The 55197-nt window shown below is 70.2% G+C and carries 53 protein-coding genes and 1 tRNA gene (2 of these 54 only partly in view); 30 read left to right on the top strand and 24 right to left on the bottom strand.

Annotated features, from left to right (window positions below; translation table 11 throughout):
• On the top strand, positions 1-202 hold the final stretch of the coding sequence (locus ACMV5O_RS02765) for a hypothetical protein (protein WP_416162046.1). 449 nt of this gene lie to the left of the window's left edge; the window shows 202 of its 651 coding nt (coding positions 450-651); the start codon falls outside the window, past its left edge; the stop codon is at positions 200-202.
• 19 nt (positions 203-221) lie between these two features.
• Complete coding sequence (locus ACMV5O_RS02770) at positions 222-1328, top strand: metal-dependent hydrolase (RefSeq protein WP_416162047.1); 1107 nt, start codon at positions 222-224, stop codon at positions 1326-1328.
• A 38-nt stretch (positions 1329-1366) separates the two neighbouring features.
• On the opposite strand, the gene ACMV5O_RS02775 is transcribed toward ACMV5O_RS02770, so the two are convergent.
• Together ACMV5O_RS02775 and ACMV5O_RS02780 are read right to left on the bottom strand one after the other, a co-directional pair.
• Positions 1367-2014: a pentapeptide repeat-containing protein gene (locus tag ACMV5O_RS02775; protein ID WP_416162048.1), complete on the bottom strand. Its 648-nt coding sequence runs from the start codon at positions 2012-2014 to the stop codon at positions 1367-1369.
• A gap of 43 nt (positions 2015-2057) precedes the next feature.
• Positions 2058-2561: a TlpA family protein disulfide reductase gene (locus ACMV5O_RS02780; RefSeq protein ID WP_416162049.1), complete on the bottom strand. Its 504-nt coding sequence runs from the start codon at positions 2559-2561 to the stop codon at positions 2058-2060.
• Positions 2562-2770: 209 nt separating this feature from the next.
• Between ACMV5O_RS02780 and ACMV5O_RS02785 the strand changes: the two genes are divergently transcribed.
• Positions 2771-4765, top strand: coding sequence for a UvrD-helicase domain-containing protein (locus ACMV5O_RS02785; protein ID WP_416162050.1), 1995 nt, complete (start codon positions 2771-2773; stop codon positions 4763-4765).
• 156 nt (positions 4766-4921) lie between these two features.
• Here the strand turns inward: ACMV5O_RS02785 and ACMV5O_RS02790 are convergent, their stop codons facing one another.
• Positions 4922-5371: a c-type cytochrome gene (locus ACMV5O_RS02790; protein WP_416162051.1), complete on the bottom strand. Its 450-nt coding sequence runs from the start codon at positions 5369-5371 to the stop codon at positions 4922-4924.
• 149 nt (positions 5372-5520) lie between these two features.
• Between ACMV5O_RS02790 and ACMV5O_RS02795 the strand changes: the two genes are divergently transcribed.
• The 3 genes from ACMV5O_RS02795 (at position 5521) to ACMV5O_RS02805 (ending at position 7969) form a co-directional block, all read left to right on the top strand.
• Positions 5521-5597: transfer RNA gene (locus ACMV5O_RS02795), tRNA-Arg, on the top strand.
• Positions 5598-5814: 217 nt separating this feature from the next.
• Positions 5815-6519 (top strand): mobilization protein, encoded by a 705-nt coding sequence (locus ACMV5O_RS02800; protein ID WP_416162052.1) that lies wholly within the window; start codon positions 5815-5817, stop codon positions 6517-6519.
• 40 nt (positions 6520-6559) lie between these two features.
• Positions 6560-7969 (top strand): MATE family efflux transporter, encoded by a 1410-nt coding sequence (locus ACMV5O_RS02805; protein ID WP_416162053.1) that lies wholly within the window; start codon positions 6560-6562, stop codon positions 7967-7969.
• A gap of 36 nt (positions 7970-8005) precedes the next feature.
• Here ACMV5O_RS02805 and ACMV5O_RS02810 read toward each other — a convergent pair whose 3' ends face one another.
• A complete protein-coding gene (locus tag ACMV5O_RS02810; protein WP_416162054.1) occupies positions 8006-8395 on the bottom strand; it encodes a VOC family protein in 390 nt (129 codons plus the stop codon).
• Positions 8396-8794: 399 nt separating this feature from the next.
• Here ACMV5O_RS02810 and ycaC point away from each other — a divergent pair, with 399 nt between their 5' ends.
• From ycaC to ACMV5O_RS02845, 7 genes are all read left to right on the top strand, one after another.
• Positions 8795-9421 (top strand): isochorismate family cysteine hydrolase YcaC, encoded by a 627-nt coding sequence (ycaC, locus tag ACMV5O_RS02815; protein WP_416162055.1) that lies wholly within the window; start codon positions 8795-8797, stop codon positions 9419-9421.
• 93 nt (positions 9422-9514) lie between these two features.
• On the top strand, positions 9515-10087 hold the full coding sequence (locus ACMV5O_RS02820) for an antibiotic biosynthesis monooxygenase (protein ID WP_416162056.1): 573 nt from the start codon (positions 9515-9517) through the stop codon (positions 10085-10087).
• 53 nt (positions 10088-10140) lie between these two features.
• Positions 10141-11016: a glutathione-dependent disulfide-bond oxidoreductase gene (gene yghU, locus ACMV5O_RS02825; RefSeq protein ID WP_416162057.1), complete on the top strand. Its 876-nt coding sequence runs from the start codon at positions 10141-10143 to the stop codon at positions 11014-11016.
• A gap of 95 nt (positions 11017-11111) precedes the next feature.
• Positions 11112-11492 carry an antitoxin Xre/MbcA/ParS toxin-binding domain-containing protein gene (locus tag ACMV5O_RS02830; RefSeq protein ID WP_416162058.1) on the top strand — a complete coding sequence of 127 codons (381 nt, stop codon included), beginning with the start codon at positions 11112-11114 and terminating at the stop codon, positions 11490-11492.
• On the top strand, positions 11452-12171 hold the full coding sequence (locus ACMV5O_RS02835) for an RES family NAD+ phosphorylase (protein ID WP_416162059.1): 720 nt from the start codon (positions 11452-11454) through the stop codon (positions 12169-12171). The genes ACMV5O_RS02830 and ACMV5O_RS02835 overlap by 41 nt, the downstream gene beginning before the upstream one ends.
• 132 nt (positions 12172-12303) lie before the next feature.
• Positions 12304-13353 (top strand): efflux RND transporter periplasmic adaptor subunit, encoded by a 1050-nt coding sequence (locus ACMV5O_RS02840; RefSeq protein ID WP_416162060.1) that lies wholly within the window; start codon positions 12304-12306, stop codon positions 13351-13353.
• Positions 13354-13360: 7 nt separating this feature from the next.
• Entirely contained in the window at positions 13361-16438 is a 3078-nt protein-coding gene (locus ACMV5O_RS02845) for an efflux RND transporter permease subunit (protein ID WP_416162061.1), read from the top strand.
• A 22-nt stretch (positions 16439-16460) separates the two neighbouring features.
• On the opposite strand, the gene ACMV5O_RS02850 is transcribed toward ACMV5O_RS02845, so the two are convergent.
• The 4 genes from ACMV5O_RS02850 to ACMV5O_RS02865 form a co-directional block, all read right to left on the bottom strand.
• Positions 16461-17150: a zinc metallopeptidase gene (locus ACMV5O_RS02850; protein ID WP_416162062.1), complete on the bottom strand. Its 690-nt coding sequence runs from the start codon at positions 17148-17150 to the stop codon at positions 16461-16463.
• A gap of 72 nt (positions 17151-17222) precedes the next feature.
• On the bottom strand, positions 17223-17771 hold the full coding sequence (locus ACMV5O_RS02855) for a chromate transporter (protein WP_416162330.1): 549 nt from the start codon (positions 17769-17771) through the stop codon (positions 17223-17225).
• On the bottom strand, positions 17768-18364 hold the full coding sequence (locus tag ACMV5O_RS02860) for a chromate transporter (protein WP_416162331.1): 597 nt from the start codon (positions 18362-18364) through the stop codon (positions 17768-17770). Before ACMV5O_RS02860 ends, ACMV5O_RS02855 begins: the two co-directional genes overlap by 4 nt.
• Positions 18365-18465: 101 nt before the next feature.
• Positions 18466-19245, bottom strand: coding sequence for a 2'-5' RNA ligase family protein (locus ACMV5O_RS02865; RefSeq protein ID WP_416162063.1), 780 nt, complete (start codon positions 19243-19245; stop codon positions 18466-18468).
• A gap of 56 nt (positions 19246-19301) precedes the next feature.
• Here ACMV5O_RS02865 and ACMV5O_RS02870 point away from each other — a divergent pair, with 56 nt between their 5' ends.
• Positions 19302-20267: an alpha/beta fold hydrolase gene (locus ACMV5O_RS02870; RefSeq protein ID WP_416162064.1), complete on the top strand. Its 966-nt coding sequence runs from the start codon at positions 19302-19304 to the stop codon at positions 20265-20267.
• 21 nt (positions 20268-20288) lie between these two features.
• On the opposite strand, the gene ACMV5O_RS02875 is transcribed toward ACMV5O_RS02870, so the two are convergent.
• The 3 genes from ACMV5O_RS02875 to ACMV5O_RS02885 form a co-directional block, all read right to left on the bottom strand.
• A complete protein-coding gene (locus ACMV5O_RS02875) occupies positions 20289-22613 on the bottom strand; it encodes a putative bifunctional diguanylate cyclase/phosphodiesterase (RefSeq protein WP_416162065.1) in 2325 nt (774 codons plus the stop codon).
• A 167-nt stretch (positions 22614-22780) separates the two neighbouring features.
• On the bottom strand, positions 22781-24118 hold the full coding sequence (locus ACMV5O_RS02880; RefSeq protein ID WP_416162066.1) for an ABC1 kinase family protein: 1338 nt from the start codon (positions 24116-24118) through the stop codon (positions 22781-22783).
• Between the two features lie 37 nt (positions 24119-24155).
• Positions 24156-24620, bottom strand: coding sequence for a DUF3429 domain-containing protein (locus tag ACMV5O_RS02885; protein ID WP_416162067.1), 465 nt, complete (start codon positions 24618-24620; stop codon positions 24156-24158).
• A gap of 242 nt (positions 24621-24862) precedes the next feature.
• Here ACMV5O_RS02885 and ACMV5O_RS02890 point away from each other — a divergent pair, with 242 nt between their 5' ends.
• The 5 genes from ACMV5O_RS02890 to ACMV5O_RS02910 all read left to right on the top strand — a co-directional run bounded on the left by ACMV5O_RS02890 (position 24863) and on the right by ACMV5O_RS02910 (position 29887).
• Positions 24863-25879 carry an NAD(P)/FAD-dependent oxidoreductase gene (locus tag ACMV5O_RS02890; RefSeq protein ID WP_416162068.1) on the top strand — a complete coding sequence of 339 codons (1017 nt, stop codon included), beginning with the start codon at positions 24863-24865 and terminating at the stop codon, positions 25877-25879.
• Complete coding sequence (locus tag ACMV5O_RS02895) at positions 25848-27443, top strand: deoxyribodipyrimidine photo-lyase/cryptochrome family protein (RefSeq protein WP_416162069.1); 1596 nt, start codon at positions 25848-25850, stop codon at positions 27441-27443. Before ACMV5O_RS02890 ends, ACMV5O_RS02895 begins: the two co-directional genes overlap by 32 nt.
• Positions 27444-27454: 11 nt before the next feature.
• Complete coding sequence (locus ACMV5O_RS02900) at positions 27455-27613, top strand: DUF2256 domain-containing protein (protein WP_416162070.1); 159 nt, start codon at positions 27455-27457, stop codon at positions 27611-27613.
• A gap of 251 nt (positions 27614-27864) precedes the next feature.
• Positions 27865-29253 carry a DASH family cryptochrome gene (locus tag ACMV5O_RS02905; protein WP_416162071.1) on the top strand — a complete coding sequence of 463 codons (1389 nt, stop codon included), beginning with the start codon at positions 27865-27867 and terminating at the stop codon, positions 29251-29253.
• Positions 29254-29332: 79 nt separating this feature from the next.
• Entirely contained in the window at positions 29333-29887 is a 555-nt protein-coding gene (locus ACMV5O_RS02910; protein ID WP_416162072.1) for a TlpA disulfide reductase family protein, read from the top strand.
• A 26-nt stretch (positions 29888-29913) separates the two neighbouring features.
• On the opposite strand, the gene ACMV5O_RS02915 is transcribed toward ACMV5O_RS02910, so the two are convergent.
• From ACMV5O_RS02915 to ACMV5O_RS02930, 4 genes are all read right to left on the bottom strand, one after another.
• Positions 29914-30300 carry a group II truncated hemoglobin gene (locus ACMV5O_RS02915; protein WP_416162073.1) on the bottom strand — a complete coding sequence of 129 codons (387 nt, stop codon included), beginning with the start codon at positions 30298-30300 and terminating at the stop codon, positions 29914-29916.
• Positions 30301-30362: 62 nt separating this feature from the next.
• Positions 30363-31799 (bottom strand): exonuclease domain-containing protein, encoded by a 1437-nt coding sequence (locus tag ACMV5O_RS02920; protein WP_416162074.1) that lies wholly within the window; start codon positions 31797-31799, stop codon positions 30363-30365.
• A 71-nt stretch (positions 31800-31870) separates the two neighbouring features.
• The gene (locus ACMV5O_RS02925; protein ID WP_416162075.1) at positions 31871-32074 is read right to left on the bottom strand and encodes a heavy-metal-associated domain-containing protein; all 204 of its coding nucleotides are present in this window, start codon (positions 32072-32074) and stop codon (positions 31871-31873) included.
• Positions 32075-32141: 67 nt separating this feature from the next.
• Positions 32142-33296 (bottom strand): glycosyltransferase, encoded by a 1155-nt coding sequence (locus ACMV5O_RS02930; RefSeq protein WP_416162076.1) that lies wholly within the window; start codon positions 33294-33296, stop codon positions 32142-32144.
• A gap of 206 nt (positions 33297-33502) precedes the next feature.
• On the opposite strand from ACMV5O_RS02930, the gene ACMV5O_RS02935 reads away from it, so the two are divergent.
• Positions 33503-36070, top strand: coding sequence for an EAL domain-containing protein (locus ACMV5O_RS02935; protein WP_416162077.1), 2568 nt, complete (start codon positions 33503-33505; stop codon positions 36068-36070).
• A gap of 18 nt (positions 36071-36088) precedes the next feature.
• Here the strand turns inward: ACMV5O_RS02935 and ACMV5O_RS02940 are convergent, their stop codons facing one another.
• The 7 genes from ACMV5O_RS02940 to lysM form a co-directional block, all read right to left on the bottom strand.
• Positions 36089-36901, bottom strand: coding sequence for an EcsC family protein (locus ACMV5O_RS02940; RefSeq protein WP_416162078.1), 813 nt, complete (start codon positions 36899-36901; stop codon positions 36089-36091).
• A gap of 136 nt (positions 36902-37037) precedes the next feature.
• A complete protein-coding gene (locus ACMV5O_RS02945) occupies positions 37038-37706 on the bottom strand; it encodes a DsbA family oxidoreductase (RefSeq protein WP_416162079.1) in 669 nt (222 codons plus the stop codon).
• Positions 37707-37714: 8 nt separating this feature from the next.
• The gene (gene yegQ / locus ACMV5O_RS02950; protein ID WP_416162332.1) at positions 37715-39124 is read right to left on the bottom strand and encodes a tRNA 5-hydroxyuridine modification protein YegQ; all 1410 of its coding nucleotides are present in this window, start codon (positions 39122-39124) and stop codon (positions 37715-37717) included.
• A gap of 105 nt (positions 39125-39229) precedes the next feature.
• Positions 39230-39862 carry a trimeric intracellular cation channel family protein gene (locus tag ACMV5O_RS02955; protein WP_324539561.1) on the bottom strand — a complete coding sequence of 211 codons (633 nt, stop codon included), beginning with the start codon at positions 39860-39862 and terminating at the stop codon, positions 39230-39232.
• A 69-nt stretch (positions 39863-39931) separates the two neighbouring features.
• On the bottom strand, positions 39932-41356 hold the full coding sequence (locus ACMV5O_RS02960; protein WP_416162080.1) for a TIGR03862 family flavoprotein: 1425 nt from the start codon (positions 41354-41356) through the stop codon (positions 39932-39934).
• A gap of 54 nt (positions 41357-41410) precedes the next feature.
• On the bottom strand, positions 41411-41839 hold the full coding sequence (locus ACMV5O_RS02965) for an acyl-CoA thioesterase (protein WP_416162081.1): 429 nt from the start codon (positions 41837-41839) through the stop codon (positions 41411-41413).
• Positions 41840-41953: 114 nt separating this feature from the next.
• The gene (gene lysM, locus ACMV5O_RS02970; RefSeq protein ID WP_416162082.1) at positions 41954-42433 is read right to left on the bottom strand and encodes a peptidoglycan-binding protein LysM; all 480 of its coding nucleotides are present in this window, start codon (positions 42431-42433) and stop codon (positions 41954-41956) included.
• Positions 42434-42716: 283 nt separating this feature from the next.
• Here lysM and gdhA point away from each other — a divergent pair, with 283 nt between their 5' ends.
• The 8 genes from gdhA (at position 42717) to ACMV5O_RS03010 (ending at position 51836) form a co-directional block, all read left to right on the top strand.
• A complete protein-coding gene (gene gdhA / locus ACMV5O_RS02975) occupies positions 42717-44060 on the top strand; it encodes an NADP-specific glutamate dehydrogenase (RefSeq protein ID WP_416162083.1) in 1344 nt (447 codons plus the stop codon).
• Between the two features lie 151 nt (positions 44061-44211).
• On the top strand, positions 44212-44853 hold the full coding sequence (locus ACMV5O_RS02980; RefSeq protein WP_416162084.1) for an MBL fold metallo-hydrolase: 642 nt from the start codon (positions 44212-44214) through the stop codon (positions 44851-44853).
• 138 nt (positions 44854-44991) lie between these two features.
• On the top strand, positions 44992-47160 hold the full coding sequence (locus tag ACMV5O_RS02985; RefSeq protein ID WP_416162085.1) for a hypothetical protein: 2169 nt from the start codon (positions 44992-44994) through the stop codon (positions 47158-47160).
• A gap of 93 nt (positions 47161-47253) precedes the next feature.
• Positions 47254-48144 (top strand): branched-chain amino acid ABC transporter permease, encoded by an 891-nt coding sequence (locus ACMV5O_RS02990; RefSeq protein ID WP_416162086.1) that lies wholly within the window; start codon positions 47254-47256, stop codon positions 48142-48144.
• Positions 48141-49094: a branched-chain amino acid ABC transporter permease gene (locus tag ACMV5O_RS02995; protein WP_416162087.1), complete on the top strand. Its 954-nt coding sequence runs from the start codon at positions 48141-48143 to the stop codon at positions 49092-49094. Before ACMV5O_RS02990 ends, ACMV5O_RS02995 begins: the two co-directional genes overlap by 4 nt.
• Positions 49095-49296: 202 nt before the next feature.
• Positions 49297-50460 carry an ABC transporter substrate-binding protein gene (locus ACMV5O_RS03000; protein WP_416162088.1) on the top strand — a complete coding sequence of 388 codons (1164 nt, stop codon included), beginning with the start codon at positions 49297-49299 and terminating at the stop codon, positions 50458-50460.
• Between the two features lie 80 nt (positions 50461-50540).
• The gene (locus ACMV5O_RS03005; protein ID WP_416162089.1) at positions 50541-51188 is read left to right on the top strand and encodes a flavin prenyltransferase UbiX; all 648 of its coding nucleotides are present in this window, start codon (positions 50541-50543) and stop codon (positions 51186-51188) included.
• A 48-nt stretch (positions 51189-51236) separates the two neighbouring features.
• Complete coding sequence (locus tag ACMV5O_RS03010) at positions 51237-51836, top strand: LON peptidase substrate-binding domain-containing protein (RefSeq protein ID WP_416162090.1); 600 nt, start codon at positions 51237-51239, stop codon at positions 51834-51836.
• A 24-nt stretch (positions 51837-51860) separates the two neighbouring features.
• On the opposite strand, the gene mutY is transcribed toward ACMV5O_RS03010, so the two are convergent.
• On the bottom strand, positions 51861-52958 hold the full coding sequence (mutY, locus tag ACMV5O_RS03015; RefSeq protein ID WP_416162091.1) for an A/G-specific adenine glycosylase: 1098 nt from the start codon (positions 52956-52958) through the stop codon (positions 51861-51863).
• Between the two features lie 131 nt (positions 52959-53089).
• Between mutY and ACMV5O_RS03020 the strand changes: the two genes are divergently transcribed.
• The gene (locus ACMV5O_RS03020) at positions 53090-53587 is read left to right on the top strand and encodes a flavin reductase family protein (protein ID WP_416162092.1); all 498 of its coding nucleotides are present in this window, start codon (positions 53090-53092) and stop codon (positions 53585-53587) included.
• 31 nt (positions 53588-53618) lie between these two features.
• Here the strand turns inward: ACMV5O_RS03020 and ACMV5O_RS03025 are convergent, their stop codons facing one another.
• Positions 53619-54788: a hypothetical protein gene (locus ACMV5O_RS03025; RefSeq protein WP_416162093.1), complete on the bottom strand. Its 1170-nt coding sequence runs from the start codon at positions 54786-54788 to the stop codon at positions 53619-53621.
• 199 nt (positions 54789-54987) lie between these two features.
• Between ACMV5O_RS03025 and ACMV5O_RS03030 the strand changes: the two genes are divergently transcribed.
• A protein-coding gene (locus ACMV5O_RS03030) for an HU family DNA-binding protein (RefSeq protein ID WP_324539643.1) crosses the window boundary here: on the top strand, positions 54988-55197 show its 5' portion. Its footprint extends 111 nt past the window's final position; only the first 210 of its 321 coding nucleotides appear in the window; the start codon lies at positions 54988-54990; its stop codon lies beyond the right edge, outside the window.

The raw sequence follows: 55197 nt of genomic DNA on the forward strand, positions 1-55197 counted from the left end.
GCTGACCACGATCTATCTGGCGAGCTTCGCTCACTGGCTGAACGACGAATCGGTCGACGCCGAGCGCACCCGACGCTTCGTCGAGCACCGCCTCACCGAGGCCGAGCGCCTCGATCACCTCGTCTTCCGCAGCGCCTCGCCAGCGCGGGCGGACGAGGCGCCGACGCGCAAGCCCCGCGCCGACGAGACGCCCCGCCCCTGAGCGTGGCGTCGGTGCGCGCATGGACCCCTTCACCCACCTGCTGAGCGGTGCGCTCGCCGCACGCGCCACGGCGCCTGCGCGGCCGAGCGCTGCGGCGCTGCCGCTGCGCCTGCGCCTGTTCGCCGGCGGCGCGGCGGCGGCCTTTCCCGATATCGACCTCGCGCTGCGGCTGGTCGACACACTGACCTCTCTGAACTGGCACCAGGGGCCGACCCATGCGCCGCTGCTGCTGCCGGCCTGGGCGGCCCTGCTGGCTTGGCTGTTGGCGCGCGCCAGCGGCGGACGTCATCACTGGACGGCTTTCTACGGCCCCGCCTGCTTAGGGATCGCGATCCATATCGTGGGCGACCTGATCACGGCCTACGGCCTGATGCTGTATGCGCCGCTGTCGACCGAACGGGTCGCGCTGAACCTCGCCTTCGTCATCGATCCCTGGATCAGCGCGATCCTGCTTGTCGGCCTGGCCCTCTCCCTGGGCCACGGCCGGGGCCGGCGCGCTGCGGCGCTGGCGCTGCTGCTGTGCGCGGCTTATCTCGGGCTGCTGCTGGGGCAGCAGCAACGCGCACTGGCGATCGGCGGGGCTTTCGCCAGCGCCCAGGGGATGCAGGCGCCGGCGGTGCACGCCCTGCCGCAGCCGCTGTCGCCTGCACACTGGATGCTGATTGTCGAGGACGCCGGCCGACTGCATGTCGCCCATGTCCGTGTCGGCGCCGATGCGGCCGAGGCCCTCAGCGCCGCAGCGGCGGCCGAGCCTGCCGAGGCCGGGCCCCTGGCCGCTGTCCTCGGTCCGCTGGTCCGCCTGCGCGATGCCTATCGGCCCGCGCCGCAGGCCGACTGGCAAACGCGCGGTGTCGCAGGCACCGACCGCGACCAGGCCGACTTTGCCCGTGCCGCATGGGCCCAGCCGGTGGCTGCCGATCTGCGCCGCTTCGCCCGCTTTCCGGTGCTCGATGCGGTCGAGCCGGGGCCGCCCGCCTGTGCCTGGTTCGTCGACCTGCGCTTCGCCCTGCCGACCCTGCCGCCATCGTTTCGCTATGGCGTCTGTCGTGCCGAGGGTGGCGTCGATGAGGATCGCGAGGCGGCGTGGACGCTGCGGCGCGCGCGCGGCGCGTTCTGGATCGACTGAGTAAGGGCACGCCGGGCCGGGCCTATTGCCGCATGGGCTCAGGGACAGCCCTTGCAGCCCTCGGTCTGCGCGTTCAGGAAGATCGCCTGCTCGATGTTGGCGCCGGTCAGGTCGGCATCGGTGAGCTGGGCGCGGGTGAAGTTCGCCCCCTGCAGGTTGGCGCCGACGAAGGACGCCCCCGACAGCTTGGCGGCGCGCAGGTTGGCGCGTTGCAGGTCGGCCTCGTCGAAGCGGGCGCGCTCGGCGCGCGCGTTGGTGAGGTCGGCGCCGCCGAGCTGGGTCGCGGAGAAGTCGGCGTCGTGCACATCGGCATTTTGCAGGATCGCGTTGCGCAGGTTGGCGCCCTTCAGGCTGGCGCCGGTCAGGCGCGTGCCACGCAGGTTGGTGCGCAGCATCGAGGCTTCATCCAGCGTGGTGCCGACCATCTCGGCCTGCGAGAAGTTGGCCTCGTTCAAGGTGGCGCCGCGCAGGTTGGCGCCGGACAGGTCGGAGCGGGTGAACTGCGAGTTGGCCAGGTTCACCCCCGCCAGCTCGGCGCCGTTGAGGTTCATGTTGGTGCACAAGGTCCCGCGCCGGATGTCGCAGCCGCCGACATTGCCCGCGCGTTGCGCCTGGGCGAGCAGCGGCAGCGTGAGGAGAGCGGTGGCGGCCAGGGTGGCGAGCAGCGCAGCGGGGGTCTTGGGCATGGGGACGGGGTGTGAGTGGAGTCGATGATCCGACAGGCGCGATTCAGGTCGGTTCGGTGAGCAGCTCGTCGATCAGCGCATGCAGCTTGTCGAAGTCGGGTTGGCCGACGATCTTGTGCACGATCTCGCCGCGCCGATTGAGGAGGAAGCTGGTCGGCGTCAGCCGTACGTCGCCGAAACTACGGGCGATGTGGCCGTTATGGTCGAGCACGAAGGTGAAGGGCAGGTCGCCGCGCACCATGAGGGCGGCGACCCGGGCGGGCGGGTCGTACTCCATGGCCACCGCGACCGTCTGATAGCCCCGCGCCTGGAAGGTCTGCTGCATGCGCCGCAGCGCCGGCATCTCCTTGATGCAACTGCTGCAGCTCGTCGCCCAGAAGTTGACCAGCACCACCTGGCCGCGCAGGTCGGCGGTGCGAAAGGTCTGCCCCCCCAGCGTGGTGAATGCCACATCGGGTGCCGCCGTCCTCTGCGCAAACAGGAAAGCGCCGGCGAGGGCGAGGACGAGGGCGAGGACCGCGGCAGCGGCGACGATCTTCAGCTTCATGACGAGAACCGGGCTGGACTGTAGTACGCACGAATGCCTTCGCATGCGCATCGATTGTGCGGCAGGCGCCCCCGCTTGTCACCCGCGGGGCGTGGCAGCGGCAGCCGCCGGGGCGCGATCTGTAACGGTGGCGGACCCGGCGCGGTCGATCGGCTAGAATTGCAGCCCGCCACCCACCCGGGTGGCTTCGTTTTTGCCGTACCGCCACGATGTCCGCCCTCCTCAACGCGCCCCAGCGCGAAGCCATCCGCTATCTCGACGGCCCCTGCCTGGTGCTGGCCGGCGCCGGCAGCGGCAAGACGCGGGTGATCACGCACAAGATCGCGCACCTGATCAACGAGTGCGGCATCAGCGCGGCCAACATCGCCGCCATCACCTTCACCAACAAGGCCGCCAAGGAGATGCAGGAGCGTGTCGCCCACATCATGGGTGGGCGCGTGCCGGGCGGGCTCACGGTGTGCACCTTCCACGCACTGGGCGTGCGCATCATCCGTCAGGAGGCCAAGCACTGTGGCCTGAAGCCGCAGTTCTCCATCCTCGATGCGTCCGACACCGTGCAGATCGTGTCGGATGTCGCCGGCGACAGCGACAAGGGCATCGCCAAGCAGATGCAGTGGCAGATCTCGTCGTGGAAGAACGCGATGATCACGCCCGAGGAGGCCGCCCAGCTCGCCGACAACGAGATCGCCTCGGTCGCCGCCAAGCTCTACAAGGAATACGAGCGCACCCTGCGCGCCTACCAGGCGGTGGATTTCGACGACCTCATCTCACTGCCGGTGCGCCTGTTCGACGAACACCCCGAGGTGCGCGAGCGCTGGCAGAACAAGCTGCGCTATCTGTTGGTGGACGAATATCAGGACACCAACCGCGCCCAGTACCGGCTGCTCAAGCTGCTGTCGGGCGTGCGCGGCGCCTTCACCGCGGTCGGCGACGACGACCAGGCGATCTACGCCTGGCGCGGCGCGGATGTGGAGAACCTGAAGCTGCTGCAGCAGGATTACCCCAAGCTCAAGGTCATCAAGCTCGAGCAGAACTACCGCTCCTCGCGCCGCATCCTGGAAGCCGCCAACACCGTCATCGCCAACAACGAGAAGCTGTTCGACAAGCGCCTGTGGTCCGAGCACGGCCAGGGCGAGCAGATCGTCGTCACCAACTGCCGCGACGCCGAGCACGAGGCCGAATGGGTGGCCACCAAGATCGCCGCGCACAAGTTCGAGCACCGTACCCGCTTCAAGGACTACGCCATCCTCTACCGCGGCAACCACCAGGCCCGCCTCATCGAGCAGCAACTGCGCAACCACCGCATCCCCTACGTGATGTCGGGCGGGCAGAGCTTTTTCGACAAGGCCGAGATCCGCGACCTCATCGCCTGGCTGCGCCTGCTGGTCAATGAGGACGACGACCTCGCCTTCATCCGCGCCATCACCACCCCGCGCCGCGGCATCGGCGCCGCCACCATCGAGGCGCTCGGCGCCTACGCCGGCCACCGCCACAGCAGCCTGTTCGCCGCGGTGTTCGAGGAAGGCCTGACCCAGCACCTGAATGCCAAGCAACTGCAGGGCGTGCAGGAGTTCGCCGCCTACATCAACCGCCTGCAGTACCGCGCCCCGCGCGAACCCGCCGCGCAGCTGCTGGAGGACCTGCTCGCCGCGATCCGCTACGAAGCGTGGCTGTTCGAGCACTGCGACACGCGCGAGGCCGAATCCAAGTGGAGCAACGTGCGCGACTTCGTCGGCTGGCTGGGCCGCAAGGGCGAGGAGGACGGCAAGAACCTGCTCGAGCTCACCCAGACCATCGCGCTGATGTCCATGCTCGACAAGGAAGACCCCGACTTCGACGGCGTGCAGATGGCCACCCTGCACGCCTCCAAGGGGCTGGAGTTTCCCCACGTCTTCCTGGTCGGCGTCGAGGAGGGCCTGCTGCCGCACCAGAGCAGCATCGACGAGGACAAGGTCGAGGAGGAGCGCCGCCTGATGTATGTCGGCATCACCCGCGCCCAGCGCAGCCTCAACCTTACCTGGTGCGAGCGGCGCAAGTCGGGCAAGGAGTTCCGCCCCTGCGAGCCGAGCCGCTTCATCGCCGAGATGGGCGGCGACATCCGCATGAACGACCGCAAGACCGCGCAGCCGGTGTCGAAGGAGGAAGGTAAGGCGCGGCTGGCCAACCTGATGGCGATGTTCGAGAACCGCGACGGCAAGCCTTGATGCAGCGTGCGGACGCGTGGCCTGCGGGCAGCCCCGCATCGTGATGGCGCGCCACGCGCAGACGGAGGCCCCGGATGCAAGAAGGGCAGCACGCGGCTGCCCTTCCAGGTGTTCGGGCGAGCGCTCCGGCCCGGGCGGCGCTCGCCTTGAGGCGTCTTACTCTTCGACCGGCGGTTCGGTGTAGCCGGCACCCACGGTGTTGGCCAGGAAGGCTACCGCGCGCTTGACTTCGGTATCGGTCAGGTCGCTGCCGCCGCCGCGCGGGGGCATTGCATTCTTGCCGGCGATCGCGGAGGCGGTCAGGCCATCGAGACCGAGCGGCAGGCGGGCCGACCAGGCCCCCGCGTCACCGCTCTTCGGGGCGCCGACCGCGCCGGAGTCGTGGCACGCGGCGCAGATCGAGGTGTAGATCTGTTCGCCGGTGCGCGAGCCCGGAGCGATCGTGACCGCCTGGATCTCGACGCGTGCGACGGGCTGGATCAGCGTGGCCGTCAGTTCCGGATCGACGGCGCTCTGCTTGCCACAGCCAGCCAGCAGCGCGGCTGCGACCATGGCGACGACAGGCATTGCGAGGCGGACGGGGCGCTGGTTGCGTTGGTTCGACATGCTTGGGTCCTTTGACTGGTGGCGCAAGACGAGATCTAAAGCCGCGATTATAGCGATGTAAAAACCATTGTGGCAGTGCGGCATGGACTTTGCGTGCGATCGCAGCTATGCTTGCCGGCCTTGTGCGGGTGTCTTCCCGTGCACGCCGCGCGCCCGTAGCTCAGCTGGATAGAGTACTGCCCTCCGAAGGCAGGGGTCGGACGTTCGAATCGTCTCGGGCGCGCCAAAGAATTCAATGGGTTGGGTCTTCGCGGGCCTGGCCCATTTTCTTTTGTGGCGATCCCTACGGATTGTGTGCCGTCTGAGCGCTGCACGCCGTAAGGCAATCGCACGGGCGATCTCCCGTCTTGAAGGTCTGCTTGTGGCCCGATCGTTGCTTCGTGCTGGTGGCATGGCACCCCTGCCAGCAAGCGGAGCACCGCTCAATTCATTCAGGACACACAATGCGTTCCCTCAACTTCATCGGTGGCGAAAAAGGCGGCGTGGGCAAATCGGTTGTTGCCCGGGCCCTGGCCCAGTACTACATCGACAAGGGCCGGCCCTTTACGGGCTTCGACACCGACCGCTCCCACACGACCTTCGCCCGCTTCTATACGGACTATGCCGCGCCCGTGGTGGTGGACCGCTACGACGGGCTGGACCAGATCGCCTTGCCATTCGAGGATGCACCAGAAGAGGGCATCGGGCACAGCGTGATTGTCGATCTTGCAGCACAGACGGCGGCGCCGCTGGCGCTCTGGATCAAGGAATCCGAGCTGCTGGGCCTGCTTGGCGAACTCGGGGTGCAGGTCAATTTCTGGCATCTGGCCGATGCCGGCAAGGATTCGGTCGAGCTGCTGGGCAAGCTGCTCGAGACCTATGGCGAAGGGCCGAGCTATGTGGTGGTGAAGAACCATGGCCGCGGCACTGACTTTTCCCAGCTCGAGGCGTCAGCCGAGCTGGCTGCGGCACAGGCCCTGGGTGCTAGCGTGATCAGCCTGCCGGCACTGCACGAAGCAAGCATGCGCAAGATCGATCGCCAGGATGCCAGCTTCTGGGCGGCGGTGAATCAGCGTAGCGGTGACGATGCACTGGGCATGCTCGAACGCCAGCGCGTGAAAAGCTGGCTGAAGTCCGTCTATGCGGCCTTCGACGGGCTGGCCGTGTAAGCAGCTTGAGTCGCGCCGCCGCCGCGCCACAATGCACGGTGTGAGCACCTCCGAACATTCCGCAGCCTCCTCGCTTGGCGCCGACCTGCGCGCGGCGCTGCGCGGCACCGACGCCGACTACACGCGCATCCCGCTCAAGCGCGCGGTGTTCCTGCTCGCGGTGCCGATGATGCTGGAGCTGGTGCTCGAATCGACCTTCGCGGTGGTCGACATCTTCTTCGTCGCCAAGCTCGGGTCGTCCGCGGTGGCCACCGTCGGCCTGACCGAGACTTACCTGTTCCTGCTGTACTCGATCGCGATGGGGCTGGCGATGGCGGTCACCGCGATCGTCGCCCGCCGCATCGGCGAGCATCGCGGCGAGGAGGCTGCGCTGTCGGCGGTGCAGGCCATCGTGGTGGCGGTGCTGGTCTCGCTGCCCTTTGCCGTGGCGGGCATCGTGTGGGCGCAGGCGCTGCTGCGCCTGATGGGTGCGGACGCCTGGGCGATCGAGCACGGCTATCGCTACACCCAGTGGATGCTCGGCGGCAATGTGGTGATCCTGCTGCTCTTCGTCATCAACGCCATCTTTCGCGGCGCGGGCGATGCGGCAGCGGCGATGCGCGTGCTATGGGTCGCCAATGCGCTCAATATCGTGCTCGATCCGATCCTGATCTTCGGCCTCGGGCCGATCCCGGCGCTCGGCATCGAGGGCGCGGCGATCGCGACCAACATCGGTCGCGGCGCGGGTGTGATGATGCAGGTGTGGATCCTGGTTCGCGGCAGCGAGCACCTGCGCATCCGCCGCGCCAGCCTGCGCTGGCATGGTGCGACGCTGCTGCAGATCGTGCGTACCTCGCTCGGCGGCATCGGCCAGATGATCGTGTCGATGACCGCCTGGATCTTCCTGATGCGCATCCTCGCCAGCGTGTCGACCGAGGCCGTTGCCGGGGCGACGATCACGATCCGCATCATGATGTTCACGCTGATGCCCGCCTGGGGGATGTCCAACGCCGCCGCCACGCTCGTCGGGCAGAACCTCGGCGCCGGCCAGCCTGCGCGCGCCGAGGCCGCCGTGTGGCGCATCGGCTGGATGAACATGGGCTTCACACTCGCCGTGTCGGTGGTGTTCTTCTTCCTGCACGACGCGCTCGTCGCCCTGTTCACCGACGACGCGCAGGTGATCGCCATCGGCGGCGAGTGGCTCGCCATCCTGTCGTATTCCTACTTTGTCTACGGCTGGTGGATGGTGTCGGTGCAGGCCTTCAACGGCGCTGGCGACACGATGACGCCAACCTGGATCAACCTGGTGTTCTTCTGGCTGATCCAGATCCCGCTCGCCTGGGCGCTTGCGCTGCCCCTGGGCTGGGCGCACTCGGGCGTGTTCTGGGGCGTATTCATCTCCGAGACCGCGGTCGGCCTGTTCACCCTGTGGCTGTTCAGCCGCGGGCGCTGGAAGACGAAACGGCTTTGAGGGCGACGCCGCGCCCCCGAATCCCGCGGGCGGGGCTCAGCGAGATTGCGCTCCGCCGTCCACCGGCGAACAGAACCACAGCTTGTTGCCTTCGCTGTCGAGGAAGCTGCCGACCAGAAAGTCACCGTAGGCCTGCACCGCGTCGGCGATCACCACCCCGCGCAGGCGCAAGGCCTCCTGCGTGGCCCTGGCATCCACGGTGGCCAGGGTGATGCGCGGATTGGGCGCCGCGGTCGGGGTCGCCCAGTCCGGCTTGAGCATCAGGATGAGCGGGCCCAGTTGCCAGCCGACCTGCTCCGTGCCCTCGAAGGCCGGCTCGAGCCCGAGGATTTCCTCGTAGAAGCGGTTTGCCCGCGCGAGCGATGTGACTGCCAGGGCAATCACCTTGACGCGCTGGATGCCCAGCGCCGGCAGCGTGTCAGTCATGGCGCACCTCCTTGTCCGGCGCGGCGGCCCCTGGCGCAGGCTCGACGCCGGAAGAGTGTCGAACCGAAGGTGCAGGGCCAGCCTGCCGGTACCTGCTTTGACTGTGCCGGCGCAAGCGCATTCCCCGCGCGGACGCACGCACGCCCCGGGCACGTTTCGGGCCAATCCCCTTTCAAAAAATATGATCGTTCCATCAATGAGACGATGAAGCCCGGTTTGGCCCCTGTTTCCGCGGCGGCGGCCTGCCTATAGTGGTCTCAGCCCGGCGCCGAGTCTGCCTTCCCCCAGCGCGTCGCAAGGGCTGGCGTGCCGCCTTCGCGGCGTGCCAATCAAGGCGGTGCGCGGCCCCCTGCTGGGGAAGCCGGCCCCGCTTGCCGACAGAGAAGAAGGAGACACACCATGAGCAAGCCCTACGTCCGCCTCGACAAGAACAACGCCGCCGTGTTGCTGGTCGATCACCAGGCCGGCCTGTTGTCGCTGGTGCGCGACATCGATCCCGACCGCTTCAAGAACAACGTGCTCGCGCTCGCCGATCTGGCCAAGTATTTCGGCCTGCCCACCATCCTCACCACCAGCTTCGAAGAAGGCCCCAATGGCCCGCTCGTGCCCGAGCTGAAGGAGACCTTTCCGGAGGCGCCCTACATCGCCCGCCCGGGTCAGATCAACGCCTGGGACAACGCGGACTTCGTTCAGGCGGTCAAAGCCACCGGCAAGAAGCAGCTCATCATCGCCGGCGTCGTCACCGAGGTCTGCGTCGCCTTCCCGGCGCTGTCCGCGCTCGAGGAAGGCTTCGAGGTCTTCGTGGTCACCGATGCCTCGGGCACCTTCAATGAACTGACCCGCGACTCGGCCTGGGATCGCATGTCGGCCGCCGGCGCCCAGCTCATGACCTGGTTCGCGGTCGCCTGCGAACTGCACCGTGACTGGCGCAACGACATCGAGGGCCTGGGCACGCTGTTCTCGAACCATATCCCCGACTATCGCAACCTCATCACCAGCTACACCACGCTGACCGGCGGCAAGTAAGGCGCGGGCCGTCGCGGCGGCCCCGAGCCGCCGCCTGCCCAACGGCCGGTTCGCGCTGCTGCGCACCGGCCGCATCCCACGGAGGAGTTTGCGATGGATCACAACAAACAGACGGACGCGGCCGCTGCAGGCCCGGTCACCGGCATCATCGTCCACCATCCGCGCGTCGAGGCGCGCGCGGCCTACGAAAGCTGGCTGCTCGAGATCCGTGAGGCCTGCCGTCAGTTTCCCGGCTATCTCAGCACCGACGTGGTGCGTCCGGCGTGCGAGGATGATGGCTACACCGTCATCATCCGCTTCGCAGGGGTCGAGCAGCTCAAGGCCTGGATCGAGTCGGATGTGCGGCGCGAGTTCATGCAGCGCATCGAGCCCGCGCTGGAGAAGGGCGACCGCTACGTGATCCGCACCGGGCTCGACTTCTGGTTCGCGCAGCCGGCCACGGTCACCCCGCCCAAGCGCCACAAGCAGTTCCTGCTCACGCTGTCGGCGATCTTTCCGCTCACCATCGTCGTACCCTGGGTGCTCGGCCCGCTGCTGCGGCTGCTCGACGGGCCGGGCGGCTTCGTGCTCGGCAAGCTGATCGTCGCGACAGCGATCGTGTTCCTGATGGTGTTCGCGATCATGCCCCACTACACCCGGCTGGTGGCAAAGTGGCTGTACCGTTGAACCGCCCGCAGCCATTACGCTGCCATCTAGACAACACATCACGAGGTCATCACATGTCGGATCCGTCGCAATACACCCCGCCCAAGGTCTGGACCTGGAACAAGGCCAACGGCGGCCGCTTCGCCAACATCAACCGTCCGCTCGCCGGCGCCACGCACGAGCGCGCGCTGGCGCGCGGCAGGCATCCGCTGCAGTTGTATTCGCTCGCCACGCCCAATGGCGTCAAGGTCACGGTGATGCTCGAGGAGCTGCTCGCGCTCGGCCATGCGGGCGCCGAATACGATGCCTGGCTGATCCGCATCGGCGATGGCGACCAGTTCGGCAGCGGCTTCGTCGACGTGAACCCGAACTCCAAGATCCCCGCGCTGCTCGACTGCAGCGGACCGGTGCCGCTGCGGGTGTTCGAATCCGGCGCGATCCTGCTCTACCTGGCGGAGAAGTTCGGCGCCTTCCTGCCGACCGATCCGGCGCGACGCGCGGAATGCCTGTCGTGGCTGTTCTGGCAGATGGGCAGTGCACCCTACCTCGGGGGCGGCTTCGGCCATTTCTATGCCTACGCGCCGAGCAAGATCGAGTACGCCATCGACCGCTTCGCGATGGAGGCGAAGCGCCAGATGGACGTGCTCGATCGCCGCCTCGCCGAAAGCCGCTACATGGCCGGCGACACATACACGATCGCCGACATCGCCATCTGGCCGTGGTACGGCGGCCTGGCGCTGGGTCAGCTCTACGACGCCGCCGAGTTCCTGCAGGTCGCTGACTACAAGCATGTGCTGCGCTGGGCGACCGAGATCGCCGAGCGTCCGGCGGTGAAGCGCGGGCGCATGGTCAATCGCACCTTTGGGCCGCTGGAGCAGCAGTTGCACGAGCGCCACGACGCGAGCGATTTCGTCACCCGCACCGAGGACAAGCTGCAAGCGCAAGGATGACGGCGGTCTCGGCGGGCCGGCATTCGGGCGCTCGGGCAATATCTTTGCAGAGGAAAAAATGATGGTCTAAAATTTCTAAGGAAAGGAGGCTCGTCATGCCTGAAATCGTTCGCGCCACCGCCCAGACCGCCAATGCCGCCGCCGTGCTGTCGAAGGCTGTCGCCCGCGCGGCAGAACGGCTCAATGTCTCGCGCGGGCTGCTGGCAAAGGTGCTGGGCGTCAGCCCGTCGACCATCACGCGGCTCTATGCCGGCGACTACCAGCTCGAGCAGCGCCGCAAGGAGTGGGAGTTCGCGTTGTTGTTCGTGCGCCTGTTCCGCTCCCTCGACTCCATCGTCGGTGACGAGCGCAACGCGCGTGCATGGCTCAACAGTGACAACAAGGGACTCAACGGTCGCCCCATCGAGCTCATCGGCCAGACGGAAGGACTTGTTCGTGTCGTTCACTACCTGGACGCCGCTCGCGGTCTCGTCTGAGGCGCGCCCATGGGCGGCGCCGGCCTGGCGCATCGTCGAAGCCCAGCATGTCGCCTCGACCATGAAGATCGTCGATGACGCCGCCGAGCAGGACGTGCTGGAACGGCTGCTCGAGGCCAGCAAGCCACCGCAGCCTGCCAGCGTCGCCCGCCTCGACTATCTTCTGGCCGCACCCTTTCGCCATGACCCACGGCGTGGCGGTTCGCGCTTCCGGGGCGCCACCGATCCTGGCGTCTTCTACGGTGCTCAGCGGGTGCGCACGGCCTGTGCCGAACTGGGGTACTGGCGTTGGCGATTCCTGCAGGACGCGGTCGACCTGGAGCGGATCGATCCCGTGGCCCACACCGCCTTTCGGGTCCGGCTCGCCACGGATGTCGTCGATCTGCGCGAGCACGCCTTTGCTGCCGACCTCAGCGCCTGGACGCATCCCAGCGATTACCGCGCCACCCAGTCCTTTGCCCGCATCGCGCGCGAAGCCCGCATCGGCGCCATCATCTACGCCTCGGTCCGTGACCCCGAGCCGGCGTGGTGCGTCGCCGTCCTCGATCCCGCGGCGTTCGCCGCACCCAGGCCCGATCCCGCCATGCAGACCTGGTGGCTGGCCGTGCAGCAGGACGCGGTGGTGTGGCGACGTGACAACGAGCGCCTGATGTTTGCTGCCAGCCACTGGCTGGCCTGACACGCCGCGTATATGCCGCCGCGCCGCATGACGCAGGCGGCATGTTGAGGGCCGTGGCATCATTGCGGCAGCGGCGCGGCCGCTTGCCGTCGCCCGATTTCCCGTCGTCGAATCCAGATACGGAATGCCTGCATGCGTTTCCTGATGCTCTCGCTCATGCTCGGCGCGTGCGCGCTGGCCGGTTGCGAACGCGCTGCGGCGCCCCAGCAGGACAGGCCGCCGCCCTTCGTCAAGACCATCGCGGTGCACACGAGCAGCGAGGGACAGCTCGGCCTGTCGGGCACCGTGCGGGCCCGCGTCGAGACGCCGCTCGCCTTCCAGGTCGGCGGCCAGATCGCCGCGCGCCGGGTCGATGCCGGCCACCGGGTCGCGCCCGGGCAGGCCTTGTTCGAGCTCGACCGCCGCGACCTCGAGCAGGGCGTGCGCGCGGCGGCGGCCGACCTCGCCGCGGCCGATGCGGCGCTCGCCACAGCGCTTGCCGACCTTGCGCGCGCCCGCGTGTTGCAGCAACAGCGCTTCACCAGCGCGCAGGCGCTGGAGCGCTTCGAGCTGGCGCAGCGCGAGGCGCAGACGCGCCGCGATGCGGCCGCGGCGCGTCTGGCTCAGGCGCGCAACGCGCTCGGTTACGGCCAGTTGCTGGCGCCGGCCGCGGGCGTGCTGATCGACGTCATCGGCGAACGCGGTCAGGTGGTGTTGGCCGGGCAGATGGTGGCCACGCTCGCGCAGGACGGCGAGCGCGAGCTGGAGCTGCATTTCCCCCAGGGTGTGCTGCCACCGGCGAGCGGTGACGCGGTGCTGGCCGACGGCACGACGCTGCCGCTGCGCCTGCGCGAGATCGCCGGCGCGGTGGACCCGCAGGGCCGCACCCGGCGCGCACGCTACACCGTGCAGGCACCGCAGGAGGCGCTGGTGCTGGGCATGGTGCTGCGCGCACGCTTCGCCGCAATGGCACAGGAGGCGGGCGAGTTCGCGGTGCCGCTCGGCGCCCTCAATGAGCGCGGTGAAGGGCCGCGCCTGTGGCGGGTGGAAGAGGGCCGCGTGCGGGCGGTGCCGGTCACCGTGCTCGGCACCGACGGCGAGACGGCGCGCGTGCGCGGTCCGCTCGCCGCGGGCGACCGCATCGTCGCGCTCGGCACCCATCTGCTGGGCGAGGGCATGGCCGTGCGGGAGCTTGACCAATGAGCGATCGATGAGCTTTCCCAACCTGTCCGCGCTCGCCGTGCGCGAGCGCGCGATCACCCTGTTCTTCCTGATGCTGGCCGTGCTCGGCGGCGTGTATGCCTTCCTGGCGCTGGGGCGGGCCGAGGACCCGGCGTTCACGATGCGGGTGATGCTGGTCAATGCGGTGTGGCCCGGGGCGACGCCCGAGGAGATGCAGGAGCAGGTGGTCGACCGCCTGGAAAAGCGCATCCAGGAGGTCGAGCACCTGTACCGCATCATCACCACCATCCGCCCCGGCTCGGCCAACCTGCAGATCGAGTTCCAGGAGCACACCCGGCCGGATGTGGTGCCCCGGCTCAAGTACGACGTGCGCCGGCGCATGCAGGACGAGGCCGGCAACCTGCCCGCCGGGGTGATCGGGCCGATCGTCAACGAGGATTTCGCCGACGTCTATTTCAAGCTCATCGCGCTCACCGCGCCCGGGCTGCCGCTGCGCGAGCTGGTGCGCGAGGCCGAGGCGATGCGCGACCGCATGCAGCGCGTCGCGGGGGTGCACAAGGTGCTGGTGCTGGGCGAGCGCCCCGAGCGCGTCTATGTGGAGTTCGACAACGCGCGCCTGGCCAACCTCGGCATCGCGCCGCAGGCGGTGTTCGATGCCATCAATGCCGGCAACCGCCTGCTGCCCGCCGGCCGCCTCGAGACCGAGGGGCCGCGCCTCTATCTGCGCCTGGATGCCGACCTGTCCGAGCCCGCGCAGCTGGCGGCAGTGCCGATCCGCGTCGCCGACCGCGTGCTGCGCCTGGGCGACATCGCCCACGTTCACCGCGGCTACGAGGAGCCCCCCGCACAGCTGGTGCGCTCGCGTGGCGAGGATGCGGTGCTGCTCGGCGTGGTCATGAACAAGGGCGAGAACGGCCTGGTGCTGGGCGAGCGTCTCGACCACTTCGTCGATGCCGAGCGGGAACGCCTGCCGCTGGGCATCACGCTCGAGGTGCTGACCAACCAGGCCGAGGCCATCGCCGCCGCGGTCGAGCTGTTCCAGGCCAAGTTCCTGGTGGCGGTGGTCGTGGTGGTGGGCGTGAGCATGCTGGCCATCGGCTGGCGTGCCGGGCTGGTGGTCGGCATCGCGGTGCCGGTCACGCTGGGCATCACCTTCCTGCTGATGAAGCTGATGGGCATCAACCTTGACCGCATCACGCTGGGCGCGCTGATCATCGGCCTCGGCCTGCTGGTGGACGACGCCATCATCGCGGTCGAGATGATGCTGGTGAAGATGGAGGAGGGCTGGGACCGCATCCGCGCCGCGGCGCACGCGTGGACGGTGACGGCCGCGCCGATGCTGTTCGGCACCCTGGTGACGGTCGCCGGCTTCCTGCCCATCGGCTTCGCGCGCTCGGCCGTCGGCGAGTACGCCGGCAACATCTTCTGGGTGCTGGCGATCTCGCTGCTGGTGTCCTGGCTGGTGGCGGTGGTGTTCGCGCCCTACCTCGGCGTCAAGATGCTGCCCGCGGTGGCGCCGGAGCATGTCCACAGCCACGAGAGCGTGTACCAGACGCCGATGTTCCGCCGCCTGCGTGCCCTCATCACCGGCTGCGTGCGCTGGCGCAAGTCGGTGGTCTTCGGCACCCTGGGCCTGCTCGTGCTGGCGGTGCTGGGCATGGCGACCGCGGTACAGAAGCAGTTCTTCCCCAGCTCGGACCGCCCCGAGGTGCTGCTCAGCGTGTACCTGCCGCAGGGCAGCAGCATCGCCGCGTCGGACGCGACGGTGCGCCGGCTCGAGGCCATCCTCGCCAGCGCGGAGGGCATCCGCTCGAGCTCGGCCTACGTCGGCGCGGGCGCACCGCGCTTCTTCCTGTCCGCCAACCCGGAGCCGCCCGACCCGGCCTTTGCCAAGCTGCTCGTGGTCACCGAGGGCGTGGCGGCGCGCGACGCACTGATCGCCAAGCTGCAGCGCCACATCGACGATGGCGAATTTCCCGAGGCCAGGCTGCGGGTGTCGCGCCTGCTCTACGGGCCGCCGGTGGTGTGGCCGGTGGCCTATCGCGTGCTGGGGCCGGACCTGCTCGAGCTGCGCCGCATCGCCCACCAGGTGCGCGAGGTCATGGCGGCCAACCCGCACATCGTCGATCCTCATCTCGAATGGGACGAGCGCGCGCCGGTGTTGCACCTGGCGATGGAGCCCGAGCGCCTGCGCCTGCTCGGGCTCACGCCGCAGGACGTGGCGCAGCAGCTGCAGTTCCACCTCGAGGGCACGCGCATCGCCCAGGTGCGCCAGGACATCCGCACGGTGGACGTGATCGCGCGCGGCGCCAGCGGCGGCGCGCGCCTGGACGCGGAGAGCCTGGCCATGCTCGAGGTCCTCACCCCGGATGGACGCAAGCTGCCGGCGAGCCAGCTCGGCCACCTCGAGGTGCGCTTCGAGGAGCCGGTCATCAAGCGCTACAACCGCGAGCCCGAGCTGCTGGTGCAGGCCGACGTCGCCGGTGCCCAGCCCAACGACGTCACCGCGGCGGTGTGGAAGGCGCTCGAGGGCGTACGCAGCGCGCTGCCGCCCGGCTACAGCATCATGATCTCGGGCGCGGTCGAGCAGTCGGGCAAGGCCGACGCCTCCATCCAGGCGCTGCAGCCGCTGATGGTGGCTGCGATGCTGGTCTTCATCATGTTGCAGATGCGCTCCTTCACCGGCACCTTCGTGGTGCTGGCGACCGCGCCGCTGGGGCTGATCGGTGCGGTGCTCGCCCTGCTGCTGTTCGACCAGCCCTTCGGCTTCGTCGCCCTGCTGGGGCTGACCGGGCTGGCCGGGATCCTGATGCGCAACACCCTGATCCTGACCCAGCAGGTGGCAGACAACTTCGACGAGGGCATGGCGCCCTTCGAGGGCGTGGTCGAGGCCGCGGTGCAGCGCGCCCGGCCGGTGGTGCTCACCGCGGTCGCCGCCGCCTTCGCCTTCATCCCGCTGACGCTGGACACCTTCTGGGGGCCGCTCGCCTACGTGCTAATCGGCGGCGTGGCGGTGGGTACCGCGATCACCCTGCTGTTCGTGCCGGCGCTGTATGCGCTGTTGTTCCGCCTTGAGTCGGCGGCGCCGACAGGGCCATCCGCCTGACAGGTCTGAATGAAACCTCCGCCTACCGGCGCAGGAAGCGCAGCCAGGCGGCGACGTTGAGCAAGGCCATCAGCGACTGGCCGACGTAGGTCAGCGCGGCGGCCTCGAGGATGCGCCGGGCGTGGGGGAGGTCGGCCTCGTGCAGGTAGCCGCCCCGTTGCAGCAGGGGCAGGGCGCGGCGGAAGCTGGCATCGAACTCGGTCGGCAGCGTCACCAGGTGGACGATCGCGGCCAGGCCCATCGACAGCAGGCCGGCGACGACCAGGAACAGGCCGGGCGCGGGGTGGCGGGTGAGCAGGGTGATCAGCGGCACTGCGACCATCATCATCGCCCCCAGGCGCTGGCCGGTGATGGCGAAGCGCACCAGACGCTCGCGCAAGGCGAGCGGCGCGTAGCCTTCGGCGTGCTGGATCGCATGGCCGACCTCGTGCGCGGCCACGGTGACCGCGGTCAGCGAGCGCTGGTGGTAGTTGTGCGCCGACAGACGCACGGCGCGCGCCTGCGGGTCGTAGTGGTCGCCGATCTCGGTCGGCTCCACCGCCACGTCCTGCAGGCCATGCTTGTCGAGCAGCAGGCGTGCGAGCATCGCGCCGCTGCCGTAATAGCGGTCGGCGGGTTCGCTGTAGCGGGCAAAGGTCCGGCGCACCCACCAGCCCGGCAGCCAGACGGTGAGCAGCAGCAGCGGAACCAGGATGAACAGCAGCGGGGTCATGGGCTTCTCGTCTGCATCGATGCCTGTCTGACCGCGCCCCGGCGCGTGCGTTTCCCGCCCGCGCGCCGCGCGCTACAGGCCGCCGAAGGCACCCACCAGCGCACCGACCACGATCATCCAGATCGGCGCCAGCCGGGTCTTCAGTGTCACCACGATGGTGAGCCCGATCAGGATGAGCGCCCCAGCGCGATGAGCCCCATCGCCGATGAAGGGCAGCGCCAGCAGCCAGCCGGTGGCGAACACCAGGCCCACCGTGACCGGCGCCAGGCCGGCGGTGAAGGCACGCACCAGCGGCGTGTCGCGGCGGGTCGCGCCCCAGCGGCTGACGCCCAGCGACAGCAGCGTCGACGGCAGCAGGATGCCGAGCAGCGCCGCCGCCGCGCCGGTCAGGCCGGCGACCTGGAAGCCCAACACCGGCACGAACAGCACGTTGGGCCCGGGCGCAGCCTGGGCGAGCGCGATCGCGGTGGTGAAGTCGCCCTCGCCCAGCCAGCCGCGCTCGACCACCAGGTAGCGGTGCATCTCGGGCGCGGTGGACATCGCGCCGCCGATCGACAGCAGCGACAGCACCAGAAAGCGCAGGAAGAGTTCGAGCAGGTCGCCCGCGGGCAGGGTGCTCAGCATCGCTCGTCCTCCTCGCGTGCCCGCGCTTGCGCGATCGCGATGCGCCAGCGCGCCAGCCCCCAGCCGGTGAGGCCGAGCCCGATCACCACCCAGGCCAGCGGCAGGCGCAACACCGCGATCGTCACCAGCGTGCCGAGGCCGAGCAGGGTGCACAGCGCCGGGCCGAGCGCGTTGCCGCGCAGGGTGGCGAGCATCTTCAGCGCCATCGCCAGGATGAGCCCGGCGGCGACCGCGCCCATGCCGCGCAGCGCGCCGGCCACCGCCGGGTGCTGGGCGAGCTGCTGGTAGCTCGCGGCCAGCACCAGTACCAGCACGATCGGTGCGAGCAGCATGCCGGCGATCGCCGCGAAGGCGCCACGGCCGCCGAAGTAGCGGTCGCCCACCATCAGCGACAGGTTCACCACGTTGGGGCCGGGCAGCAGCTGCGCCACTGCGTAAAGTTCGATGAATTCATGCCGGCTGAGCCAGCCGCGGCGGTCCACCAGCTCGCGCTGCGCGACCGCGAGCACGCCGCCGAAGCCCTGCAGCGCGAGCAGGCTGAAAGCGATGAAGAGCGCGAACGGGGAGGCGGGGCGGGCGCTGGCCTCGATCGCGGTGGCCGCGTCGGCGGGGCCGGAGCGGGCGTCGGCCGCGCTGGTCGGGGCACGGGAATCTGGTGAGGGCGTGGCCGGCGAGGGCCTGGCGTCGGGCTTCACGAGACCTCCGCGCCGTGGTGGTCGGCCCGCGCCGCTGCGGTGGGGAGGGCCTGCGGCGAGGCGGCCTCCGCGTCCGACGGCAGGGTGCCGAGGCAGGCCGCGGCCGCGGCGTGCCAGTGCAGGCGGCCGCTGTCGAGGCGGTAGTCGGCCAGGGTGAACAGGGCACCGCCGATCTCCGCCGCGACATAGCCCATCAGGCTCAGGCGGGTGATGCGGCAGCGGATGCCCGGTGCCGCGTCGAGCGCGGCGAAGCGTCGCGCCACCTCCGCCGTGGGCCAGGCATCGGCATACAGGCCGACGGTGACGTGCGGCACATAGCGGCCCTGCGGATGCGGGCCGTCGAGGTGCAGGCAGCGGCGCAGCGTGGCGAGCGCATCGCCGTCGTCCTGCACGGACAGGAAGGGGGCGGAGGAAAAGCTCTCCAGCCCGCCGATGGCAATGTCGAAGGCGCCGACGCCGGCGGCGGTGAGCGCCCCGGCCTGGCGGACGATGAGGCGGGGGTCGAACTCGTCCGCCGCCGGTGTCCGGTCGCGCGCGGGGAAGCCGCACAGCGCCACGGTGACATGCAGCTGGCGCCGGTAGCCGCCGAGCAGCAGGCCATCGAGGGCGTCCTGCGCCATCGCCACGCGCTCGCGCAGGGCAGGCGTGTCGACGTCGAGCGCCCACAGCAGGTAATGCGGACGGCCGCGATGCCAATCGGGGAAATCGCGGCGCTCGTTGCGCACGGTGAGGGGCTCGGCAAGGAAGTGCCGGCGCAGGGTCGAGGTGTCGCTCATCGGGGCGTGCGGCAGTTGCGCTGCGAAGGGTGGCGGCGGACAGCTAGAATCGGCTCATGAACAAGAACGCGATTGTCCCGGAAAACGACGCCGCCCGCATCGACGGGCGTGCTTTCACCCACCTGCCCGGCAGCGGCGCCGATGGCGTCGCGCATGTGCCATCCACGCTCGACCGCGTGCCGGTGCGCGGTCTCGACTACAGCGTGCGGCGCTGGGGGCCGGCCGACGCGCCCGTCCTGTTCCTGCTGCACGGCTGGATGGATTCCTCACCCACCTTCCAGTTCGTGGTCGATGCGCTGGGTAAGGACTGGCAGCTCATCGCGCCCGACTGGCGCGGCTTCGGCGGCAGCACCTGGCTCGGCCATGGCTACTGGTTCCCCGACTACTACGCCGACCTCGAGGTCTTACTCGATCACTATGCCCCCGGGCAGGCGGTGCGCTTGGTCGGCCACAGCATGGGCGCCGCGGTCGCCGGGGTGTATGCCGGCCTGCGCCCGGCGCGCGTGGCGCAGCTGGTGATGATGGATTTTCTCGGCCTCAAGCCGCCGCCCGATGCCGCCTCGCCCGTGCTGCTGCGCAAGTGGCTCGACGCCCAGGCCCAGCCGCCGCGGCTGCCGGTGCATGAGGACTCTGCCGCGCTCGCACGCCGCCTGCAGACGGTGAATCCGCGCCTCAGCGCGGCGCGCGCGGCCTTCCTCGCCCGCCACGTCGGCCGCATCGGCGCCGACGGCCGGGTGGAGATGGCCTGCGACCCCTGGCACAAGCTGCCATCGCCCTTCGTCTATCGGATCGAGGACGTGATGGCCTGCTGGCGCCAGGTGACGGCACCGACGCTGATGCTGTTCGCCGAGCACGGCTATGTGAACGAGCGCTTCGCCACCGAACCGGAGGCCTTGCGCCAGCGCCTCGCGTGCTTTGCCGACCATCGCGTGCTCACCATCGCCGACGCCGGCCACAACCTGCAGCACGATCAGCCCGAGGCCGTGGCGGCCGCGCTAGAGGCCTTTCTGCAGCGGGACTGAGGCCCACGCGGCGGCCGCGCCTCAGTCTGCGGGGACGAGGATGTCGGCGGCCGGCATCGGGCGGCCGAGCAGGTAGCCCTGGTACTCGTCGCACTGCGCCGCAGTCAGGTGCGTCAGCTGGTCCTGCGTCTCCACGCCTTCGGCGATCACCGCCAGGCCGAGGTTGCGCGCCATCGCCAGGATGGTGGCGACGATCGCGACATCGTCGTGATCGGCCGGCACGCCCTCGACGAAGCTGCGATCGATCTTCAGCCGGTCCACCGGCAGGCGCTTGAGGTAGCTCAGCGAGGAGTAGCCGGTGCCGAAGTCGTCGATCGCCAGCGTGATGCCGAGCGCCTTGAGCTGGTGCAAGGTGTCGATGCAGTGCTCGACCCGCTTCAGGATGTGGCCCTCGGTGACCTCGAGCTCGAGCAGCCGCGGCGACACGCCGGACGTGCTCAGCGCGGTGCGGACCACCTCCACCAGGCCGTCGGCCGAGACCTGCTGCCCCGACAGGTTGACTGCCACGCGCAACGGATGCCCGGCGAGCTCCCAGGCCCGCGCCTGGGCGCAGGCGGTGTCGAGCACCCACTGGCCGATGTGGCCGATGAGGCCGATCTCCTCCGCGAGCGGGATGAAGCGGTCGGGCGGCACCACGCCGCGCTCGGGGTGGTGCCAGCGCAGCAGGGCCTCCACGCCGATGATGGCGCCGCTGCGGCAGTCGGCCTGGGGCTGGTAGAGCAGGCGCAGCTCGCCGCGCTCGACGGCGTGGCGCAGGCCGTGCTCGAGGTCGAAGCGCTCGCGGCTCTGGGTAGCTTGCTCGCGGGTGTGGAAGCGGTAGGTGTTGCGCCCGGCCTCCTTGGCGCGGTACATCGCCGAATCGGCGCAGCGCACCAGGGCCTCGATGCTGTCGCCGTCCTTTGGAAACAGGCTGATGCCGATGCTGCCGCCGATGAAGAGCTCATGGCCGTCCAGCAGCACCGGCGCCTGCAGCGCCGCCAGCAGCTTCTGCGCCACCCGCTCGGCATCCTCGGCGGCGTTGAGGCTCTCGACCAGCACCACGAACTCGTCGCCGCCGAGGCGGGCGAGCGTGTCGCCGTCACGCAGCACCGCCTGCAGGCGTCGTGCCACCGTCTGCAGCAGGCGGTCGCCCACCGGATGCCCCAGGCTGTCATTCACATACTTGAAGCGATCGAGGTCGATGAACAACAGCGCCAGGGGCCGGCCACTGCGTCGCGCGTGGCCCATGGCGACGCCGAGGCGGTCGCTGAGCAGGCTGCGGTTGGGGAGATCGGTGAGCGCATCGTGATGCGCGAGATGGCGCAGGCGCTCCTCGGCCAGTTGTTGCGCGCTGATGGCGCGGCGCTGCGCCTCGCTGAGCTCGATCAGGCGGCGCGACTGGGCGAGCGCACGCTGCGTCAGCGGGCGGATGGCGTGCGTGGTCAGCAAGGCGCCGAGCAGCACGAGCAAGGCGATGGTCGCGAGCGGAAACAGCAGCTGGGCCCAGATCGGCTGCGAGAACGCGCGTGCCGGCGTGACGAGCGCATAGGCCCAGTCGGGCGCCTCGTCCACCGGCAGGAACACCACCACCTCGTCGCCGTCGGCGCCGGCCCGGCGCAACAAGCCGGATTGACCCTCCATGGCCTGACGGATGGACGCCGGCGCGCCGGCGCCAAAGGCGACGATTGCAGCCTGCCCGGCCTGCGGCAGCCATTCCAGCGCGGTCGCGCTGCCGGCGTGGTAGAGCAGCTGGCGCGCGGCTGGCGCGCCGTCCGCCGAGTGCATCGACAGCATCTTCTCCAGCGGCGCGAGCTCGAAGGCGAGCACGTCGCTGCCGATCCAGTCGCCCTCGCGCGACAGGATCGGCGCGCCGACCAGCAGGTAGCGGCCGCTGGCCGACTCGACTGCGCCAAGGAAGACCGCGTCGCTGGGGCCGTTCGCCAGCCGCAGCTGCGCGGCCCACGGCAGCGGCAGACCGAGCTGGAGGACCGGATCGCCGTCGCGGTCGAAGCGCACCATGCCGGCGATATGCCCCGCCTGGTCGAGCGCATCGCGGATGCGGCTGGCGGAGAAGTCGACCAGCTCCGCGAGGCTGATCTCCCAGCGGTTGTACTGCGCGAGCTTGTCGCGCACCGCGCTGCGGCTGGCGATCTGACGCGCAATGTCGGCGCTCTTGGCGAGGAACTGGCCGGCGGCGCGCGCCTGGCCGCGTGCCGCATCGGCCAGCGCGCGCTCGGCCAGCGCATGCACGTGCTGGTACATCGGTATGGCGGTCGCCAGGGCGACGAGCAGGCCCGTGAGCAGGATGCCGGTGAGGGCGAAGGACTGGATCCGCTGCTGTAATCGAACGCTTTGATCCAGGTTCATGCTTGGGGGCAAGGCGCTTGCAAGGGGGAGTAAGCCCGAATGCTGCCATGGATCGTTCCCCCTCTGCACGCCTTGGCCGTCCCCGGCGGGCGCCGCTCGGCCCGCCGGGCTCCTGTGTGGCGGCACATCCTGGCGCGGGCTTGCCGCGGGTGCGGCCGTGCCCGGCTTCAGTCCACCCAGGGCGCGACCAGGGCGCTCACATCGACGCGGGCCTTCAGCCTTGCGGCGAGCAGGTACAGCCCGCCCAGCTTGCGATGCAGGAACAGTGCATCGGCGGGCGGTGTGTGCCAGAAGTCGCGCTCCATGCTCAGCCTGAGGCCGGCGTCGCGGATGCGGCGGGCGAGGTCGCTGGCGCCGAAGTCGTAGGTGCCGTGGTGGCGCAGCGGCTCGCAGGCCTCGGCAAACAGCGCGATCACCGCCTCGCGCTGGTGGGCGTGAATGTGGTTCTGGAAGTAGCCGATCGTCTGCGCCGCCTCGCTCATGGCGGCGCGGTCGTCGTGGAGCGCGCCCGCCAGCAGGCGGCGGTAGGCCTCGACCACGGCTGCGGGGTAGGCCCGCGTGGCGCCGAAGTCGAGCAGCACGAGGCGCTCGCCGGTGGGGTCGTAGCGGTAATTGGCGAAGTTGGGGTCGGTCTGGATGAGGCGGAACTCGAACAGCTCGCGAAACAGCAGCCCAATCAGCAAGGTGGCGATGCGGTCGCGCAGCGGCTGCGTGGCGTCGTCGAGCGACTCCACCGCCACGCCCTCCACCCAGTGCATGGCGAGGATGTCGCTGCGGGTGAGCGCCGCGACCGGCTGCGGCAGCACGAAGTCGGCCTCGCCTTCGAGCAGCGCGGCGAAGCGCTGCAGGCACTCGGCCTCGCGCCGGTAGTCGGCCTCCTCGTGCAGCTGGCGCTTGGCTTCGGCGAGCAAGGGCGCGAGGTCGAGCGCCTTCGGCAGCAGGCCCGACACGCGCAGCAGGGTGGCGACGTTGTCCACGTCGCTGTCGATGCTGCGGCGCACGCCGGGATACTGCAGCTTGATCGCCAGTTCCTGGCCGTCGACGCTGCGCGCGCGATGCACCTGGCCGATCGAGGCCGCCGCCGCCGGCGTGAAGGAAAAGCGCTCGAAACCCTGCTCCCAGCCCTTGCCCCAGTGCGTCTCCAGCACCTGCACCACCTGGCTCATCGGCATCGTGCGCGCGTCCTCGCGCAGTCGGGAGAGGATGTCGGCCAGCTCGGGCGGCAGCAGGTTGCCGGCGTCCATCGACATCAGCTGGCCCACCTTCATCGCCGCGCCGCGCAATTGGGCGAGCTGGTCGGCGACGCGGCGTGCATTGGCCGGGGTCAGCATCAGTTCGCTCACCGTCGGCCGCTTGCCGGCGGCGAGCTGGCGCGCGCCCTCGGCGAGCATGCCGCCGGCCACGCCGGTGGCGAGCGAACTCAGGCGGGCGAGGCGCGACAGGCGGCCGCCGGGGACGGCGCTGGCGCGCGCGTCGGTGTGGCTGGTGTGAGCGTCGCTGTGCATGGGCCCGGTCTCCTTGGCGTGGATGCAGCGTGGGACTTCAGTACGGCAGCGGGACGAAGGCGCCGGCGATCAGGCTGAGGCAGGCGACCGTGGTGAGTTGCAGGCGCAGCGGCAGATACCAGGCCGGCAGCGCGGCGTGGCGGGCGAGGCGGCGGTCCTGAACGTAATGCAGCACGAAGCCGGTCACCAGCAGCACCGCGGCCTCCATCGGCACCAGCAGCAGGGACGGCCAGGCGATCAGCGAGGGCACCACGCTCCATGCCATCGTGCGCACGCGGCGGGCGTCGTCGAGGCCGGGCAGCGCCATCGCGAAGCCCCAGTGCAGGGCGCACACGAAGCTCAGGATCACCGCGCCGTAGGCGTACAGCGCATCGCTCCAGGTGAAGCCATGGTGGACGTCGAGCAGGCTGGCCGGGGCGAGGACGAGGAAGGGGATCAGGCCGCCATAGCCAAGCCACTGGGCGGTGCGGCGGAGGGCGTCGGGGTGCGCAGGGTTCATCATGCGTTGCGTGACAGCTCCGGGTGGGAATTGAGCTGGATGGCAGATAAATGTCCAGGACGAGTTGATGAGTCTTCCGGCGTAAAGCCGAATAGAAAGCCTTCAGGATGAGGTGATGCTAGTAATGGAAACCTATTTTGTCCAGGACAAAAAGAGTATATTCGGCGCATCGCCCGGATGCTCGTCCTTGCCGCCCGCACGTTCCACGCCCCTCGCCCCCTCGTCCGCCCGCCATGGATGCCACCATGAAGCCTCCTCTCCATTACGCCGTCGTGGGCGCCGGGATCGCCGGCCTGAGCTGCGCGCGTGCGCTCGCCGACGCGGGTGTGCAGGTCACCGTCTTCGACAAGAGCCGCGGCCCCGCCGGCCGTATGAGCACACGCCGCGGCGAAGGCTGGGCATGTGACCACGGCGCACAATACTTCACCGCGCGCGACCCGCTGTTCCAGGCCGAGCTCGCGCGCTGGCAGGCGGCGGGGGTGGCGGCGCGCTGGCAGCCGCGGTTGGCGGTGGTCGACGCCGACGGGCGGCGCGCGGGCGGCAGCGAGGAGGCGCGCTACGTCGGCACGCCGCGCATGACGGCGCCGGCACGTCTGGTCGCCGACGGGCTGGGCCTGCGCGTGCAGACCACGGTGAGCGCGCTGCACGCTTACGAACATGGCTGGGAGCTGGCGACCGTCGAGCGTGGCGTGCTGGCCGAGGCCTTCGACGGCGTGCTGCTGGCCACCCCGGCGCCACAGGCCGTGCCCCTGCTGCAACCGGTGTCGCCGGCCCTGGCTGCGGTGGCGGCGGGCGCGCGCATGCAGGGCTGCTGGGCGCTGATGCTGCGTTTCGAGGTGCCGCTGGCGCTCGACTTCGACGCCGCCTTCGTCAATCACGGGCCCTTGCGCTGGATCGCGCGCGACACCAGCAAGCCCGGGCGCGAGGGCATGGAGACCTGGACCCTGCATGCCAGCGCGGCGTGGAGCGAGGCCCACCTCGAGGACGGGCCCGACCAGATCGCCGCGGCGCTGATCGCGGCCTTCTGTGAGCTGGGCGGCGCCGCGCCACTGGCGTGGGCGGCGCACCGCTGGCGCTATGCGATCACCGACTCGGGCGTCGAGGGCGGTTGCGTCTGGCATGGCGGCGCCGGCCTCGGGCTGTGCGGCGACTGGCTCAACGGCGGCCGGGTCGAAGGCGCCTGGCTCAGCGGTCATGCGCTGGCGCAGAAGGTGCTGGCGAGCGTGCGCGATGAGTTACGGCCTGGTCTGGTTCAAGCGTGACTTCCGCCTCGCCGACCATGGCGCGCTGGCCGCGGCGGCGCGCCATGGGCCGGTGCTGTGCGTGGCGATCGTCGAGCCGAGCCTGTGGGCGCAGCCCGACGCCGCACGTCAGCACTACGCGTTCATGCTCGAGAGCGCGCGCGAGCTGCATGCGGCGCTGCGCCGCCTCGGGGGCCGGCTGCACCTGATGGTGGGCGAGGCGGTCGCGGTGCTCGACCGCCTGCACGCCGCCGCGCCCTTCGCCGCGCTGTATTCGCACGAGGAGACCGGCAACGGCGCGAGCTACGCCCGCGACCGCGCGGTGGCGGCGTGGTGTCGCGCGCGCGGCGTGCGCTGGCACGAAGTGCCGCAGTTCGGCGTGGTGCGCCGGCTCGCCGACCGCGACCGCTGGCAGGCGGCGTGGGAGGCGCAGGTGGCCGCACCGCAGGCCTTGCTGCCGGCGGGGTTGAGCTTCGCCATGTTGCCCGCGGCGCTGCAGCCGGCCGATGCCGCCGCGGGGCCGACGGACTGCGTGGCGGAAGGGGCGATCGTCGCCGTGCGTGCGCCCGAGGCGATCGTGCTCGGGCTCGATCCCTTCCAGCCGCCGCGGCGCCAGCAGGGTGGCCGGCGCGCGGCGCTCGATGCGCTGGCGAGCTTTCTCGATGCGCGCAGCGGGCAGTACCGCGGCGGCATCTCGTCGCCGCTGAAGGCGCCGACCGCCTGCTCGCGGCTGTCGCCCTATCTCGCCTGGGGCTGCCTGAGCCTGCGCGAGCTGGTGCAGGCCACCCGCGCGCGCATCGCCGAGTTGCCCGAAGGCGACCGCCGGCGCGCGGGCCTGTCGGCCTTCGTCAGCCGCTTGTACTGGCATTGCCACTTCATCCAGAAGCTGGAGAGCGAGCCGGCGCTCGAGTTCCGCAACCTGCACCGCGGCTACGACGGGCTGCGCGAGGCGGAATGGAATCCGGCGCACTTCGCCGCGCTGGTCGCCGGCCGCAGCGGCTGGCCGCTGGTCGACGCCTGCGTGGCGATGCTGCGCGAGACGGGCTGGATCAACTTTCGCATGCGCGCGATGCTGGTGTCGGTGGCGGCCTATCCGCTGTGGCTGCACTGGTGCGAGGTCGGGCTGTGGCTGGCGCGCGCCTTCCTCGACTATGAGCCGGGCATCCACTGGAGCCAGATGCAGATGCAGTCGGGCACCACCGGCATCAACACGACGCGGGTGTACAACCCGATCAAGCAGGCGCGCGACCACGATCCGCAGGGCGTGTTCGTGCGCCGCTGGCTGCCGGCGCTGCGCCGGCTGCCGGATGAGTGGCTGTTCGAGCCCTGGCGCATGCCGCCATCCCTGCAGGCGCGCTATGGGGTGCGCGTCGGCGAGGACATTGCGGAGCCGCTGGTCGATCTGGAGACGGCGACCCGCCTGGCCAAGGCCCGCGTGCATGCGCTGCGGGCGCGGCCCGAGGTGCACGCGGCGAAGGCGGCGATCGTCGAGCGCCACGGCTCGCGCAAGCGCCCGGAAGGCCGCCGCGGTCGCGGCCGGGGCGATGCCGGGCCGGCCGCGATACAGCTCGATCTCGGGTTCTGAGGGCGACGGCGATGGGCATGCGACGCAAGGCCGATCTGCCGACCAAGCTGTGCGCCGGCTGCGGGCGGCCGTTTGCGTGCCGGAAGCGCTGGAAGAAGGTGTGGAACGAGGTGCGCTATTGCTCGGAGCGCTGCCGGCGGAGTCGTGGCAAGTTGGGGCCTTCGGGGTGAGGGGGCGTGTCTTTGATCGGTGATGGACACCCTCTCTGTTGGGTGGTCGTGCCGGGGGACGCGCACGGGGTGTTCCTTCCGGGGCTGCACCGCTGCGCGGTGCTTTGCGGAGAGTACGCAAATGAGCGCCCTTCAGGATCCGACAGTCTTCGGCTTTCCGGGAGCCTCCCGCACGCATCCGGGATGCGTGCGGGAGGCTCGATGCAAAGGCAGAGGCGAAGAAAAGAGGCCATGAGGATCGGGGTGTCGGGATGACTTCCGGGATCGTGATCCAGTGGTTCCGCAACGATTTGCGCCTGGGCGACAACCTGGCGCTGGGCGAGGCGGCTGCAGACACCGGGCGCTTGTTGCCGGTGTATTGCCACGACCCTGCGGAGGACGAGATCACGCGCTGGGGCTTCGTGCGCCGCGGTGCTCACCGGCAGGCCTTCCTGAGCGCCGCATTGGCCGATCTGGACGCGCAACTGCGCGAGCGTGGCAGTCGGCTGCTGCAGCTTCACGGCGCGCCGGCCGAGGTGCTGCCGGCGCTGGCGCGGGCGATCGGCGCCGACGCCGTGGTGTGCGAGGCCATCGCCGCGCCCGAGGAAGCCGATCAGGTCGCGGCATTGCGTGCGGCCGGGCTGGAGGTGCGGACCGTGTGGCAGTCCAGCCTGCTTGCGCCGGCGGCGCTGCCCTTTGCGGTCGCGCGTCTGCCGAAGGTGTTTACCGATTTCCGGCGCGCGGTCGAGGCCGCCGGGCTGCAGCCGCAGGCGCCGCTCCTGACGCCAGTGGATTTGCCGCCGCTGCCCGAGATTGCCGTCTTGCCTTGGGCGCATCCGTCAGCGGCTGCGCAGGCTGATGCTGATGGCGGGGATGCAGCGGAGCACGCTCGCGGGCCGCTGCTCGACTGCCGCCCGCAGGGAAGACCGGTCGCGGCCGAGAGGATCGACGAGCAGGCGCGGTCCAAGGCGTCCTTCCCCTGGTGGCGCGCTGAATTCGCCGGCGGAGAACGGGCGGCGCTCGCCCATCTGGCGCGTTACTTCGCCGGCGATGCGGCGCAGCGCTACAAGGCCACCCGCAATGGCCTGAGCGGGATCGACTTCTCCAGCAAGTTCTCGCCCTGGCTGGCGCAGGGGGCCTTGTCGGCGCGGGTGGCGTTCGCCGCGCTGCGTCGCCACGAGGCCGAGCGTGGCGCCAACGACAGCACCTACTGGCTGTGGTTCGAGCTGCTGTGGCGCGACTACTTCCGCTTTCTGCACCTGCAGCATGGGCGCCGCCTGTACCGGGCGCGCGGCCTGGCGGAGACCGCGCCCGCGCCTGGCCACGACCCCGAGGCCTTCGCGCGCTGGTGCGCCGGCCGCAGCGGCCACGCCTTCATCGACGCCGGCATGCGCGAGCTGGCCGCCACCGGCTGGTTGTCGAACCGCATGCGCCAAGTCGTCGCCAGCTACCTGGTGCACGACCTCGGCTGCGACTGGCGCGCCGGCGCGGCGTGGTTCGAGGCCCAACTGGTGGATTACGACGTGTACAGCAACCAGGGCAACTGGCTCTACATCGCTGGTCGCGGCACCGACCCGCGCGGCGGGCGGCGCTTCGACCCCGACAAGCAGGCCCGCGAGCACGACCCACAGGGCGTTTTCGTGCGGCGCTGGATGAGGTGATCATACGATTCAGGCTTGGCGTGCCTTACGCGAACGACTAGTTTGAAGAAGGCCACCCTATTGCTTGGAGGAGCAGGGCATGAGTCGGTCGTTCCGGTACGTGGTGAGGACTTTGTTTGCCATCGCGATTGCCTTTCCCGGCGTTGTGCACGCATGGAAGCCGGAGATCGACGAGATCCCGGGGGAAATCGAAACCTTCGAATACCTTGACGGCACACCGCTCTCCGTCGAGGCGTTGCGAGGCAAACCAGTCCTGCTCTATTTTGGCGCCGACTGGTGTCCGCCTTGCCATCGGGCGCGGCCGGAGGTGCTTCGTGTCGCCCGGGCGTTCCGGGATGAAGGGCTTGAAGTGGTCTTCCTGAGCTTTGACGATAACGCCGAGCGTGACCTCAAACGCGGCTTCGAGGCCTCCATGGGTGTGCGTGTCGCGATGCCAAGGCTAGATTCGTGCCCTCCGAAGCACTGTTCGACGCGAACGACTTTCCAGTTGGGCGCATTCGGTCGCTTGTTCGGGCTTCCGCTTGCGGTTGTGATTGATGCCCAAGGCGTTGTGAGGGCGAAACTTGACCGCGGCCAGCGCATTCTCCGGGAGTTGGCCCCGGAGGTGGCCGCAGTGATGCCGGCGGCGCGCTGAATGTCGCTGGCTGACTTGAGCGGCGATCAGCCCGCCTTGTTGCGCATGAAGTCCGCGGTCTTGAAGAAGCTCTGCAGCAGGCGCTCGCGCATGCCCTCCTCGATGCCGACCTCTTCCATCGTCAGCAGCATGCAGGCGACCCACTGGTCGCGCTCCTGCGTGCCGATCGCGAACGGCATGTGGCGGGCGCGCAGGCGTGGGTGGCCGAACTGCTGCACGAACAGGTCCGGGCCGCCGAGCCAGCCGGACAGGAACATGAAGAGCTTGTCGCGCGCGCCCTGCAGGTCCTGCGGGTGGAGCGCGCGCAGTTGCTTGAACTGCGGCGTGCTGTCCATCAGCGCGTAGAAGCGGTCGCTGAGCGCGGCGACGGTGGCTTCGCCGCCGATGGCATCGTAGGGGGTGGTCCGTTCCATGCGTTTCCAGTCGGGGAGGGGCGGCGGGGCAGGCTGTGGATTGTGTCAGACTCGCGCGGCTTTCACAGCCTCACCACCGGCAGGCGCTGCACCGCCTTCACCAGGATCTTGTAGATGTCGAGGTCGAAGGCCGGGCGGCCCGACTCCAGGAGCTCGGCGAGCCTGGCCTCGTCGGTGGCGGTGCCGAGCCAGCGCCAGCCGTCGACGACGTGGATCGCCTCGCCCTCGCGCAGGCCGACCGCGCCCGGCCACGGCCAGTGCCGCACCTTCATCGCGTGCAGGGCCTCGATCAGGCGCAGGCCGTGGGCCTGGGGGGATTCGCCGCCATGGCAGGCGCCGCGGCAGCGCTTCAGCTGGAAGTCGAAGCAGCGCGTGCCCTGCGGGTGCTTGTCCAGGCCGAGCAGCGGCGGGCACAGGGCGTGGTCGCGGGCGAGCGCGCGCAGGCGGTGGGTGGCCTCGCGCCGGCTGCGGAACAAGCCATAGAGGTCGTCGCGACGGCCGAAGTCGAGCTCGGCGGCATGCACCAGCTCGAGCTGCCAGTCGCCGATCATGTCGGTCGACAGGCGCCACGCGCACAGGTCGCGGTTGCGGCGCAGCAGGCGGTTGTGGGTGGGCTGCAGGCGCTTGACCAGCTCGGCCTCCTTGAGCAGGGCGCCGATCTCGCCGGCCGTTTCGATCCATTCGATGCGGCGCACCTGCTGGGACAGGCTCAGCTCGCGATCGCTCTGGTGGTCGGCGGCAAAGTGCGACAGCACGCGGCTGCGCAGGCGCGTGCTCTTGCCGATGTAGAGCGGCAGGCTGTCGGCATCGGGTTCGGTGCCGGTGCCGGCGCCGGCCTCCGTCCCGGCGCCGCGCGCACCGTAGAACAGATAGACGCCCGGGCTGTCGGGCAGGCCGGCGATCTGCTCAGGGTCGAGCTGCGGCGGCAGGCTGGGGTGGCCGATCAGCTCGCGCACGACCGCCGCGATGTGGCCGGGCGGGAAGCGCTCGTGGATCTTTTGCCAGAACTGCCACAGCAGATGGGCGTCGCCGAGCGCGCGGTGGCGCTCGGCGACCGCGAGGCCGTGGCGCTCGATCAGGTGGTCGAGGCCGTGGCGGCGATGATCGGGAAACAGCCGGCGCGACAGCTTGACGGTGCACAGCACCTGCGGCCGGATGTCGAGCCCGGCGCGGCGCAAGGCGGCCCGCAGGTGGCCGTGGTCGAAGCGCGCGTTGTGGGCGATGAAGAGGCGGCCATCGAGGCGGTCGAAGACCGCGTCGGCGATCTCGGCAAAGGCTGGCGCATGGGCCACCATGTCGTCGTCGATGCCGGTGAGGCGCTGGATGTAGTCGGGGATGCGCGACTCGGGGCGCACCAGCGTCGACCATTCGCGCACGCCGTCCTCGTCGACCTGGACGATGCCGATCTCGGTGATGGATTCGCGCTGGGACGGGCCGCCGGTGGTCTCGATGTCCACGAAGGCGAGGCCGCCTGGCGGCAGGCGGAGGGCAGCGTTCAAGGCGGCAGGCTTGCGGGTGCGGTGGGGCCTGCTTCGACCGTGCGTGCCGGCAGCGGTTTCCGACGTGCCCTTCAGCGGGCGCTGAAGCCGGCGTCCTCGATCGCCTGGTAGATGTCGGCCGCCGACACGAAGGCGCCGTGTTCGATCGTCGCGGCGCCGGTGTCGAGCGAGATCTCGAGGTAGCCGATGCCGGGCAGGTCCTGGATGGCGTTGGTCACCAGGCGCAGGCAGTGCTCGTCGCGCATGCCGGTGATGGTCAGGGTGGTGGTCTGCATGGGGGGCGGTCCTGAAGGGGAGAGCCGCATCTTGTCCGCGCTGGCAGCGCGGCGCAAGCGGGCGCCTTCAGCGGCGGCCGTCGAGACGCTGCCGGTAGAGCGCGGCGAGGCGGGCCGCCATCTGCGTATCGCTCCATTGCGCGGCATGGTGGCGGGCGGCATGGGCAAGGCGGGTGCGCTGGCCGTCGTCGCCGAGCACCTGATCGACGATGGCGGCGAAGCCGGCGGGCTCGTCCGGCGCGATGCGCGCGCCGCGTTGTGCGTGCAGGATGTCGGTCGTGCCCATCGCCGCCAGCGCCACCACTGGCAGCCCGGCGGCCATCGCCTCGAGCAGCACCAGACCCTGGGTCTCGGTGCGTGAGGCGAAGGTGAACACGTCGGCGGCGGCATAGCAGTCGGGCAGGCGCTTGCGCCGCTCGAGGTAGCCGACGAAGCGCACCGCCTGGCCCAGTCCCAGCCTGTCTGCGTGGCGCTGCAGGCTGCGCGTGGCCGGGCCCTCGCCGGCGATCACGAGCACGAAGTCCGGCCGCCGGGCGCGCAGCCGTGCCGCCACCTCGAGCAGGAAGCCGATGTTCTTCTCGTGGGCGACGCGGCCGATGTATAGGGCCATCGGCGCGTGCTCGGGGATGTCGTACAGGCGGCGGAAGTGGGCGCCGTCGCCGTGGGCGAAGTCCTGCACCGGGACGCCGGTCGGCAGCACTTCCATCGGCGCGGCGACGCCATAGGCGGCGAGCCGGTCGCGCATCGCGGTGGAGGGCACGACCACGGTGTCGACCGCATTGCACTGGGTGCGCGACAGGCGCCGGGCGAGGCCGCGCAGCAGGGCGGCGGGCACGAAGGGGGCGTAGTGCTGGAGGTATTCCTCGAACAGGGTGTGATAGGTGAGCAGGGCGGGCCGGCCGGCGGCGCGGGCGGCGGCAAGCCCTGCGTAGTGGGCGAGGAAGGGGGTCTGGATGTGCACGAGGTCGCAGTTCGCCGCCTCCCGCCTCGCCGCCTGCTGCATCGCGCGCCGCTCGACGAGGCGGTCCTCGGGGTCGAAGGGCAGGCGCCGGCCGCGGATGCGCACCACGCCATCGGCCTCGGGCTCGCGGCCGTAGCGCGGCACCAGCAGGCGCGCCTCCACGCCGTGGGCGGCGAGCGCGCGGCGGAAGGTGGCGATCGAGGTGGAGACGCCATTCACGCGCGGGAAGTAGACGTCGGAGATCATCAGTACTTTGAGCATTCACGCAGCTTGATCGCCGCGTGTTACCCGATGGTGACGCTGCGCGGGGCGCGACCGGGCTGGCCGCGGGGTGCGCCAATCGCTGGCCCGGCGTGACGTGCTCGGTGCACATTCGCCGGCGCGGGTGAGACAATCCTGCCTTTACGACCTTGGTCATAGCTTGCCCCGGCCGCCGCAGGCGGCCGGCAGGCGTTGTGGCTGCCATCATGAACCGCCCAGAATTCCTTAATGTCCTCGACGGCGACGCGCTGCCGTTTGCGCCTGCAGATGACGTCTGTGTCGGCGAGATCGTCTCGCCGGCGCTGCTCGAATGCGCGCCCGGGCTCGCCCTGCACGAGGCCGCGCGGCGCATGAGCGAGCGCGGCGTGAGCTCGATCCTGGTGGTCGAGGACGATGCAGTGGTCGGCATCTGGACCGAGCGCGACGCGCTGGCGGTGAACTTCGCCGACCCGGCGGCCTTCATGCTGCCGGTGCGCGCGGTCATGAGCACGCCGGTGCGCACGGTGCCGATGTCGACCCGGCTGCATGAGCTCACGCTGCGCTTTCGCGAGGAGCACCTGCGCCATTACCTCGTGGTGGATGCCGAGGGCCGGCGGGTGGGCATCGTGTCGCAGTCGGACGTGGTGCTCAACCAGGGCATCGAGCATTACCTGAAGCTGCGCAAGGTCGATTCCCTGGTCAAGGGCGGGCTGCATGCACTGGCGCCGCAAGCCGGCCTGGGCGAGGCCGCACGGCGCATGCGCGAGGGCGGGCTGGATGCGGTGGTGGTGGATTTCGGCCGCGCCGAAGCGGCGAGCGCGGCCGGGCGTTACGGCATCCTCACCGAGCGCGACATCACCCGCCTGGTCGCCAGCCGCGCGGCTGAGCGTGCGGTTAGCGAGCTTGCCAAGCGGCCGCTCATCGCCTGCAAGGAGGACGACAGCCTGTACCGGGTACGCGCCCTGCTGGCCGAACGCCACATCCGCCATGTCGGCGTGATCGGCGGCGACGGCGAGCTGTGCGACCTGATCAGCTTCAAGGACATCCTGAGCGGCATGGAGCTCGCCTATGTGCACGAGCTGCAGCATGCGCTGCGCGAGCGCGACCTGGCGCTGAGCTCCTCGCAGCGCAGCCTCTATCTGGCCGAGAAGGTCATCGAGAGCTCGCTCGAAGGCGTCATGGTGACCGACACCGAGGCCCGCATCGTGTCGGTGAATCCCGCCTTCAGCCATCTGACCGGCTACCGCGCCGACGAGGTGATCGGGCGCAACCCCTCGCTGCTCAGCTCGGGCCGCCAGAGCCCCGAGTTCTATGCCCGCATGTGGGCGGAGCTGAGCGAGACCGGCCAGTGGCAGGGCGAGGTGTGGAACCGGCGCAAGTCGGGCGAGGTGTATCCGCAGCTGCTGCACATCACCGCGATCCGCGACCGCGATGGCCAGCTCACCCACTACGCGGCGCTGTTCACCGACATCAGCCGCCTGAAGGAGAACGAGGCCCGTATCCGCGACCTCGCCTACTACGATCCGCTCACCGGCCTGCCCAACCGCCGCCTGCTCGAAGACCGCCTGCAGGTCGAGCTCGCCCACGCCGCGCGCATGCGCAGCCGGCTGGCGGTGATGTTCGTCGATCTCGACCGCTTCAAGCGCATCAACGACAGCCTCGGCCACGAGGTCGGCGACCGCCTGCTGGTCGAGATCGCCAGCCGCCTGCGCGCCTCGCTGCGCGAGGACGACACGGTGGCGCGCATGGGCGGCGACGAGTTCCTCGTCATCCTCAGCAACCTGCAGGGGCCGGACGAGGCGGCGGTGACCGCCCGCCGCCTGGTGAGCGCGCTGCGCCGGCCGGTGGTGATCGAGGGTCGCGAGCTGGTGGTCACGACCAGCGTCGGCATCAGCATCTACCCCGACGATTCGCTCGACGCGCAGACCCTGATCAAGAATGCCGACATCGCCATGTATCGCGCCAAGGACGAGGGCCGCAACAGCTTCCAGCTCTACGAGCCGGCGATGAATGCGCGCTCGCTCGAGCATCTGGCGCTCGAGACCGCGCTCCACCGCGCGCTGCCGCGCAGCGAGCTGCAGCTGTACTTCCAGCCGCTGGTCGAGGCCGGCGCTGGCAGCCTGGTGGCGGCCGAGGCGCTGCTGCGCTGGCAGCACCCCGACCTCGGCCTGGTGTCGCCGGCCGACTTCATCCCGCTCGCCGAGGAAACCGGCCTCATCGTGCCGATTGGCGAATGGGTGCTGCGCAGCGCCTGCGAGTACCACTGCAGCTGGCGCGAGACGGGTCGGCCGCCGCTGCGCATGATGGTGAACATCTCGGCGCGCCAGTTCCGCGACGAGGGCTTCGTGGCCATGGTCGGCAGCGTGCTGGCCGACACCGGCATGCCGCCCGAATCGCTGACGCTGGAGCTGACCGAGAGCATGCTGATGGAGGGGACCGATCGCGCCATCGCCCGCCTCGAGCAGTTGCGCGCGCTGGGCGTCGGCCTGGCGATCGACGACTTCGGCACCGGTTACTCCTCGCTCGCCTACCTGAAGCGCTTCCCGATCGACGAGCTGAAGATCGATCGCCTGTTCGTGCGCGGCATCGACCGCAATCCGCGTGATGCGGCGCTGGTGGCGGCGATCGTGTCGCTCGGCCACAGCCTGGGTTTGCGCGTGGTGGCCGAGGGGGTGGAGACGCGGGCGCATCTCGAGGTGCTGCGCGGCCAGGGCTGCGACCTGGCGCAGGGCTTTCACTTCAGCCGGCCGCTGCCGTGGACGGCGTTCGTGGCGGCGTTCGGCGCCGGCGACTGAGGCGCTCCGACGTGCCGCTCAGCGCGGGCGCGGGGCTGCGGCGAGGGCGTCCCAGGCGCTGCGCACCGCCTCCGGCCCATAGATGCGCTCGAGCCGGCGCACGGTGAAATGGCCGCGGCTGACGTCCTGGAAGTGGTTCATGAACAGCAGGTTGATCGTCGCCCCGGCGGCGGCGCCGATGCCGGGCACCAGCATGCCGGCCGCCTTCTGCGTGATCTGCACCTTGTAGCGTGCCGCCACCATCGTGATCAGGCGCAGCAGGGCCGGCGCGCCCTCCGCGCTCAGGCCCTTCTCGGCGAGGTGGCGGGCGGCCTCGCTGACCGTGGTGGCGAGCGCGGCGCGCACCGCGTAGTAGCCGGACTCGGTGGCGTCGTCGTGGCGCTGGTTGCCGCCGAGGGCGAACACCTCGAGCGCGGCCAGCCGCGTCGCCGGGGTGTCGATGTGTTCGCCCTCGGCACGTGCGATGTCGAGGATGGCGCGCATGATCAGCACCGTCGACAGCGGAATCTCCACCGTCAGCCCGGCCACGCCGAAGGCGCCGCCGCCGGCGCCGCTGACCGAGCCGAGCAGCTTGTGCAGGCGCGGCGAGGCCGGCCGCGGCGCGGGCTCGAGCGTGCGCGCGGCCGTGCCCATGGCGCGCAGCAGGGCTTCATGGGCCAGCCCGCCGACCTTTGCCCGCCAGCTCGCCGGCAGGCGCGCCATGCCCTGCTCGAGCGGGCTGCCGACGAAGCTGCTCAGGCGCGCGACCAGGCTGGGGTTTTCCAGCAGGCTGCGCGCGCGGGCGAGGGCCGCCAGGTCGGCATCGGCAAGTTGCAGGGTGTGGGTGCTCATGGCCAGGATTCTGCTCGCGGCGGTTGGGCGGCTCGAGGGGCGGGTTTGTGTGGGCGGCATTGGGCGCGGGCGCGGCGCCCGCCAACGCGTCGTGGTGCAGTCTCAGACGTCGGCCCCGCGCGCGGTGTTCCCCGCCTCAGGAGGGCTTGCCGGTCTCCAGCGACTGCAGGATGGCCGCGCCCAGCACCGCGGCCGACTGCGCCCCCGACACCGCCAGCTTGCGGTTGAGGATGAAGAAGGGCACGCCCTCGATGCCCTGGCGGCGCACGCCGGCGGCCATGCGCTCGACCGCATCGACGCTGCCGCGACCGTCCAGCCATTCGCGCACCACTTCCCGACGCTCGCCGCCGGCGGCGGCGATGTCGGCCAGCGTGTCCTTGTCGCCGATGTCGCGCCCTTCCTGGAAGTGGGCCGCGAACAAGGCACTGGCGAGCGCGGCGATGCGCGCCTGGGTCTGGCCCAGCGACTGCGCGCGGTACATCAGGCGGTGCGCCTGCAAGGTGTTGGGGCGCGTCCGGATGCGCTCGAAGGCGTAGCGCAGGCCGTCTTCCGCGGCGGCCGCGCGCACCGTGTCGAGCACCGCCTCGGCCTTGATCGGGCCGCCGAACTTGGCCTCGAGAAATTCCCGATACGGCTCGCCCGCGGCCGGGGTGTCCGGGTTGAGGAAGAAGGGCAGCCAGTTGATGCGCACGTCCAGGTCCGGCCGTGCGGACTTCAGCTCGGCGAGCGCGCGGTCGAGCCGCACCTTGCCGAGGTAGCACCAGGGGCAGACGAAGTCGGAGACGAGGTCGATGTCGAGGATCATGGGGTGGCTCACAGGAAACGGGCGATGAAGCAGGGCTGGGCGGGGTCGGCAGCGGTAGGCAGCGGCAGCCAGACGCGCCGGCCGCTGCCGGGGACGCGCTCGAGGGCGCTGCCGTCGGCGGCCAGCAGGCGGTCGAGGCGCTGCGCGTGGTTCGCGTCGGGCTGCACGAATTCGAGCCGGTCGCCGGTGCCAAAGCCGTTCTTGACCTCGACTTCGGCCAGGCCCCGGGTGGCATCAAAGCCCACCACCTCGCCCACCAGCAGACTGCGGCCGGATTCGGAGTGGCCGCGCAGGTAGTTCTGGTGCGCCGGGGTGGAGTGGCGCTGGTAGAAGCCGTCGGTGTAGCCGCGGCTGGCCAGGCCCTCGAGCTCGCCGAGCAGGCGCGCATCGAAGGGCCGGCCGGCCACCGCATCCTCGATCGCGCGGCGGTAGCCCTGGGCGGCGCGGGCGACGTAGTAGGGGCTCTTGGTGCGGCCCTCGATCTTGAGCGAATCGACGCCGATGTCCACCAGGCGCTGCACGTGCTCGATGGCGCGCAGGTCCTTGGAATTGAGGATGTAGGTGCCGTGCTCGTCCTCCTCGATCGGCATCAGCTCGCCGGGCCGGGTGCCTTCTTCCAGCAGCCACACCTTGCTGCCACCGACGTGGCGCGGTCCGCCGCCGAGCGCCAGGCCCTGCACCGTGTCGAGCTTGCTGCGGGTGGCGGTGCCGACCGCCCCGGCGTCCTGCGGGTTGCCGATCGGCGCGCTGCCGCAGGCGCGCACGTCGCCGGCGCCGTCTTCGCCCGCCTCGTGCAGCTTGTAGTCCCAGCGGCAGCTATTGGTGCAGCTGCCCTGGTTGGGGTCGCGGTGGTTGAAGTAGCCCGACAGCAGGCAGCGGCCGGAGTACGCAATGCACAGTGCGCCATGGACGAAGACCTCGAGCTCCATGTCCGGGCAGGCGTCGCGGATCTCGGCGACCTCGTCCAGCGACAGCTCGCGCGACAGGATGATGCGCTTGACCCCCACCGACTGCCAGAAGCGCACCGAGGCGTAGTTGGTGGTGTTGGCCTGCACCGAGAGGTGGATGTCCACGTCCGGCCAGCGCTCGCGCACCATCATGATCAGCCCGGGGTCGGCCATGATCAGGGCGTCCGGCTTCATCGCGATGACCGGCGCCATGTCGTCCTCGAAGGTGCGCAGCTTGGCGTTGTGCGGGGTGATGTTGGCGACCAGGTAGAACAGCTTGCCGGCGGCGTGGGCCTCGGCGATGCCGGCGGCGAGCGTGTCGAGCTGGCCGAAGCTGTTGTTGCGCACGCGCAGTGAGTAGCGCGGCTGGCCGGCGTAGACCGCATCCGCGCCGTAGGCGAAGGCGGTGCGCATCATGTCGAGGGTGCCGGCGGGGGCGAGCAGCTCGGGGCGGGGCAGGGGGGTGGCCATGGCGGCGGCGGGTGCGGACATCGACGGGCGGGGGCAGTCAAAGCCGCATTCTACCCGTCCAGCCCGCGCATTCCGCCGCTGCGCCGGCGCTCGCTGGCGGCGGTTTCAGTCGCCGTACTTTGGCCAGGCGGGCAGGCGCAGGTCGAGGAACAGGGCGAGCAGGCGCGAACCGGTGGCCGCGCCGATGCCGGCGAGCGTCGACAGCGGCAGCGGCAGGCCGATGGCGTCCAGCCCGAGGAACACCCCGCAGCCGAACAGCGCGCACAGCGCATAGGGGCGGTGGTCGCTATAGACCTTGGGGATCTCGTTGCACAGCACGTCGCGTGACACGCCGCCGAACACCGCGGTGATCACGCCCATCATCATCGACACCAGCACCGGCATGCCGGCGGCGTTGGCGATGGTGGCGCCCGAGATCGCGAACAGGCCCAGGCCGCAGGCGTCGGCGAACTCCATCAGGCCCTCGCCGAACTTGTGGCGCAGCGTCTTCAGCCACAGCGGGGTGGTCAGCACCATCGCCAGCACCAGCCACAGGTATTCCTGGTTCTGGATCCAGAAGAAGGGCTGGCGGTCGAGCAGGACGTCGCGCACCGTGCCGCCGCCGAAGGCGCTGACGAAGGCGACCGAGAACACGCCGACGATGTCCATGCGCTTGCGGGTGGCTTCGATCAGGCCGGACATGGCGAAAGCGATGGTGCCGCCGACTTCGATGGCGATCAGGAAGGGGTGGAGATTCATGTGCGGGCCAGGGGGCGTTGAGCGCGAAGGCGGGATGGTCGGGTGCGCAGGTTTGCGCTGACGCCCATGCTAACCCGCCGGCGTGCCGGCGTCCGCCTGTGCAAGCCAGCGCGCCGCAGCCTGGGCGGCGGCGACCCCGGTGGCGAAGCAGGCGGTGAGCAGATAGCCGCCGGTGGGGGCCTCCCAGTCGAGCATCTCGCCGGCGACGAAGACGCCCGGGCGGGCGGTCAGCATCAGGTCGCCGTCCACCGCCTCGAAGCGCACGCCGCCGGCGCTGCTGATCGCCTCGTCGAGCGGGCGGGTGGCGACGAGGCGCAGCGGCAAGGCCTTGATGCCGGCGGCGAGGCGGGCCGGATCGTCGAAATCGGCCTTCGGCAGGCATTCGCGCAGCAGGCCGGCCTTGACCCCCTTGATGCCGGCCTGGCCTTGCAGGTGGCTGGCCAGCGAGCGGCTGCCGCGCGGACGGGCGAGCTCAACGGCGAGGCGCTCCAGGCTGCGTCCCGGCGCGAGGTCCAGATACAGCGTCACGCTGCCGAGTGCAGCGAGGGTGTCGCGCAGCGGCGCCGACAGGGCGTAGATCAGCCCGCCTTCGATGCCGGAGGCGGAGATCAGGCATTCGCCGGCACGCTCGTGCGACTGGCCGGTGGCGTCGCTGAAATGGGCGCAAACCGATTTCAAGGGCTGGCCGCGGAAGCGCTCGAGGAAGTGCGTGCTCCAGCCGCGGGCGGCCGGCCTGCCCGTTTCGCCCGCGTCCGAGGCTTGGGCCAGGGTGTCCGGCGCGCCGACGTCGAAGCCGCAGTTGGCGGGCTGCAAGGCCGCGACATCGACACCGGCATCACGCAGCAGCGACACCCAGGCCCCGTCCGAGCCCAGCTTGGCCCAGCTGCCACCACCCAGGGCCAGCACGAGGGCATCGGCCTCGATGATTCGCTCGCCTTCCGGGGTGGCGAAGCGCAGCCGCTGGCGGCCTGTGGACGTGGCCGGCGCGCTCGCCGCCTGGCCGTGAGCGGGTAGCGTCCGGGCGTCCGCCCGTGCTGCCGGGTCCCAGCCCTCCCAGCCCTGCCAGCGGTGGCGCACGGCGAAACGCACGCCGGCTGCACGCAGGCGCGCCAGCCAGGCACGCAGCAGCGGCGCCGCCTTCATCTCGGTCGGGAACACCCGCCCCGATGTACCGACGAAGGTCTCGATTCCCAGGCCATGCGCCCAGTCGCGCAAGGCCTGCGCGCCGAAGGCCTGGAGCATGGGGGTCAGTGCCGCGCGGCGTTGGCCGTAGCGCGACAGGAAGGGCTCGAAGGCTTCGCTATGGGTGAGATTGAGTCCGCCGCGGCCGGCGAGCAGGAACTTGCGCCCGACCGAGGGCATGGCATCGAACACGGTCACGTCGAGGCCGGCAGCGGCCAGTGTCTCAGCAGCCATCAGGCCGGCAGGTCCACCGCCGATGACGGCGACGTGGTGGCGAGGGGCGACGCGCGCGCGCGGCGGCGACGTCGTCATGCTGTTTGCAGGTACATGGCGTGTGAGCCGGCGCGACCCAGGCAGGCCACCCGCCTAGGCCGCGGGAAAGCGACGGCGGAAGCCTTCCGGCACCGCGGCCTTGCGGCGCTCGACATAGTTGAAGAACACGACGCCGGTCTTGCCGCGCGCGACTTCCCGCCCGCTGGCCTCGTCCGACATGCGCCACACCAGGTCGCAGCCGAAGTCGTGGAAGTCGTCGGCGGCCATCTCCACCTGCATCGTTTCGCCGTGAAAGGCTTCGGAGCGGTATTGCAGCGCGGCGTCGGCGACGATGATGCCCAGCCCGTCGACGTCGAGCTCGGTGTAGCCCATCGATTGCAGGAAGCGCACCCGCGCCTCGGAGACGAGGCCGAGCAGTTGTGCGTTGTCGAGATGGTGGCCGTAGTTGATGTGCGAGATCAGCAGCGGGATGGTGGTGCTGAAGGGAAAACGGTCGGGCAGTGCGATGCGGACGCGGGCCATGGCGGGGCGGTTCGGGAGACGAACGTGAAAGGGGGCGGACAAGACGAAGAGGCCCGAGCGTAACGGCCCGGGCCTGGGTGGTGCAAGCACGGCCCGGCAGCCGCGCCGATGGCGTCAGCCCTGCGGCGGAATGCGCAGCACCTGGCCCGGATAGATCTTGTCCGGATGGCTCAGCATCGGCTTGTTGGCCTCGAAGATCGCCGGGTACTTGTTGGCATTGCCGTAGAACTTCTTGGCGATGGCCGACAGGGTGTCGCCGCGCACCACGGTGTGGAACTGCGCCTCGGGCTCCGGGTTGTTGACGCGGATCTGGTCATCGACCTCGGCGACGCCGGCGACGTTGCCGGCCGCGAGCAGGATCTTCTCCTTGGTGGCCTGGTCGGCGGCGGTGCCGGCCACGGTCACGACCGAGCGTGCGCCGTCGAAGCTGACCGCCAGGTCGGCGGGCGCGAGTTGCATCGCCACGATGTAATTCTTGATCGCCTCGGCGGCCTTGGTGTTGGCGGCGGCATCGGCCGGGGCGCTTGCAGCCTTCGCCTCGCCGCTACCGAAGAGCTTCTCGCCCGCGTCCTTGATGAATGCAAACAGTCCCATGTGGATCTCCTGTCGAGGTTGAATGACGTGTCTCGCGTTCAGCATAGGGGATCGCGCGGGCCGTCGTCCATGTCCGTGATCGATGCGAGGTGTGTGGCGCCATGCATCCTGGCGGTGCATTTTCTTGTATTTGTCATTGCGGCCGCGTTTCCGTCGTGATGGATGCACAAGAATGGTGATCTTGATGCACAATAACGGGGATTTCGCGCGATAACCTCGGGTAAAACCGAGGTTATCGCATGCGCGTGTCTGCTCACTCCACTCAACCTACAGGTTCACGAACATGAAATATCAGTCCCTCGAGGAGTTCCTGGCTTACGTCGAACAGCGCAACCCCGGCCAGCCCGAGTTTCTGCAGGCCGTCAGCGAGGTCATGGAGAGCCTGTGGCCCTTCATCTCCGCCAACAAGCGCTATGCCGAGCATGCCCTCCTCGACCGCCTGATCGAGCCCGAGCGCGTGATCATGTTCCGCGTGTCGTGGGTGGATGACCGCGGCGAGGTGCAGGTCAACCGCGGTTACCGCATCCAGCACAACTCGGCCATCGGTCCCTACAAGGGCGGCCTGCGCTTCCACCCCTCGGTGAACCTGTCCATCCTGAAGTTCCTCGCCTTCGAGCAGACCTTCAAGAACGCACTCACCACGCTGCCGATGGGCGGCGGCAAGGGCGGTTCCGACTTCGACCCGAAGGGCCGCAGTCCGGGCGAGGTGATGCGCTTCTGCCAGGCCTTCATCAGCGAGCTGTATCGCCACGTCGGTCCCGACACCGACGTGCCGGCCGGCGACATCGGCGTCGGCGGTCGTGAGGTCGGCTTCATGGCCGGCATGATGAAGAAGCTGTCGAACAACGCCGCCTGCGTGTTCACCGGCAAGGGCCTGTCCTTCGGCGGCTCGCTGATCCGTCCGGAATCGACCGGCTACGGCACGGTGTACTTCGCCAACGCCATGCTCGAGCACGCCGGGCGCGACTTCAAGGGCCTGCGCGTGGCGGTGTCGGGTTCGGGCAACGTCGCCCAGTACGCGATCGAAAAGCTGCTCGAGCTCGGCGCCAAGCCGATCACCTGCTCGGATTCGAGCGGCACCGTGATCGACGAGGCCGGCTTCACCGCCGAGAAGCTCGCGATCCTGATGGAGATCAAGAACCACTACTACGGCCGCGTCGCCGAGTACGCCGAGCGCGTCGGCGCCCGTTTCGAGCCCAACGTGCGTCCGTGGCACGTGCCGGTCGATGTCGCCCTGCCGTGCGCGACCCAGAACGAGCTCGACGGTAACGATGCCGCCACCCTGGTCAAGAACGGGGTGATCGCCGTGGCCGAGGGCGCCAACATGCCGAGCACCATCGAGGCGGTGAAGATCTTCGAGCACAACGGTGTGCTGTACGCGCCGGGCAAGGCCTCCAACGCCGGCGGCGTCGCCACGTCGGGCCTCGAGATGAGCCAGAACGCGATGCGCATGTCGTGGACGCGCGAAGAGGTCGACGCCCGCCTGAAGGAGATCATGCTCGGCATCCACGCCGCCTGCCTCAAGTACGGCAAGCGCGAGGACGGCACCGTGAGCTACGCCGACGGCGCCAACGTGGCCGGCTTCGTCAAGGTCGCCGAGGCCATGCTGGCCCAGGGCGTGATCTGATCGCCTGAGTGGGCACCGCTCCCCCGGTTGCGGCCGGGGCCTGCCAACCGCCTGTCGTGCCCCGCGCCGACAGGCGGTTTTGCGTTCACCGGTGGCCTGCGGGCGATCGGTTAAACTGCGGCCGATTTCACGCATCCAGGAAGCACAAGCCATGATCCAGGCCACCATCGTCCCCGTCACCCCCTTCCAGCAGAACTGCAGCATCGTGTGGTGCGAGCGAACGAAGAAGGCCGCCGTGGTCGACCCCGGCGGCGACATCGAGCGCATCCTCGCCGCGGTGGCCAAGCTGGGGGTCAGCGTCGAGAAGATCCTCATCACCCATGGCCACATCGACCACGCAGGCGGCACGGCGAAGCTTGCGCGCGAACTCGGCGTGCCGGTCGAGGGGCCGCAGGAGGAAGACCGCTTCTGGATCGAGGGCATGCCGCAGCAGAGCAAGATGTTCGGTTTCCCCGAGGTCGAGTCCTTCGAGCCCGACCGCTGGCTGCACGACGGCGACACGGTCACGGTTGGCGCGGAATCCTTCAAGGTCATCCACACGCCCGGGCACACGCCGGGCCATGTCGTGTTCGTGCACGAGGGCGCGCGCCTGGCGATCGTTGGCGACGTGCTGTTCGCCGGCTCCATCGGCCGCACCGACTTCCCGCGCGGCGACCACCAGACCCTGATCCGTTCGATCCGCGACAAGCTGTTCCCGCTCGGCGACGACATCACCTTCATCCCCGGCCACGGCCCGACCTCGACTTTCGGCGAGGAGCGCGAGAGCAACCCCTTCGTCGGCGCCTACGGCTGAGCCCGTTGCCCGCAATGGGTAGCGCCCTGGCATGAGCGCCGCCGGCGCGATTGTTCGGCGCGCCATTCCGGCGCAATATCCCCGTGTGAGCATTCATCCCCGGCTGGGCCGGGAATTCACCATCACAGGGGGCATGCAATGAGCAACGACGAAGGCAGGAAGAAAGGCTACCAGTGGCGCTTCTTCCGCTCTGGCGGTTTCGACCAGGTGCGCATCGAGAGCGCGGACGATCTGCGCCATCTCGCTGAGCTGGATCAGAAGCTGTGGTCGGTGCTGGCCTGCCCGACCTCCGGGCTGGAGTTCGACACGCGCACCCTGCAACTGCTCGACGCCGACGGCGACGGACGCATCCGCGCACCCGAGGTGGTCGCGGCGGTGCGCTGGGTGTGCACCGTATTGAAGGACCCGGACGTGCTCTTCCGCGCGCGCGAGGCCTTGCCGCTGGCGGCGATCGACGCCGATCACCCCGAGGGCGCCCGCCTGCTGGCGACGGCGAAGAAGGTGCTGGTCTATATCGACAAGCCCGAAGCCGATGCGATCTCGGTCGAGGATCTGGCCGACACCACGCGCCTGTTCGCGCCCGACCACTTCAACGGGGACGGCGTGGTGCCGGCCGAGCTCACCACCGACGCCGCGCTGGTGAAGGCGATCGGGCTCATCATCGACTGCTTCGGCGCGGTCGAGGATCGCAGCGGCAAGCCCGGGGTCGATGCCGACAAGGTCGAGGCCTTCTTCACCGCGGCGCACTCGGTTGCCGACTGGCACGCGCTGGCCGAGGCCAGCCCCGAGCGGATCCTGCCGCTGCAGGACGGTACCGAGGCCGCCGCCGCGGTGTTCGACGCGGTCTGCGACAAGGTCGGGGATTTCTTCACACGCTGCCGCCTCGCCGCCTTCGACGAGCGCGCCGCCGTCGCGCTGAACCCGGCCGATACCGTCTATCAGGGCCTGTCCGAGCAGATGCTGGATGCCGGCAGCGAGGGGGTTGCCGCGCTGCCGCTGGCACAAGTGGCAGCGGGTCGCGCGCTGCCGCTGGTCGAGGGATTGAATCCCGCCTGGGAGGCGCGCATCGCCGCGCTGCGCGAGCAGGTCGTCAAGCCCATCCTGGGCGAGCGCAGCGCGCTCACGCAGGCCGAGTGGCAGGATCTGACCGCCCGCTTTGCCGCCTACCGCGAGTGGCTGGCGGCACGGCCGGCGTCGCCGGTGGCGGCGATTGCGCTGGCGGAGCTGCGCGCGCTCCTTGACGGCGACACCCAGGCGAAGCTGAGCGCGCTGATCGAGCAGGACCTCGGCGCCGAGACCGCGGCCGCCCAGGTCGATGCGATCGAGCGCCTCGCGCGCTACAACCGCGACCTGGTCACGCTGCTGCGCAACTTCGTCACCCTGAGCGACTTCTACGGCGCGCACGAGAAGGCCATCTTCCAGGCCGGCACGCTGTATCTCGACCAGCGCAGCTGCGAGCTCTGCCTGCGGGTGGCGGACATGGGCCGCCACGCCACACTGGCGCCGCTGTCGGGCACCTACCTGGTGTATTGCAGTTGCGTGCGCCAGGGCGAGGCGCCGATCACCATCGTCGCCGCGATGACCGGTGGCGACGCGGACGAGATGATGGTGCCCGGCCGCAACGGGGTGTTCTACGACCGCCAGGGGCGCGACTGGAACGCCAGCGTGGTGCAGGTGGTCGAGGCGCCGATCAGCGTGCGCCAGGCCTTCTGGTCGCCGTACAAGCGCATCGCGCGCATGATCGGCGAGCAGATCCAGAAGTTCGCCGCCTCGCGCGACCAGGCGGTGGAGGCGCGCGCGGCGTCCGGTGTCGCCGAGGCGGGGGCGAAGGTCGAGGCGCCGGCAGCGGCCCCGGCCGCGCCCGCGCAGCCTTTCGACATCGCCAAGTTCGCCGGTATCTTCGCCGCCATCGGCCTTGCCCTGGGCGCCCTCGGCACGGCACTGGCGGCCGTGGTGTCGGGTTTCCTGTCGCTGCCGGCCTGGCAGATGCCGCTGGTGATCGTCGGCATCGTGCTGCTGATCTCGGGACCGTCGATGCTGCTTGCCTGGCTCAAGCTGCGCCAGCGCAACCTCGGGCCGCTGCTCGATGCCAACGGCTGGGCGGTCAACACCCGGGCACGCATCAACATCCCCTTCGGCGGCGCGCTCACCGGCGTGGCCGCACTGCCGCCGGGCGCCTCGCGTTCGCTCGCCGACCCCTATGCCGAGAAGCAGCGCCCGTGGGGCACCTACCTGTTCCTGTTGCTGGTCATCGTGGTCGCGATCGTGCTGTGGCGCCAGGGCGTGTACGAGCGCTTCCTCGGCTGAGCGGCGGTGCGCTCCCCCTGGCGGACACACAAGGGCGACAGCGCCTGACGGCGGGGGGCGAGGCGGGCCGGTGATCGGCTATGCTTCGCCCCCATGCTCGCCTTCATCCAGGTCCTCACCAGCGGAATCGCGATCGGCTGTGTCTATGGCCTGGTCGCGCTCTCCTTTGTCCTGATCTACAAGGCGGCCGAGACCGTCAGCTTCATGCAGGGCGACCTGCTGATGCTGGGCGCTTTCGCGGCGCTCGGCCTGCATCTGGCGGCCGGCTGGCCGCTGCTCGCCGCCGCCGTCGCCGCGGTGCTGGCGGTGGCGCTGCTCGGTGCGGCGCTCGAGCGCGTCGTGTTGCGGCGCGCGCTCGGCCAGCCCCACCTCGTCGCGGTGCTGCTCACCTTCGGCCTGGGCATGATGATGCGTGGCAGCGTGGCCTCGGTGCCGGCTGCGGCGCAGGAAATCCACCGCCTGCCGTTTGCCGCCGACACCTTCGCCATCGGACCGCTGGTGCTGGCCGCCAGCCACGTCTGGGTGGTGCTCGCCACGGTGCTGCTGGCGGCCGCGCTGGCGGCCTTCTTCCGCTTCACGCGGGCCGGGCTGGCGCTGCGCGCCTGTTCCGAGGATGCGCGCATCGCCGCCCTGATGGGTGTGCCGGTGGCACGCATGCATGTGCTCGCGTGGGCGCTGGGGGCGGGGCTGGCGGCCTGTGCCGGCCTGCTGCTGGCGCCGATCACCTTTGTCCACCTGAACATGGGTTTCATCGCGTTGAAGGCGTTTCCGGCCGCGGTGCTGGGCGGACTCACCAGCCTGCCTGGCGCGCTGCTGGCGGGTATCTTCCTCGGCGTGGTCGAGGCGGTGGCCGGCCTGATGCTGCCCGAGGGGGTGAAGGACGTCGTCCCCTACGTGCTGCTGATGCTGGCCCTGCTGCTGTTCCCGAGCGGTCTGGGCGTGGGCCTTGGGGCCGCGCTGCGGCGGCGCGGGGGCGGGCAGTGAAGGGCCGCCTGCCGGGTGGGCTGTTCCGCCCGCTGCCGTGGGCCGCGATCGTGGCGCTGGCGGTGCTCGCGCTGGGCGCCGACTATGCCTTCGGCAAGGCGACGATGGTGATCACGTACGCGATCGCCGGCCTCGGGGTGGTGATCGTGGTCGGCCTGGCGGGGCAGATCGCGCTCGGCCAGGCGGCGCTGGTGGCCCTTGGCGCCTATACGCAGGCAGTGCTGGTGCAGCGCGGCATTGCGCCGGTGCTGGCGCTGCCGGCGGCCGTGCTCGCCGGGCTGCTCGGTGGCGCGCTCGCCAGCCTGCCGGCGCGGCGCCTGGGCGGGCTGTACTTCGGCATGAGCACGCTCGCCTTCGCCCTCATCGTGGAAGAGGGCCTGGCGCGCTGGGAGTCGGTCACCCACGGTGCGGCGGGCATGGCGGTGGGGGCTTTCGGCGTGCTGGGCTGGCGCGCCGAGTCGACGCTGGCGCAGGCGCTGGTGAGCCTGGCGGCGCTCGCGCTGGCCCTGCTGGTGTGTGCGCGCCTGCTCGCATCGCGCCACGGCCGCGCGTGGCGGGCGGTGCGCGACGACGAGGTGGCGGCAGCCGCCTGCGGCGTGGCCCCGGCCGCCGCCAAGATGCAGGCCTTCATGGTCGGAGGTGCGCTGTCGGGCCTGGCCGGCGCGCTCTACGCGCACTGGATCGGCTTCATCAGCCCGGAGCAGTTCGGCCTGGTGTTCTCCTTCGAGTTGTTGATGCTGGCGTTCATCGGCGGCGCACGCCACCTGGGCGGCGCCTTGTGGGGTGCCCTGGTGATCGTCGCCATCCCGCAGGTGATCGCGCTGCTGCGTGATCAGCTACCCGGCGAGTGGGCGCGCGCGGCGGGGCTGGAGCTGGTGCTGTTCGGCGCGGTGATCGTCGCCGTGGTGCTGCTGCGTCCGGCGGGCATCGCCGGCGCGGGGTCGCGCTGAGCGCTTCGTTCGTGGCCACCTCCGGGCGCGTGCAGGGGCGCTGTGGCGGGCGGGGCGCAGCGCCAGCCGACGGGTCCTTGATGCGTGAATTGACTGCAATTATGAACGCCCAGACAATCCCGACACTCGCGTCGTGCCGGGTCGTGTTGCTTTGTGTGGGGGCACCGCGCCACGGCACCGGCCCCATCAGGAGATCCGAATCGTGAACACCTTGCGTTCCCTGGCGCTCGCCGCGCTGTCCTGCTTCGCCCTGAGCGCGCCGGTGGCGGCCGCACCCGGGGTGAGCACCAACGAGATCGTGGTCGGCACCGTGTCTGATCTGTCCGGGCCGATCGCCATGCTCGGCGTGCCGGTGCGCGACGGCATGCTGATGCGCTTCGACGAGCTCAATGCCGGCGGTGGCGTGCATGGGCGCCGCATCCGCCTGGTGGTCGAGGACGCCGGCTACGATCCCAAGCGCGCCGTGCTCGCGGCGCGCAAGCTGGTGCAGCGCGACCAGGCTTTCGCCTTCATCGCCAACATGGGCACCCCGGTGGTGATGGCGACGATGCCGATCATCGTCGACGCCGGCCGCCTGCACCTGTTTCCCTTCTCGCCCCACCGCGCCACCTACGAGCCGCTGCACCCGCTCAAGTTCCAGAACTTCGCGCCCTATTTCGACTACATGGAGGCGGCCACCCGCCACATGGTCGAGCAGCGCGGCTACGCGCGCACCTGCCTGCTGTACCAGGACGATGACTACGGCCTGGAGGTGATGAAGGGGGTCGAGGCCGGGCTCGCCCGCCTCGATCGCGAACTGGTCGAGCGCACCAGCTACAAGCGCGGCGCCACCGATCTGTCGAGCCAGATCGCGCGCCTGCGCGCGGCACGCTGCGATTTCGTCGTGCTCGCCACCGTGGTGCGCGAGACCGTGGCGGCGATGGCCGAGGCGCGCAAGATCGGCTGGAACGTCGACATGCTGGTTACCGCCTCCGGCTATTCGGCACAGACCCATGAACTGGGCGGTGCGGCGGTCGAGGGCTTGTATGGCGTGTCGGTGCTGCCCCACCCCTACGTCGAAGGCGCCAACAGCCAGCTCGCCGACTGGATCGAGCGCTATCGCGCACGCTTCAAGGCCGAGCCCAATGTGTGGAGCGTGATGGGCTACACCCTGGCCGACCTCTTCGTGCGCACCGCCGAGGCCACCGGCCGCGAGCTGACGCCGGAAGCCTTCGCGCGCACCCTCGAGCGCATGACCTTCTCGCGCGACTACTTCGGCAGCCCGAGCTACCGCTTCACGCCCGAGGATCATCTGGGCAACCGTCATGGCCGCCTGGCGCAGATCCGCGACGGGCGCTGGCAGCTCATCAGCGATTACCTGGAGTGATCGTGGCGCGCCCGGGTGCGGCGCACGCCGGGCGCCGGATGCGTTACGCTTGAGGCGTTGCCAAGATCCCTGGCGGTCAGATGACTTCTCCCCGCACCATCACCGTCGCCTTCACCGGCGCCTCCGGCCTGCCCTACGGCGTGCGCCTGGTCGAATGCCTGCTGCAGGCGGGCTGCCGCGTGTGGTTGCTGTACTCGCAGGTGGCGCAGATCGTCGCCCGCCAGGAGATGGGCTGGAATCTGCCGGCGCGCCCGGCGGAGGTCGAGGCCGAGCTGTCCGCCCGTTTCAATGCCGCCCCCGGCGCTCTGCGCGTGTTCGGGCGCGAGGAATGGTTCGCGCCGCCCGCCTCGGGCTCCAATCCGCCCGACGCCATGGTGGTGTGCCCGTGCACGATGGCGACGCTGGCGGCGATCGCCGGCGGCCTGAGCCAGAACCTCATCGAGCGCGCTGCCGACGTCGTCATCAAGGAAGGCCGCAAGCTGGTGCTGGTGCCGCGCGAGACGCCTTATTCGGCGATCCATCTCGACAACATGCTCAGGCTGGCCCGGCTCGGCGTGTGCATCCTGCCGCCCAACCCGGGCTTTTACCACCACCCGCAGACCGTGCAGGACCTGGTCGACTTCGTCGTCGCCCGCATCCTGGACCAGCTCGGCGTCGCGCATGCGCTGATGGCACGCTGGGGCGAGGACCGCCTGCGCGCCGCCGCCGATGGGCTGGATCATGCCTGAGGCCCGGTGCGCGATACCCGCCGCAGGCGGCTCACAGGGAGTCTCGTCATGACCGATCGCATTCGCCTGCCGCTGTTTCCGCTCAAGACCGTGCTGTTTCCCGGCGGGGTGCTGCCGCTGCGCGTGTTCGAGCCGCGCTACATGGACATGGTCACGCGCTGCATGCGTGAGGGGGCGAGCTTCGGCGTGTGCCTGATCGCCGCCGGCGAGGAGGTGGGCGAGGCCGCGGTGCCGCATCCGGTGGGGACCGAGGCCCGTATCGAACAATGGGACATGGAGCAGGCCGGGGTCCTCAACCTGGTGACGCGTGGCGGGGCGCGCTTTCGCATCGAGGACCACGAGGTCGAGCGTGACGGCCTGCTCGTGGCGAGCGTGCGCTGGCTCGAGGAGCCACCTGCCGAGGCCCTGCCCGAGGCCCAGGCCGACATGCTGCCCCTGCTCAGGACCATCATTGCCGAGCTCGGCGAGCGCCTGCCGCCGCCGCATCATTTCGACGACGCCGGCTGGGTGGGGGCGCGCTACACCGAGCTGCTGCCCATTCCCTTGCTGGCCAAGCAGAAGCTGCTCGAGCTTGACGACCCGCTCGGCCGGCTCGAGATCCTGCAGCAGTACCTGCGCGAGCACGGCCTGCTGCCCAACCTCGCCTGAGCGTTGTCGCGCCCGCGCCGCGCCTCAGCCGGTGAACAGATCGGGGCGGGCGAGGGCGCCCAGGATGCGGCGCACCGGGGTGGGCAGGGCGGCGTCGTCGAGCGCGTGCAGCGGCTGCCAGTACGCGTCATCGGCTTCCGCCACCCGGTGGGTGTCTGCGCGCCTGCCCCTGCCCGGCCCGCTGTCGGGCCCGCCTTCGACCTGCAACAGCAGCGGCTGCATCTCGAGCACGAAGTGGGTGAAGGTATGGCGCAGCGGTGTCAGGCGGGCGGCGGGCGCGCACTGCAGGCCGAAGCGGGTGCCGGCCCAGCATGCGGCGTCCTCGACCTCGGGCGGCAGCTCGGGCAGGGCCAGCAGGCCGCCCCAGATGCCGCTGGGCGGCCGGCGCTCGAGCAGCACCTCGCGCTCGTGCACGATCACCGCGTAGCGCGCGCTGCGCCGCGGCACGGCCTTGCGTGGCCGCGCGGCCGGCAACTCGGCGATGCGGCCGTCGCGCCGGGCGACGCAGTCGTCGTGAAAGGGGCAGCGTGCGCAGGCTGGACGCGCCCGGGTGCACAGTGTGGCGCCGAGGTCCATCTGGGCCTGGATGTAGCGCCCGACCTCGCGCTCGGGCAGCAGGGATTCGGCGAGCGCCCAGAGCTGGTTCTCCACCGCCTTGGCGCCGGGAAAGCCCTCGACGCCGAAGCGGCGGCACAGCACGCGCTTGACGTTGCCGTCGAGGATGGCCGCGCGCTCGCCAAAGGCGAAGGCGGCGATCGCGGCCGCGGTCGAGCGGCCCACGCCGGGCAGGGTGGCGATCGCAGCCGCGGTGCGCGGGAAGATGCCGCCGTGGGCGTCGACGATGCGCTGCGCTGCGCGGTGCAGGTTGCGCGCGCGGGCGTAGTAGCCCAGCCCGCTCCACAGCGCCATCACGTCCTCCACCGGCGCGGCCGCGAGCGCGGCCACGCCGGGGAAGCGCGCCAGGAAACGCCGGTAGTAGGGGATCACGGTCTCGACCTGCGTCTGTTGCAGCATGATCTCGGACAACCAGATGCGGTACGGGTCGGTGCTGCCCTGCCAGGGCAGATCGTGGCGTCCGTGATCGCGTTGCCAGGCGATCAGGCGTCGCGCGAAATCACTCATGTCGCGGTTTTTCCAGTGTTTTTAAAGCTGTATTGAGGCTATTGCTCTCGACGTGCCGCGCCGGCACGAGGATAATCCGCGCTTCTTTCGCATTGCAACAGAGCGCGGGACGACCGTGCCGACCATTCTTCATGACCCAACAGACCTTCTCGGGCGAGGACTTCTCGCGCCGCTTCCGTAACGCGCTCGGCATGTTCGCCACCGGCATCACCGTGGTGACCACGCGCAGCCCGGCCGGCGAGGCGATCGGCCTCACGGTGAACTCCTTCAACTCGGTGTCGCTCGACCCGCCGTTGATCGTGTGGAGTCTGTCGAACGACCTGCCCAGCCGCGGCGTGTTCGAAGGCTGCGAATACTACGCGATCAACGTGCTCGCCGAGGACCAGGCCGAGCTGTCGCAACGCTTCGCCAGCCGCCTCGACGACAAGTTCGCCGGACTCGACTTCGAGACCGGGGTGGGGGGCATCCCGCTGCTGAAGGGCTGCTGCGCCCGCTTCGAGTGCCGCAACACGGTGCGCCATGAAGGCGGCGATCACCTCGTCTTCATCAGCGAGGTGCTGAGCTTCGATCGCGAGGACCGCCAGCCCCTGCTCTATTTTGCCGGCGGCTACCGCCGGCTCGCCGGCTGACCCCATCCCGCGCCGTCTGGCGCCGGGCCGCTCAGGCGCGCTTGCGCCCGCGCGGCTCCTCGTGCAGCTCGACGCGGTAGGGCAGCGAAGGATCGCAGGCCACGGCCAGCATCGACAGCCGACGCAGGGCGGCGTCGTGGTCTTCGGGTGCGAGCGTGGCGCACAGCGCCTCGCGACAGAAGGCGCCTTCGGGATGGAAGTTCCAGGCCCCGGCCGGAATCATCGCGCAGTCGGCAATCACGCCGTCGGCCACGCGCACCCAGGCCAGCAGCACGCCGCGTGCCGTCTCCACCCGCGCCACGCCGACACCGGGCGTGGCCTGTGCGGCATCGGCCAGCGGCGCCACGTCGTCGGTAAACGGATAGCGCATCCGGCTCGCGCAGTCGCCCACTTCGATCGCCTTGGCGAACAGGCGGGCCGACAGGCGATGGCCGCGCTCGAGCAGCAGGCGCACCAGGGGCGAGGCCGCGTGGCGCGCGAGCGGACCGGTTTCGGCCGCCTCGCCCTGATAGGTCGGCCGTGTGACGAACGCGGCCGGCGGCCAGGAGCCGATCTCGTTGGCCCAGGCGGCGGCGCTCAGCGTGCCGAGCAGGGGGACGGGCCGCGGCTTGGGCGGCGCCGAGGCCCCCAGGGCGATCAGCTCGCCGAGCACCGTGCCGAGGCTGCCGCCGGCGTTGAGGCGCTCGATGAACTCGCCGATGCCGTGCGGCATGCGGATCTGGTTGAAGAAGCCGGCCAGCATCTCGCGCGCCACCAGGTCGAGAATCTCGCCGCCGAGGACAAAGGCGGCCTCGGCGCTGGTGTCGTTGTTGAGCGTCAGGCGGCGATGGAATTCGGCGAAATGGCTGTAGCGGGGCTCGAAGCCGAAGTAGGGCGGCCAGTCGATGAGCAGGCGGCGCAGGTGTGAGTCGGCCGCTTCGGCGGCCAGCGTGCGCTCGGTCGCGATCTGGCTGTCGAGCCCCGGTGCCGGCTGTCCCTCGGCGGCTGCGGCGGCCAGGCAGACGGCGCAGGCATGGGCGCGCGGACTGTGGCTGGCCTGCTCGAGCAGCAGGCCGGCTGCCGCGTCGGGCGTGAGGCCGATCACGCTGTTGCCCATCCAGGCCCGTTGCGGCAGGTCGATCGCGACCTTGCTGATGACTCCGCCGCTGCGTGTCGCGCGAATGCGGATGAGGTCTTCGCCCGCGGCGTCGTGTGTGTCCATGCTCGAGTTCATTCAGGTTCCGTTTGCAGGCGCAAGGATAACGCGTGTGGCCGCCCGAGGTGGGTGCGATCGCGCGGCCCCCGCGCAAAATTCTGTCGGCGCCGGACTTTCGCCGGCGGCCAGGGCACGCATCACGCCGGCGCCTCGCGAAATGCCCCAGAATCGGCGACGGTGCTAGAATCCGCGCCGTAGACCGGACATTCCATATTCCACTCACACCAACACACACCAATCGAGGAAGAGCATGAACAAAGGTGAATTCGTCGAGGCCCTGGCCGACCGTCTGGATGTTTCCCGTGCGCAGGCCGACCGTGCGCTGTCGGCCATGCTCGACATCATTGCCGAGCAGCTGGGCAAGGGCGAGAAGGTCGCGTTCACCGGTTTCGGTTCCTTCGAGGTCTCCGAGCGC

Source organism: Thauera sp. WH-1, from assembly GCF_047806685.1.
GTDB lineage: Bacteria > Pseudomonadota > Gammaproteobacteria > Burkholderiales > Rhodocyclaceae > Thauera.

Excerpts from the sequence above, each read along its gene's own strand:
- ACMV5O_RS02770 (WP_416162047.1), top strand. The coding sequence starts at position 222 with ATGGACCCCTTCACCCACCTGCTGAGCGGTGCGCTCGCCGCACGCGCC.
- ACMV5O_RS02775 (WP_416162048.1), bottom strand. The coding sequence starts at position 2,014 with ATGCCCAAGACCCCCGCTGCGCTGCTCGCCACCCTGGCCGCCACCGCT.
- ACMV5O_RS02780 (WP_416162049.1), bottom strand. The coding sequence starts at position 2,561 with ATGAAGCTGAAGATCGTCGCCGCTGCCGCGGTCCTCGCCCTCGTCCTC.
- ACMV5O_RS02785 (WP_416162050.1), top strand. The coding sequence starts at position 2,771 with ATGTCCGCCCTCCTCAACGCGCCCCAGCGCGAAGCCATCCGCTATCTC.
- ACMV5O_RS02790 (WP_416162051.1), bottom strand. The coding sequence starts at position 5,371 with ATGTCGAACCAACGCAACCAGCGCCCCGTCCGCCTCGCAATGCCTGTC.
- ACMV5O_RS02800 (WP_416162052.1), top strand. The coding sequence starts at position 5,815 with ATGCGTTCCCTCAACTTCATCGGTGGCGAAAAAGGCGGCGTGGGCAAA.
- ACMV5O_RS02810 (WP_416162054.1), bottom strand. The coding sequence starts at position 8,395 with ATGACTGACACGCTGCCGGCGCTGGGCATCCAGCGCGTCAAGGTGATT.
- ycaC (WP_416162055.1), top strand. The coding sequence starts at position 8,795 with ATGAGCAAGCCCTACGTCCGCCTCGACAAGAACAACGCCGCCGTGTTG.
- ACMV5O_RS02820 (WP_416162056.1), top strand. The coding sequence starts at position 9,515 with ATGGATCACAACAAACAGACGGACGCGGCCGCTGCAGGCCCGGTCACC.
- yghU (WP_416162057.1), top strand. The coding sequence starts at position 10,141 with ATGTCGGATCCGTCGCAATACACCCCGCCCAAGGTCTGGACCTGGAAC.
- ACMV5O_RS02830 (WP_416162058.1), top strand. The coding sequence starts at position 11,112 with ATGCCTGAAATCGTTCGCGCCACCGCCCAGACCGCCAATGCCGCCGCC.
- ACMV5O_RS02840 (WP_416162060.1), top strand. The coding sequence starts at position 12,304 with ATGCGTTTCCTGATGCTCTCGCTCATGCTCGGCGCGTGCGCGCTGGCC.
- ACMV5O_RS02845 (WP_416162061.1), top strand. The coding sequence starts at position 13,361 with ATGAGCTTTCCCAACCTGTCCGCGCTCGCCGTGCGCGAGCGCGCGATC.
- ACMV5O_RS02850 (WP_416162062.1), bottom strand. The coding sequence starts at position 17,150 with ATGACCCCGCTGCTGTTCATCCTGGTTCCGCTGCTGCTGCTCACCGTC.
- ACMV5O_RS02865 (WP_416162063.1), bottom strand. The coding sequence starts at position 19,245 with ATGAGCGACACCTCGACCCTGCGCCGGCACTTCCTTGCCGAGCCCCTC.
- ACMV5O_RS02870 (WP_416162064.1), top strand. The coding sequence starts at position 19,302 with ATGAACAAGAACGCGATTGTCCCGGAAAACGACGCCGCCCGCATCGAC.
- ACMV5O_RS02875 (WP_416162065.1), bottom strand. The coding sequence starts at position 22,613 with ATGAACCTGGATCAAAGCGTTCGATTACAGCAGCGGATCCAGTCCTTC.
- ACMV5O_RS02880 (WP_416162066.1), bottom strand. The coding sequence starts at position 24,118 with ATGCACAGCGACGCTCACACCAGCCACACCGACGCGCGCGCCAGCGCC.
- ACMV5O_RS02885 (WP_416162067.1), bottom strand. The coding sequence starts at position 24,620 with ATGATGAACCCTGCGCACCCCGACGCCCTCCGCCGCACCGCCCAGTGG.
- ACMV5O_RS02890 (WP_416162068.1), top strand. The coding sequence starts at position 24,863 with ATGAAGCCTCCTCTCCATTACGCCGTCGTGGGCGCCGGGATCGCCGGC.
- ACMV5O_RS02895 (WP_416162069.1), top strand. The coding sequence starts at position 25,848 with ATGAGTTACGGCCTGGTCTGGTTCAAGCGTGACTTCCGCCTCGCCGAC.
- ACMV5O_RS02900 (WP_416162070.1), top strand. The coding sequence starts at position 27,455 with ATGGGCATGCGACGCAAGGCCGATCTGCCGACCAAGCTGTGCGCCGGC.
- ACMV5O_RS02905 (WP_416162071.1), top strand. The coding sequence starts at position 27,865 with ATGACTTCCGGGATCGTGATCCAGTGGTTCCGCAACGATTTGCGCCTG.
- ACMV5O_RS02910 (WP_416162072.1), top strand. The coding sequence starts at position 29,333 with ATGAGTCGGTCGTTCCGGTACGTGGTGAGGACTTTGTTTGCCATCGCG.
- ACMV5O_RS02915 (WP_416162073.1), bottom strand. The coding sequence starts at position 30,300 with ATGGAACGGACCACCCCCTACGATGCCATCGGCGGCGAAGCCACCGTC.
- ACMV5O_RS02925 (WP_416162075.1), bottom strand. The coding sequence starts at position 32,074 with ATGCAGACCACCACCCTGACCATCACCGGCATGCGCGACGAGCACTGC.
- ACMV5O_RS02930 (WP_416162076.1), bottom strand. The coding sequence starts at position 33,296 with ATGCTCAAAGTACTGATGATCTCCGACGTCTACTTCCCGCGCGTGAAT.
- ACMV5O_RS02935 (WP_416162077.1), top strand. The coding sequence starts at position 33,503 with ATGAACCGCCCAGAATTCCTTAATGTCCTCGACGGCGACGCGCTGCCG.
- ACMV5O_RS02940 (WP_416162078.1), bottom strand. The coding sequence starts at position 36,901 with ATGAGCACCCACACCCTGCAACTTGCCGATGCCGACCTGGCGGCCCTC.
- ACMV5O_RS02945 (WP_416162079.1), bottom strand. The coding sequence starts at position 37,706 with ATGATCCTCGACATCGACCTCGTCTCCGACTTCGTCTGCCCCTGGTGC.
- yegQ (WP_416162332.1), bottom strand. The coding sequence starts at position 39,124 with ATGGCCACCCCCCTGCCCCGCCCCGAGCTGCTCGCCCCCGCCGGCACC.
- ACMV5O_RS02955 (WP_324539561.1), bottom strand. The coding sequence starts at position 39,862 with ATGAATCTCCACCCCTTCCTGATCGCCATCGAAGTCGGCGGCACCATC.
- ACMV5O_RS02960 (WP_416162080.1), bottom strand. The coding sequence starts at position 41,356 with ATGACGACGTCGCCGCCGCGCGCGCGCGTCGCCCCTCGCCACCACGTC.
- ACMV5O_RS02965 (WP_416162081.1), bottom strand. The coding sequence starts at position 41,839 with ATGGCCCGCGTCCGCATCGCACTGCCCGACCGTTTTCCCTTCAGCACC.
- lysM (WP_416162082.1), bottom strand. The coding sequence starts at position 42,433 with ATGGGACTGTTTGCATTCATCAAGGACGCGGGCGAGAAGCTCTTCGGT.
- gdhA (WP_416162083.1), top strand. The coding sequence starts at position 42,717 with ATGAAATATCAGTCCCTCGAGGAGTTCCTGGCTTACGTCGAACAGCGC.
- ACMV5O_RS02980 (WP_416162084.1), top strand. The coding sequence starts at position 44,212 with ATGATCCAGGCCACCATCGTCCCCGTCACCCCCTTCCAGCAGAACTGC.
- ACMV5O_RS02985 (WP_416162085.1), top strand. The coding sequence starts at position 44,992 with ATGAGCAACGACGAAGGCAGGAAGAAAGGCTACCAGTGGCGCTTCTTC.
- ACMV5O_RS02990 (WP_416162086.1), top strand. The coding sequence starts at position 47,254 with ATGCTCGCCTTCATCCAGGTCCTCACCAGCGGAATCGCGATCGGCTGT.
- ACMV5O_RS03005 (WP_416162089.1), top strand. The coding sequence starts at position 50,541 with ATGACTTCTCCCCGCACCATCACCGTCGCCTTCACCGGCGCCTCCGGC.
- ACMV5O_RS03010 (WP_416162090.1), top strand. The coding sequence starts at position 51,237 with ATGACCGATCGCATTCGCCTGCCGCTGTTTCCGCTCAAGACCGTGCTG.
- mutY (WP_416162091.1), bottom strand. The coding sequence starts at position 52,958 with ATGAGTGATTTCGCGCGACGCCTGATCGCCTGGCAACGCGATCACGGA.
- ACMV5O_RS03020 (WP_416162092.1), top strand. The coding sequence starts at position 53,090 with ATGACCCAACAGACCTTCTCGGGCGAGGACTTCTCGCGCCGCTTCCGT.
- ACMV5O_RS03025 (WP_416162093.1), bottom strand. The coding sequence starts at position 54,788 with ATGGACACACACGACGCCGCGGGCGAAGACCTCATCCGCATTCGCGCG.